This is a genomic window from Ruminococcoides intestinihominis (assembly GCF_040096285.1).
In the GTDB taxonomy this organism is placed as follows: Bacteria; Bacillota; Clostridia; order Oscillospirales; family Acutalibacteraceae; genus Ruminococcoides; species Ruminococcoides intestinihominis.
Map to the genome: position 1 here is coordinate 1 of NZ_JBBMEY010000017.1, position 41,336 is coordinate 41,336.

Consider the following 41,336-nt stretch of genomic DNA (forward strand, 5'->3'; position numbering starts at 1 on the left):
GTCTTTAGACGAAGCTAGTAACATAGCCTTTAAGGCGTTAAAAGAAAAGCCACCGGCTAAGCCGGTGGATATTTACTATTATTTATCAATCCTTTAGTTGACATTTCTCTTGAAAATTATTATACTTTAAGTTATGACTAAAAGGAGAAGTATTTTATGACATTTAATATAATTACACTGGGTTGTAAGGTTAATCAGTACGAATCTCAGGTTATGACAGAGGTTATGCTAAAGGATGGTTTTACTCATAGTCAAGACAAAGACCATGCAGATATTTTTATTGTAAATACTTGTACTGTAACTTCTGTAAGTGATAGCAAAAACAGAAAGCTAATCAGAAGAATTAGAAGAAATAACGAAAATGCAATTATTGTAGTAACAGGTTGTATGTCACAAGCATTTCCTGAAGATGAAGTGTATGAAATTTGTGACATTGTTGTTGGTAATACAAACAGAAAGATTATTTCAAAGTTAATTAAAGACTATGTGGCAAATTCAGACCACTATGTAAATGTTGAAGAACATACAGGTGGAGAAATTTTTGAACCAATCAAAATTACTAACTTTGAAGAAAGAACAAGAGCACAAATTAAAATTGAGGACGGTTGTAACCGTTTCTGTGCATATTGTATTATCCCTTATGCAAGAGGCAGAGTTCGTTCAAAAGATATTAATGAACTTAAGGAAGAAGCAACAGACTTAGCATCAAAGGGCTTTAGAGAAATTGTTTTAGTTGGTATCAACCTTTCTTGTTTTGGTCAAGATACTAACTTGAATTTATGTGATGCAGTAGAAACTGTAGCATCAGTTGATGGCATTGATAGAGTAAGACTAAGTTCCCTAGAACCTGAAAGACTTGACCCTGAGTTTATCGAAAGACTTGCAAAGTGTGATAAACTATGCCCTCAGTTCCATTTGTCTTTACAATCAGGTTGTGACGAAACACTAAAGAGAATGAACCGTCATTACGATACAGAAGAATATAGAACTATTGTAAATAACTTGCGTAAAGCATTTAAAGATTGTGCAATTACTACTGATGTAATGGTAGGCTTTGCAGGTGAAACTGAAGAAGAATTCCAGAAGTCCCTTGACTTTGTTCATTCCATTAAGTTTGCAAAGGTACATACTTTCTCTTATTCTCGTAGAAAGGGTACAGTAGGTGATAAGCTACCTAACCAGGTTGACCCACAAATTAAGAGTGAACGCAGTAAGAAAATGATTGAGGTTACTCTAAAAGATAGAAAGGAGTTCCTTAGAAATCAGCTTAATAATACATATTCAGTACTGTTTGAACGCAAGAAAGAAGAAGGTTACTGGGAAGGTTACACAATGAACTATACACCGGTAAGAGTATTTTCTGACTTAGACCTAAATGATAAGATTGTAGATGTTAAATTAACAGATGCTTTTGATGATTATTGTATAGGTGAATTAATTTAATTTCATAGTAAGGTTTGCAATTTCTTTAGTTGCAGATTTTTCAGATAAAGAACTATAACTGTATAGCATTATACCATTATAGTTCTTTTTTACTGCAATTTCATATTCTTGCTTTAGTATATCGTCAAAGTCACTCCAAGTGCCACTGTCACTGTCATCAGTACCGGCCTTATATCCGGCAAGACCTGAATATATTTTGATATTTTTATTTGTCTTAATCTTTAGCCAATCATTAATAGCGTCTTCATAGGTAAGTGCAGGATTGTCTAGGCTAAAGTAAATTTGAGGACAAATATAGTCTATATATCCATCTTTACTGCACCAAGTTTTTACATCAGCATAAATTTCCTTGTTGTTGTCAACATTGCCTTGTGGTGAAATGCCAAACTGTACATTATCTTTAAGACTGTGAACCTTCTCATATACATTTTTGATAAGTGTATTAACATTGTTCATTCTCCATTTATCAAGGCTAAGACAGTTGTTATTTTGTGCTTTTTTGTATTGACTGTATTCCCTACTGTCAAAACTTTCATCATCAGTAGGGTAGAAGTAATCGTCAAATTGTATTCCGTCAATGTCATAGTTAGCAACTATTTCTTCAACACCTTTTACAACTAGGTCTTGAGCCTTTTTACTGGCTGGGTTAAGATATATTCCATCATCAGTTTCAACACCTATGGAATTGTCCATAACATATGGGTTATCATTTGATAATTTTTCCGGAACTTTTTTGCTTTTTACTCTGTATGGGTTTACCCATGCCTCAATTCTCATTCCTGAAGAATGTACCTTTTTACACATATATTTTAGCCCATCATAATTTGGATTTTTACCTTGTTCACCTGTAAGTATGTGTGAATAAGGATATATACTTGAATTATATAATGCATCGGAAAATGGCCTAACTTGTACAATAAGTGTGTTAAAGCCTTTTTCTTTGCAAGTGTCAACAATAGAATCAAACTTCTTTTTAAAAGAAGTATAACTTCTGTCTGTGTCACTCATATCAAGGTCCATATATGTAACCCAAATTCCTTTCATAAAGAATTTGTCCTGACTTTTCTTAATAACCTTTTTAGTGGTACTTTCGGTTATAGGTACAGTATTTGTGTTTATTACTTCCTTTACAGGATTAGCTACTTCATAGTAATTTAATGTGATCACAGCTATTAGAAGTGATAAAGCAAGTAAAGATAAATAAATTTTAGTTTTCAATATTAACAATCCTTTCGGTGATATTATGTTATATTTTCTGATTATATATTTAGTAGTAGTGAATATTATAGCCATAGCTTTGACTATATATGATAAAAGAGCAAGTGTTTTAGGCTTGTGGAGAGTGAGAGAAAGCACCTTAATGCTATTTTCATTTTTAGGTGGTTCAGTATTAATGTACCTTATTATGAGAATTATTCACCACAAAACAAGACATCCACTTTTTATGGTTGGTATTCCCATTATTTTTGTGTTACAAATTATTTTTACATTAGTAGTGCTTTATGCAGTAGGTTATATAGGATAGTGTTATGGATAGAAAAAGTTTAACTTTTATAGTGCCAATTGAATATGACAACAAAAATTGCAAAGAGTTCTTAAAGTATTATTGCAACATTTCGGCAAGATTAATTACTAGACTGGTTAGAACAGAAATGGGAATTACTAGGGATAATCAGCTTTTAAGAACTATTGATAATGTGTATGTAGGGGATAAAGTAGTAATTAATTTACCTAACGACAGTAACGAAATTACTCCAACTCAAGGCGAACTAAATGTAATTTATGAGGATGACTACATTTTAGTAGTAGATAAACCACCACTAATGCCGGTACATCCTACTAAGAATCACCAAACTGATACCTTAGCCAATATAGTTAGATATTATTCACTTAACAAAAATGAGGACTATACCTTTAGAGCAATTAATAGAATAGACAGAGATACATCTGGCTTAGTTGTAATTGCAAAAAATAGATTTGTAGCAAACAAAATCAAGTCCCTATATAAAGAATATACAGCAGTATGCTGTGGTAATATTGTCGAAGATGGTACGGTAAATAAAAATATAAAATTAAAAGAAAATAGCAAGATGGTTCGTGATGTTTCTGATGATGGTGCAAAGGCTATTACTCACTATAAAGTAATTAATAGAAGTCCAAGCTATACAGAAATTCTCTGTACTTTAGAAACAGGCAGAACTCATCAAATAAGATGCCATATGTCCTACCTAGGTTATCCACTGGCAGGGGATGATTTATATGGTGGTTCTTTAGAGCATATCTCCAGACAAGCGCTACATTGTAGCAAGGTGATTTTTACCCATCCAATAAGTAATGAAAAAGTTGTATTACAGAGTAATTTGCCTTTTGACATAAAATATTTGTTAAAATATTGACTATTATGTAATTTGTGATAAAATAGAACTAGAGTTCATATATGAAAGGTCGATTATATTATGGAAGAAATTAAAATTGAACTTACTAAAAATCCCAAAGAAAAACCACAAGACGAAAGTAAATTAGGTTTTGGTCGTATTTTCACAGACCATATGTTCCTAATGAATTATGATGAAGGTCAGGGTTGGCATGACCCAAGAATTGTACCTTATGGTCCAATCGCACTAGATCCATCAGCAATGGTATTCCACTACGGTCAAGAAGTATTTGAAGGTATGAAAGCATACAGAAATGTCAACGGTGGTATTAACCTATTTAGACCGGACAAAAATATGGCTAGACTTAATGTTTCTAACGAAAGACTTTGTATTCCTCAGATTGACGAAAAGTTTGCAGTAGAAGCTGTTAAGAAACTTGTAGAAGTAGAAAAAGATTGGGTACCACACTCAGAAGGTACATCTCTATACATTAGACCATTTATTTTCTCAACAGATGCTCAGCTAGGTGTTCACCCAGCAAAACATCTTCTATTTGTAATTATCTGTTGTCCTGTTGGTGCTTATTATCCTGAAGGACTTAACCCTGTTAAGATTTATGTAGAAGAAAATTATGTTCGTGCCGTTAAAGGTGGTATGGGCTTTACTAAGACAGGTGGTAACTATGCTGCTTCTCTAAAGGCTCAGGATGAAGCTGAAAAGCAGAAATATACTCAGGTTCTATGGCTAGACGGTGTAGAAAGAAAGTATATTGAAGAAGTTGGTACTATGAATGTATTCTTTGTTATTGATGACGAAGTTATTACACCTGCACTTCAGGGTTCAATCCTTGGTGGTATCACAAGAATGAGTACTATTGAACTTCTAAAATCTTGGGGTTACAAGGTTTCAGAAAGAAGACTTTCAATTCAGGAAGTTGAAAAGGCTGCTGACGAAGGCAGACTAAAGGAAAGCTTTGGTACAGGTACTGCTGCAGTTATTTCACCAATCGGTGAACTAAAGTGTGGCGACAAGGTTATGACAATCAACAATGGCGAAATCGGTGAAATCAGCCAGAAACTTTACGATAACCTAACAGGTATTCAGTGGGGTAAGATTGAAGATAAGCTAGGTTGGGTTGTTCCTGTTTGCTAATCTAAAATCTAAAAAGTTAAGACTTTAAGACCTATGTTTTACATAGGTCTTTTTTATACCTTTTTTATATTATCCTAAACTTTTCTAAACTAAAATTTACTTAAATTATACTTGACTAAATTCCTAAAAAATGATTGAATATTATTAAAGAAAATTTAAGTAGGGATTAATTATGAAGAAATGTCTTGTAGTTGTAGATTATCAAAATGACTTTGTTTCAGGTTCTCTTGGCTTTGAAAAGGCTAAAGAACTTGACTCTGAAATTGCTAATTTAATTGAAAAGTACCATAATAACAGTGATGATGTTGTTTTTACTTTAGATACCCATTATGATGATTATATGAATACAAATGAGGGTAAATCTTTACCTGTACCACATTGTATTAAAGGTACAATCGGTCATAATCTTTATGGCAAAGTGTCACATTCGGTTAAAGAATCGGATTTACTTTTTGAGAAAAACACTTTTGGTTCAGATAAACTTTTTGAATATTTAAAAAATAATCGGTATTCATCAATAGAATTAGTTGGTGTAGTAACAAATATCTGTGTTATCTCAAATGCAGTAATTGCAAAAATTGCCCAACCTGAAACAGAAATTATTGTGAACAAGAATCTTGTAGCATCAAATGACGACAAATTAAATGATGAAGCACTTTCCGTTATGAGTAGCTTCCAAATTAAAATAACAGAATAAGTAGGTGTAAATATGACAGAAAAGAATATGACTATGCTATGTGACTTCTATGAACTTACAATGGCAAATGGTTACTTTAAGAACGGTTTTTATAAGAAAATTACATATTTTGATGTATTCTATCGTTCTGTACCTGACAATGGTGGTTTTGCAATTGTAGCCGGTCTTGAACAAGTAATTGATTATATAAAGAACCTTCATTTTTCAAGTGAAGATATTGACTACCTTCATTCAAAGAACATTTTTGACGAAGAATTTTTGGATTATCTAAAGGATTTTCATTTTACAGGTGACATATATGCAATACCTGAAGGTACACCTGTATTTCCAAATGAGCCAATTCTCACAGTAAAAGCACCGGCAATTGAAGCACAACTTATTGAAACATTTTTACTTCTTTCAATTAACCATCAGTCACTAATTGCTACTAAAGCAAATAGAATTGTGAGAGCCTCTCAAGGCAGAACAGTACTTGAGTTTGGTTCTCGTAGAGCACAAGGTGCTGATGGTGCAATCTTAGGTGCAAGAGCAGCATATATAGGTGGATGTGCTGGTACTGCTTGTACAATTACCGATGAACTTTATGGTGTACCTGCCGGTGGTACAATGGCTCATTCTTGGATACAAATGTTTGATACTGAGTATGATGCATTTAAAACTTATTGTGAAACTTATCCTGAGAATGTAACACTTTTAGTTGATACTTATAACACCATAAAAAGTGGTGTACCAAATGCAATTAAGGTGTTTAAAGAAATTCTTTTACCGAAGGGTATTACTAATTTTGCAATCAGACTTGATTCAGGTGATATTTCCTATCTATCTAAGAAAGCAAGAAAAATGCTTGATGATGCAGGACTGCAATGTTGTAAGATTGTAGCATCCAATGCACTTGATGAATACCTAATTCGTGATTTAATGATGCAGGACGCAAAGGTAGATACTTTTGGTGTAGGTGAAAGACTGATTACCTCCAAGAGTACACCTGTATTTGGTGGAGTGTATAAGTTAGTTGCAGTTGAAGATAATGATGGCAATATTGTTCCAAAAATCAAAGTCAGTGAAAATACTGCAAAAATCACTAACCCACACTTTAAGAAAGTTTATAGATACTATGACAAAGAAAGTGGCAAGGCTTTGGCAGATGAACTTTGTATCTATGATGAAGTAGTAAGTGATAAAGAACCTAGAATAATCTTTGACCAACAAGCTACTTGGAAAACTAAAGAGTTAACTAATTTTAAAGTTAGAGAACTTCAAGTACCAATCTTTAAAGATGGTAATTGTGTATATGATATGCCAACCCTTGAAGAAATCAAAGATTATTGTGCTAAAGAAATTGATTTACTATGGGATGAAGTTAAGCGTTTTGAAAATCCACATACTTATTATGTTGACCTTTCAGAAAAGCTATGGAATACCAAGAAAGACTTACTTTCAAGATTTAAGAACTTTATTTAATATATTTTACGAAAAAGGCTAGTGATAAATAAAAATATCACTAGCCTATAATTATTTTATTAACTTTTCTTTTTTACTTACACCAAGTATTCCACCAATAGTGCCGAATAGGAAAGATACAATAAACTTTAAGAATGTAAAAACAGTAAAATTACTGTCAATGCTTATCATACCTGCACTAAAGATAATTAAGAAAAATATAAACCCACTGCTAATCCCATTGATGTATCCCTTAATAGGAGAAATTTTTGAACATATAAACCCTGTAACAAATGCACATACACCACATATAATAGTGAGAAGAATGTTTAGTACAGTACTGTTAAGTATACCTGTGTTACTCATAACTATTGCCACAAGGCTAAGTAAAACAATAAGAGTTAATTCTCCAACTATTAAACCAACTACTAAACCTTTTATGTACTTAAATTTATTAAATCCTAAAGTAATGCTTTTCAAAAAAACACCCCCAAATATGATACTAAATCATATTCAGGGGAATTGAAAATTATGTAATTATTTTTCAACTGGGTTTTCTTCAGCATTTTTTTTCTTTCTACCGAAGAAACCTTTCTTTTCTGTCTTGTCAGTCTTTTCAGCAGTCTTATCCTTATCTGAATTAACAGTTGAAATAGCCCAACGCTTAAATACCATCTTTGTCTTTTCAGAACCTGTTTCAAGTACGATTTCATCAGCTTCTTCTCTAATAGCAATAACTCTACCAACGATACCACCGATTGTTGTGATTTCATCACCAATCTGTAGGCTGTTTCTTAGTTCCTGTTCTTGCTTTGATTTCTTTGACTTTGGTCTGATAAGAATAAAGTAGATACCAACGAAGATAAGAGCGTAGATGATGATTAGTGTCCACATGCTACCGCCACCAGCTGAGCCTGAAAGTAAGTTTAGATTCATAGTTAAATTCTCCATTTCATATTAATAATTAGATTATAACAACTTTTCATTGTATATTCAAGTACTATTTTAAATGCGTTTTCCTAATATGTCAATATTATTGTTGTAATATGTCTCAAATTCTCCATTATCAAGAGCATTTCTGATTTCTTCCATTAGATTATTGTAGAAATATAAGTTGTGCATTACTGCAAGTCGCATATAAAGCATTTCCTCAGCTTTCTTAAGATGTCTTAGGTATGCTCTTGAAAAACTCTTGCATACAGGACAATTACACTCTTTGTCAATAGGAGCAAGGTCCTTTTGATATTTTTGATTGTTAATGTTGATGATACCACTCTTAGTGAATAGGTGACCATGTCTTGCATTTCTACTAGGCATAACACAGTCAAATAAATCAACACCACGCTTAACACTTTCAAGAATATTTACAGGAGTACCAACACCCATTAGGTATCTGATTTTATCCTTAGGCATATATGGTTCAACATCTTCAATAATTTGATACATTTCTTCAGCAGTTTCACCAACTGCTAAACCACCGATAGCATAACCGTCAAGGTCAAGTTTAGCAATATCTTTCATATGCTGAATTCTAAGATCACTGTAAGTAGAACCTTGGTTAATACCGAATAGCATTTGTTTCTTGTTAATAGTGTCAGGAAGACTGTTTAGTCTGTCCATTTCTTTTTTGCATCTTTCAAGCCATCTGGTAGTACGACCAATAGAATTCTTTACATAATCATATGGAGCAGGGTTTTCAATACATTCATCAAATGCCATAGCAATAGTTGAGCCTAGGTTAGACTGAATTTGCATTGATTCTTCAGGTCCCATAAATATTTTTCTACCGTCAATATGGGAAGAAAAGTAAACACCCTCTTCTTTAATGTTTCTTAGCTTTGCAAGAGAGAATACCTGAAATCCACCTGAGTCTGTAAGTATAGGACCATCCCACTTAGTAAGACTGTGAATACCACCCAACTCTTTAATAATTTTATCACCTGTTCTAACATGTAGGTGATAGGTGTTACACAACATAACCTGGCACTTAATATCCTTTAAATCAAAGGAAGATACACCACCCTTAATAGCACCGGCAGTTGCAACATTCATAAAACAAGGAGTTTGAAAAGCACCGTGTGGTGTTATAAACTCACCTCGTCTTGCAGTTTTTTCATTCTTAATTAATTTAAACATATTTCTCCTTACTCAATAAACATACTGTCACCAAAAGAGAAAAATCTGTATTTCTCTTTGACAGCTTCTTTATATATACTCATAACTTCATCATAACCGGCAAAAGCAGAAACTAGCATAATAAGTGTGCTTTCAGGTAGATGAAAGTTAGTAATAAGTCCGTCAAGCACTTTAAACTCAAATCCCGGATAAATGAAAATATCTGTCCAACCTTCACAAGGAACAACCTTGCCATATTCCTTTGCAACACTTTCAAGTGTTCTGCAAGAAGTTGTACCCACTGCAATAACTCTCTTGCCATTCTTTTTGGTTTCTTCAATCAGCTTTGCAGTTTCTTCCGGCACTTCATAATGTTCACTGTGCATCTTATGAGTTGTAACATCATCAACCTTTACAGGTCTAAATGTACCAAGTCCTACATGAAGTGTTACATATCCAATCTTAATGCCCTTAGCCTTAATTTTTTCAAGTAACTCATCAGTAAAGTGAAGACCTGCAGTAGGTGCGGCAGCAGAACCAAGTTCGTGACTATATACTGTCTGGTATCTTTCCTTGTCCTTTAACTTTTCGTGAATGTATGGAGGAAGTGGCATTTGACCAATCTTATCAAGTGTTTCATAGAAGTTACTGTCACACTTAAATTCAACAATTCTGTTGCCATCTTCAAGTACATCAATAACTTTACCTGTCATAATGCCATCACCAAAAGTAAAGCTGTCACCGGTTCTTGCTTTTTTACCGGGCTTTACAAGTGTTTCCCATACCTTGTCTTTAACTTGCTTTAACAGTAAGAATTCTACATTAGCACCGGTAGGAATTTTTGTACCGTAAATTCTTGCAGGTAAAACTCTTGAGTCATTAACAATAAGAGCGTCACCTTCATTTAAAAAGTCGATAACATCATAAAAATGCTTGTGAAGAACTTCCTTAGTTTTTCTGTTATAAACCATCATTCTTGAAGAATCTCTTGGTTCAACAGGTGTCTGAGCAATAAGTTCTTCCGGTAAATCATAATAAAAATCACTAGTCTTCATAAAAAATCAACATCATCCTAATCTTTATTTCTCAAAATAATTGACATAATCTTTCTTAAATGATAGAATAAATAAGAAAATAGGTCAATTTGTTTTTCCTAATATATAATATAATAAACTTGAGAAAAACACAACTGATTTTTTAAATTTGGAGGAAGACGAATATGAAAAATTATAAAGTTGGTATCATCGGCGCTACAGGTATGGTAGGTCAGAGATTTGCAACTCTACTTGAAAATCACCCTTGGTTTACTGTTACAGCACTTGCTGCAAGTAAAAGAAGTGCAGGTAAAACATATAAAGAATGTGTAGAATCTCGTTGGGCTATGACAACACCAATTCCAAAGGCTATGGAAGATATGATTATCCTAGACGCAGCTAATGTTGAAGAAGTTGCATCAAAGGTTGACTTTGTATTTTGTGCTGTTGATATGCCAAAAGATCAGATTCGTGAACTAGAAGAAGCTTATGCAAAGGCAGAATGTCCTGTTGTTTCAAATAACTCAGCTCACAGACACACACCTGATGTACCAATGGTTATCCCTGAAATCAATGCTGACCATATTAAGATTATTGATTCTCAGAGAAAGAGACTTGGCACAAAGAAAGGCTTTGTTGCAGTTAAGTCTAACTGTTCTCTACAGTCATATGTACCTGCAGTACACCCACTAAGAGAACTAGGTTGTAACAAGGTTCTTGCTTGTACTTATCAGGCTATTTCAGGTGCAGGTAAAACATTTGAAAGATGGCCTGAAATGGTTGATAACCTAATCCCATATATCGGTGGCGAAGAAGAAAAGTCAGAAAAAGAACCACTAAAGATTTGGGGTCATATTGAAGGCGACCAGATTGTTGATACTGATGATATTGCTATCACATCACAGTGCCTAAGAGTTCCTGTTTCAGATGGTCATACAGCAGCTGTATTTGTTTCATTTGACGGTGAAGTTCCATCAGAAGAAAAGATTATCGAAACATGGGAAAACTACAAGGGTAGAGCTCAGGAACTAGAGCTACCAAGTGCTCCAAAGCAGTTCCTACACTACTTTACAGAGCCAGACCAGCCACAGATTAAGACAGCCAGAACACTAGAACATGGTATGGCTATCTCAATCGGTAGATTAAGACCGGATACTCAGTACGATATGAAGTTTGTATGTATGAGCCATAATACATTGAGAGGTGCTGCAGGTGGTGCAGTTCTTCTAGCTGAACTTCTATGTGCTGAAGGATATATTGAAAACTAAACCTTTTGGAGGTTATATATAATGAGTACACCAATTTTTACAGGTGCAGGTGTTGCCTTAATTACACCTATGAACAGTGACGGTTCCGTTAACTTTGATGAACTTGGAAGACTACTTGAATTCCAGATTGAAAACGGTACTGATGCTATTATCGCTTGTGGTACAACAGGCGAAGCTGCTACACTTTCAGTTGAAGAACACAAGGCTGTTCTTTCATATGTAGCAGAAAAGGTTAACAAGAGAATTCCGGTTATTGCAGGTACAGGTAGTAACGATACTGCTACTGCAATCAGCCTATCAAAGTCAGCACAGAAGTATGGTGCAGACGGCTTACTTTCTGTAACTCCATACTACAACAAGACTTCACAGGCAGGACTTGTAAAGCACTTTACAACAATTGCTGATTCTGTTGACCTACCAATCATTCTTTACAATGTTCCATCAAGAACAGGTTGTAATATGCAGCCAAAGACATATGCTGAACTTGAAAAGCACCAGAACATTGTAGGTGTTAAGGAAGCTAACGGTGATATTTCATCAGTTTCTCTAACAAGAAGCCTATGTTCAGATGACTTTGCTATTTATTCAGGTAACGATGACCAGACAGTTCCATTTATGTCTCTAGGTGGTAAGGGTGTTATTTCTGTATTCTCAAACTTCTGCCCTAAGGAAATGCACGAAATTTGTCAGGCTTGTCTTGATAACGATTTCCAGAGAGCAGCAGAAATGAACTTCCATTTTGTTGAACTAATGGATATTATGTTCTCAGATGTTAACCCTATTCCGGTTAAGACTGCTATGAACCTAATCGGTTTCAATGCCGGTGAATGCAGATTACCACTTGTACCAATGAGCTATTCAGGTTATCACGACCTAAAGGATTGCTTAGCTAAGTACAACCTACTAGATAAGTACAAGAAGTAATTAAACTAATGAATTTGGGCGTACATTGTACGCCCATAACTATATTTAAGGGGAATAATAATGACAAAGGTTATTTTAAGTGGTTGCTCAGGTAAGATGGGTCACGCTATTGTAAAGGCAATTGACGAAAGAAACGATTGTGAAATTGCTTGTGGTGTAGATGCTTACGATTGTGGTGACTATGATTTTACAGTATATAAGAGTTTTTCTGAAATTACTGAAAAGTATGATGCAATTATCGACTTTAGTAATCCTGCAGTACTTGATACTATGCTTGACTATGCAGTAACAAATGCAGTACCTGCAGTTATCTGTACAACAGGTTTTTCTGAAGAACAAATTGCAGAAATTAAGAACGCGTCAGAAAAGACTGCTATTTTCTATTCAGGCAATATGTCACTTGGTATCAACCTAATGGTTGAACTTTGCAAAATAGCAACAAAAGTATTTGCTAACCATGGTGATAACTTTGATATTGAAGTTATCGAAAAGCACCATAACCAAAAGCTAGATGCTCCAAGTGGTACTGCACTTATGATTGCTGACGGTATTTCTTCTGTATCTCCTACAGAAAAGCAGTATGTTTATGATAGACATGCTTATAGAAAGAAGAGAGATAAGAACGAAATAGGTATTCACTCAATTCGTGGTGGTACAATTGTCGGTGAACATGAAGTTATTTTTGCCGGTCATGATGAAGTAGTTTCAATTAAGCATGAGGCTCATTCTAAGGAAGTTTTTGCTATTGGTTCTATCAATGCAGCCGTATTTATGAAAGACAAAAAGTCCGGTATGTATGATATGTCAGATTTACTAGCTGAATAATCTAATAAACACATATAAAATCTCACCCCATAGTATGTAGTGTACTATGGGGTGATTTTATTGAAAAAATATATATTATTAAATTCTGTGTCAAGTGCCTTAAAGTCTAAGGAAATACTTGACAAACACAATATAAAATGTTCTGTTGAAAGAACACCAAAGAACAATATTGCTCGTTCTTGTGGTTATAGTTTACTGGTGTTTGGTGATGTTGATAAAGCAAAGGATATTCTCCTAAAAAATAAAATTTCAGTTTTAGGTATTGTAAATAGGTGATTTATCTTGATAACGGTGCAACTTCTTTTCCTAAACCACTGTCAGTACGACAAAATGTAGATATATCATTAAAGAAGTTTAGTGCAAATCCCGGAAGAAGTGGACACTCACTTTCTCTGAGAGCTGCTAAAGAAATTTTTGAATGTAGAAAAAGATTAAAGGAACTTTTCAATGTAAACAGTGAAGAAGAAATTATCTTTACAGAGAATTGTACAATGGCACTAAATACAGTGATTTTTGGTTTGCTAAGTGAAGGTGACCATGTTCTAATATCTTCAATGGAGCATAATTCCGTTACAAGGCCATTAGAATCACTAAAAGATAAAGGTGTAACTTATTCAACCTTTGATTATTCCTATGACGATAATGAAACCGTAGATAATGTTCGAAACTTAATAAAGCCTGAAACAAAATTAGTTATTTGTACTCATGCATCAAATGTTTTTGGTTTTAGGTTTCCTATTGAAAGAATATGTGCTTTGTGTCATGCTTATGGAATTCTCTTTTGTGTAGATTCAGCACAGTCTGCCGGTGTATTTGATATAGATGTTGGCACAAATCAATATGATTTTGTCTGTACGTCAGGTCACAAAAGCCTTTACGGACCAATGGGTACAGGTGTGTTAATTCTTAATAATCGCAACCTAAAGCCATTATTATACGGTGGTACAGGTACTGAATCTGTAAAGAAATCTCAGCCTGAGGGACTACCTGAAAAGTTTGAAAGTGGCACACAAAATATGAACGGTATTTCAGGACTAAAGGCAGGAGTTGACTTTGTAAAAAATAGAGGTATTAAAAATATTTATAATCATGAATATAAACTTGCAAAACGCCTATTTAATGGACTAGCGAATAACAGAAAGGTTATAACCTATAATAAATCATTTGATTATGGCAAAGTAGCACCGGTAGTTTCTTTTAATATAGATGGAGTTTATTCTGAGGACCTTGTAGCTAAATTAAATAAATACGGAATAATGACTAGGGGAGGACTTCATTGTTCACCACTTGCTCATACAACAATGAATACTATAGAAAATGGTACAGTAAGAGTGGTTCCGGGAGCATTTAATACAATAAATGACATAAACTACCTACTAAATGTTATAAGAAAATTAACAAATTAAAATTTTCTTGAACTAGTATTATTTTTATGCTAAAATATATGTAAGTAAAAATAAAAGGAGTGGTAACAATGAATATAGGTGCATTGTTTGACAGTATTTTAACAGTGCTAAAAACATTCAGATTTGTTGATGTTATTGATATTGTTGTTATTGCCTTTATTGTATATAGTCTATTTAAACTTGTTCGAGATACCAGAGCAGAACAACTTGTAAAAGGTATTGTAATTTTAATGATTGCCTACTTGGGTGCATCAATATTTAATATGTTGATGATGAAGAACTTGCTGAAAACATTGTTTGAATTTGGTGTTGTTTTGTTGGCAATTATTTTCCAACCGGAAATACGAAATGCTTTGGAGCAGTTAGGTCGTAAGAATATAAAGAGTTTTTCCTTTATGAATAGGGTAAACCGAACTGATGAATGGATAGAAAAAGAGAAAAAGGCAATTTTAGATGTAGCAGAAACTGCTGAGGTATTTAGCAGACAAAAAACAGGTGCTTTGATAGTATTTGAAAGAGAAACCAAACTTTCGGATATTGCAGCAACCGGTGTAGAGATTAATGCAGATACTTCAACTGCTATTTTAGGTAACTTGTTCTTTAACAAAGCACCACTTCATGACGGTGCAGTAATTATCAGCAACGGACTTGTTAAGTCAGCCGGTTGTATTTTGCCTCTAACTTCTAGAAACGAAGATGTAGATATGAATTTAGGTACAAGGCATAGAGCTTCCCTAGGTATTTCTGAAGTTTCGGATGCAGTTATTGTTGTTGTATCTGAAGAAACAGGTACAATTTCTGTAGCACAAAATGGAGAATTAACTTCTAATTACAATAAAACATCTTTGATTAAAAAACTGGAAGAAGAACTTATCCCTACACAAGAGAAAAAGAATTTTCTAAGTAAATTCTCCTCAAGAAAGGAGAACAAGAAAGATGAATAAAGGTATTTTGTCTAGAATTTTTTCCAACAAACTTTTTCTTATAATACTATCAGTTGTTATTTCTCTTACAATTTGGATTAGTATTAATATGGGTGACTTTGCAGAAACCAGCTATTCAGTTTCTAATATTCCTATTACAATTGATTTGCCTGATACTGCAAGTAACCAAGGACTAAAGGTATTTAACAATGATGAACTAAAGGGTACTGTAACAGTTTCAGGTAACCGTTCAATTATCGGAAATCTTACTTCTGATGATATTGAGATTGTGCCGGAACAAACGGATAACCTTACTTCTGCCGGTTCATATACCTTGTCACTTGTAGCCAAGAAAAAGTCTAGTTCTCTAAACTATAATATTGAGTCAGTTTCTCCTAGTACAGTTTATATTAAACTTGACAGAAACAGAAATATAACTAAGAAAATTGAACAGAATATTAGTTACACTATTCCTAAGGATTATTATGGAACTGTCCTTCTTGATAACGAGTCAGTTACTATTTCAGGACCTGAAACTGAAATTAAGAAAATTGATAAAGTTGTAATTGAAGGCGATGTTAAGGAAGAACTTAAGAGTTCAGTAACTAATGAATATGATGTTAAGTTACTTGATTCTTTCGGTGAAGAAATCAAAACTAATGATACACTGGCAATTTCACCATCAAAGGTAAAAGCAACAGTAAGTGTATTACAGAAGAAAGATGTTAATGTTGAACTAAGTACTGTAAATGGACCTAGTGGAATTGATTTAACTAAGTATAGCAAAATCGAACCTAATTCAATATCCCTAGGTGCTGACTCAAGTAATATTGAAAATATCACTAAGGTAAGTATTGAACCTATTGACTTCTCAACTTTGAGAAATAAAGATTATAAGATTAATAAAAATCTTGATATTCCTAACAAGTGTGTTGATATTAATTCAGTTAATTCTGTTGTTGTTAATATGGACTTGTCCTCAATGAAAAAGAGAACTATTACATTAACTGATTTTGATATTAAGGGGCTTGATAAAAAGTATTCTGCAAATGTTACTACTCAATCTGTAGAAGTAACATTGTATGGTACAAAAAGTGCATTGAAAAATATTGATGAAAACGATATTGATGCTGTAATTGATTTTACAGGCACTGAGGTATCAGCAGGTTCAAGGACTATGCCTTTAAGTCTAACCCTGAAAGATAAAGACGGTTGTTGGATTTATGGTTCATATGAAGTAGTAGTAGAAATAAGTTAAATTATAACTGACCTTGTTAAATCAAGGTCAGTTTTTCTTTTGTAAAAATATTACAAATTATTCCTAGAATATTAATCAAAATAATATTATTTTGATAACAATATGTAGTATCTTGTTAAAGAATACATATTAAATTAATAGGTCTTGTATGACTAAAATATAATTGCAAGAATGAATAAGAAACTTGCAAATATTTCAAATTAGTTTCAAAAAACATACTAAAAACAGAGAAAATTGCAACAAAAATAAAAATAATTGCAATTTTCCTTGACATATGCCCTTCATTGTGTTAAAGTTATTTATGCAATAAATCTTAAAAATTGTTGTAGAGTTCACCCCTATAACTATATGTAGGGTTAGTGTTCAATATAAAGAAACTAATAAAAAGGAAGTAGGTGCTTCTGATGGATAACTTCAGAAATCAGGAACCATTTGCAAAACAGGGTTTGTATGATCCTCGTTTTGAGCATGACAACTGTGGTATCGGTGCAGTAGTCAACATCAACGGCATTAAATCAAGAAAAGTTGTTGACAATGCTTTAAGTATTGTAGAAACACTTGAACATAGAGCCGGTAAAGATGCCGAAGGCAAAACAGGTGATGGTGTTGGTATTCTTCTACAGATTTGTCACCAATTTTTCAAAGATGCTACTGCTGACCTAGGTTTTGATATTGGAGAAGAAAGAGATTACGGTATTGGTATGTTCTTCTTCCCACAAAATAAGCTAAAAAGACTTCAGGCTATGAAGCTTTTTGAAATTATTATTAAGAAAGAAAATCTAGAGTTCTTAGGTTGGAGAGAAGTTCCTACTGATCCATCAGTAATCGGTCAAAAAGCATTAGACAGTATGCCATACATTATGCAAGGTTTTGTTAAGAGACCTTCTAATGTAGAACAGGGCTTACCTTTCGATAGAAAGTTATATATTGCTAGACGAGTATTTGAACAGAGTAATGAAGATACTTATGTAGTTTCTCTTTCAAGCCGTACAATCGTTTATAAAGGTATGTTCCTTGTTAAAGAACTAAGAAAGTTCTTCTATGACCTACAGAGTGATAAATTTGTTTCTGCTATTGCTACAGTACATAGTAGATTCAGTACAAATACAAATCCTTCTTGGCAGAAGGCTCACCCAAACAGAATTATTGTTCATAATGGTGAAATCAATACAATCACAGGTAACGCAGACAGAATGTTAGCTCGTGAAGAATCTATTTCATCAGAAGTTTTTGGTGATGATTTGTCAAAGGTATTTCCAATTGTTGATCCTAACGGTTCTGACTCAGCCAGACTTGATAACACTCTTGAATTTATGATGATGGCAGGTATGCCACTTCCTCTGGCTGTTATGATTACAATTCCTGAACCTTGGAGAAACAACCGTACAATGTCTCTTGAAAAGAGAGATTTCTATCAGTATTATGCAACAATGATGGAACCATGGGATGGTCCGGCATCAATCATCTTCTCAGATGGTGATATGATGGGTGCAGTTCTTGACAGAAACGGTTTAAGACCATCAAGATATTACATTACAAAAGATGGTTTCCTAGTTCTTTCTTCAGAAGTTGGTTGTATCGATATTCCTGCTGAAGATGTTGTAGTAAAAGAAAGACTTCGTCCGGGTAAAATGCTTCTTGTTGATACAGTTAAGGGTAAGCTAATTGATGACGAAGATATTAAGGAATATTATTCAACAAGACAGCCATATGGTGAATGGCTAGACCAAAATCTAGTTCACCTAGGTGATCTAAAGATTCCTAATAAGGGTATCGAAAAGTATGACAAAGAGTCACTTGTAAGACATCAAAAGGCTTTTGGTTATACATATGAACAGATTAGAACAAGTATCCTACCAATGGCTAAGAATGGTACAGAACCAATTGCAGCTATGGGTGCTGATACTGCAATTCCTCCTTTATCACAAAAGGATGGTCCTCTATTTAACTACTTTAAGCAGTTATTTGCACAGGTAACAAACCCTCCATTTGACTCAATTCGTGAAGAGATTGTTACAGATACAAGTGTTCATCTAGGCAGTAACGGTAACATCCTAGAAGAAAAACCTGAGAACTGTCATATTCTTAAGATTGAGGACCCAATCCTAACAAATACTGACTTACTAAAGATTAAGAACATTGATGCTCCGGGTCTAAAGTCAGCAGTTATTCCAATCACATATTATAAAAGTACAAACCTAGCTAAGGCTATTGAACATCTGTTCATCCTAGCAGATAAGGCATATAAAGACGGTGCAAATATTATCATTCTATCAGACAGAGGTGTTGATGAATACCATGTTGCTATTCCTTCCCTTCTAGCTGTATCAGCAATGCAACAGCACCTAGTTAGAACAAAGAAGAGAACATCAATCTCAGTTATTCTTGAAAGTGCAGAACCTTGTGAAGTTCATCACTTTGCAACACTACTTGGTTACGGTGCAAGTGCTATTAACCCTTACCTAGCACAAGAAACAATCCGTGACCTAGTAGATTCAGGTTCACTTGATAAAGATTATTACGCAGCAGTTAATGACTATAATGATGCTATCCTACATGGTATCGTTAAGATTGCATCAAAAATGGGTATCTCAACAATTCAGTCATACCTAGGTTCTAAGATTTTTGAAGCAATCGGTATTTCTAAGGAAGTAATTGATAAGTACTTTACAAATACTGTTTCAAGAGTTGGTGGTATTACACTACAGGATATCAGTAAGCGTTCAGAAAGACTTCATGCATCAGCATTTGACCCACTAGACCTAAATATTCAGCTTGAAGTTGAAAGTGCCGGTAGTCATAAGCTAAGAAGTGGTAAAGAAGAACATCTATATAACCCTGAAACAATTCATCTTCTACAGGAAGCTACTTGGACAGATAATTATGATTTATTCAAGAAGTATTCAGAAGCTATCAATAGAGAAGATACAAATATGAACCTAAGAAGTCTTCTTGACTTTAACTTCCCTGAAGATGGTGGTATTCCAATTGATGAAGTTGAAAGTGTAGAAAGTATTTGCCATAGATTCAAGACAGGTGCTATGTCATACGGTTCAATTTCTAAGGAAGCTCACGAAACAATGGCAATTGCTATGAACCAAATCGGTGGTAAGTCAAATTCCGGTGAAGGTGGCGAAGATACTGATCGTCTGACAATCGGTAAAGATGGACTTAACCGTTGTTCTGCTATTAAACAGGTTGCTTCCGGTAGATTCGGTGTTACATCAGAATACCTAGTAAGTGCAAAAGAAATTCAGATTAAAATGGCTCAGGGTGCAAAGCCCGGTGAAGGTGGTCACCTACCAGGCAAAAAGGTATATCCTTGGATTGCAAAGACTCGTCATTCAACTCCCGGTGTTAGCCTAATTTCACCTCCACCACATCATGATATTTATTCAATCGAAGACTTAGCTCAGCTAATCTATGATTGTAAGAATGCCAATAAAGATGCCAGAATTTCAGTTAAGCTGGTATCAGAAGCAGGTGTAGGTACAGTTGCAGCCGGTGTTGCGAAAGCCGGTGCAGGTGTTATTTTAATTTCAGGTTTTGACGGTGGTACAGGTGCTGCTCCTAGAAACTCAATCTATAACGCAGGTTTACCATGGGAACTTGGTCTTGCAGAAACTCACCAAACACTAATTATGAACGGACTTCGTTCTAAGGTTGTTATTGAAACAGACGGTAAGTTGATGACAGGTAGAGATGTTCTTGTAGCTGCTTTGTTAGGTGCAGAAGAATATGGTTTTGCAACAGCTCCTTTAGTAACAATGGGTTGTGTAATGATGAGAGTATGTAACCTAGACACTTGTCCTGTAGGTATCGCAACTCAGAACCCTGAACTTCGTAAGAGATTTAAGGGTAAGCCTGAATATGTTGTTAACTTTATGCACTTTATTGCTCAAGAGTTAAGAGAATATATGGCTAAACTTGGTATCCGTACAGTTGATGAACTAATCGGTAGAACAGACCTACTAAAGGTTAAAGAAACTGAAGACGGTAGCAAGGCATCAAGAATTGACTTAAGCCAGATTATCAACAATCCATTTGTCAATTCTGATGAACCTCAGAGATTTAATCCGGCTGATGTTTATAACTTTGAACTGGAAAAGACTATTGATGAAAAGGTTATTCTAAAGCAGTTAGAACCGGCATTTAAGAATAAAAAGAAGAAACATTCAATCGAAATTGATGTTACAAATACAGACCGTTCTGTTGGTACAATCTTCGGTTCAGAAATCACAAAGCACTTTGGTGATAATACACTTGAAGATGATACATTTAAGGTTAAGTGTAACGGCGCAGGTGGTCAGAGCTTTGGTGCATTTATTCCAAAGGGGCTAACACTTGAACTTGTAGGCGACAGTAACGACTACTTCGGTAAAGGTCTATCCGGTGGTAAACTTGTTGTTTATCCTCCAAAGGGTAGCACATTTAAGAGAGATGAAAACATTATCATCGGTAATGTTGCTCTATATGGTGCTACAAGCGGTAAGGCATTTATCAGTGGTGTAGCAGGTGAGCGTTTTTGCGTAAGAAATTCAGGTGCTATTGCAGTTGTTGAAGGTGTAGGCGACCATGGTTGTGAATATATGACAGGTGGTAGAGTTGCTATCCTAGGTAAGACAGGTAAAAACTTTGCAGCCGGTATGAGTGGTGGTATCGCTTATGTACTTGATGAAGACTCAGACCTATATATGAGAATGAACAAGGAGCTTGTTTCTGTTAGCGTTGTATCAGAAAAAGCCGATATTCTTGAACTAAAGAATATGATTGAAGAACATGTTAAGGCAACAGACTCTCCAAAGGGTAAGGAAATCCTTGATAACTTTGATGAATATGTTTCTAAGTTTAAGAAGATTTTACCAAACGATTATGCAAAGATGATGCAGACAATGTATGCTATGGAAGAAAAGGGTATGACACCTGAACAAGCAAAGATTGAAGCATTCTATATTAATACAAGAAAGTGAGGCGTTGAAAATGGGTAAGCCAACTGGTTTTTTAGAATTTGAAAGAAAAAGCAATGTAGGCACATCGCCTCTTGAAAGAATTAAAAATTATAAAGAGTTCCACACACCATTGCCGGAAAACGAAAGAAGACAACAGGCATCAAGATGTATGGATTGTGGTGTTCCTTTCTGTCAAAACGGTAAGCCAATTATGGGTATGGTATCAGGTTGTCCTTTGAACAACCTTGTACCTGAATGGAACGATTTATTATACACAAACGAATATGAGGCAGCAGCACATAGACTACTTATGACAAACAACTTCCCTGAATTTACTTCAAGAGTTTGTCCTGCTCTATGTGAAGCAGCTTGTACTTGTGGACTTAACGGTAATCCTGTTTCTGTTAAGGAAAATGAGAATTTTATCATTGAGTTTGCTTATAACTCAGGTTTGATGCAGCCTAACCCTCCAAAGGTTAGAACTGATAAGAATATTGCAATTATCGGTTCAGGTCCTTCCGGTTTAGCATGTGCAGATCAGCTTAACAAGAGAGGTCACAATGTTACTGTATTTGAGAAGGATGACCGTATCGGTGGACTACTAATGTATGGTATCCCAAATATGAAACTTGAAAAGCAGTTCATTGACAGACGAGTAAACTTAATGAAAGAAGAAGGCGTTAAGTTTGAAACAAATGCTAATGTTGGTGAAGATGTAAAGGCTAGTAAGCTACTTAATAAGTATGATGCAGTGGTACTTTGTTGTGGTGCAGGTAATCCTAGAGATATTAAAGCAGAGGGCAGAGATGCCAACGGCATTTACTTTGCAGTAGATTTCCTAAAGGCAACAACAAAGAGCCTACTTGACTCTAACCTACAGGATGGTAACTATGTTTCTGCTAAAGACAAAAATGTAGTTATTATCGGTGGTGGTGATACAGGTAATGACTGTGTCGGTACATCAATCCGTCAAGGTTGTAAGTCAGTAGTTCAGCTAGAAATGATGCCAAAATTACCTGACTCAAGAGCAGACAACAACCCATGGCCTGAATGGCCAAGAGTCTGCAAGACAGACTACGGTCAGGAAGAAGCAATTGCAGTATTCGGTCATGACCCAAGAATTTATCAGACAACTGTAAAAGAATTTGTCAAGGATGAAAACGGCAACCTAAAGGGTGTCAAGACAGTTATGGTTCAGTTTGTTACTGATAAGGAAACAGGCAGAAGAGTAATGCAAGAAGTAGAGGGTAGCGAAAAGTACCTAGATGCTGAACTTGTACTGATTGCAGCCGGTTTCTTAGGTCCAAAGAAGTATATTGCAGATGCATTTGGCGTTGAAACTAATCAGAGAAGTAATGTAGCTACTGAACAAGGCAAATATTCTACAAATGTAGAAAAAGTATTTACTGCCGGTGATATGCACAGAGGTCAGTCACTTGTTGTATGGGCTATTCGTGAGGGTAGAGATGCAGCAGCTGAAGTTGATGAGTATTTAATGGGTTATACAGCCTTAAAATAATTACAATATTGCTAAAAAGCAAGGTGTTTTTGCACCTTGCTTTTTTCTTTGTTGAATAGTATAAAATTATCACATAATGTAGATTAATATTTTATTATATAGTAAAAACTTAAATATTGTAAAATAACTCTTGAAATTAATAACATAAAATGGTACAATATAGATAAATTAATGAAATAATTAAAATAATGAAAATCCACTATGTAAAGTTGAACAATACTAATTGTATGCATAGTATCTCAGTTTAACATTTGTGCTTTTAAATTATTTGCGTTGCATTAATTTAATATTAATATTCTAACGATATTATTCGATAGAAACGAAAGGAAATGTAAAATTATGAAACAAAGAAGTTTAAATTTGTTGCTAATCACTGTGATACTTACATTGTGTGCTTTGTTTAGTGGTTGCACTTATTCTAATAGTGAAACTAATGAAAATAAAAACAGTGTTTCTCAGCCAACCACTATAGCAAGAAAGTCATATACAGAAGAGGAATTTGTAAGCTTTAGTGACCATAATAAATTTCCAAAATCATATTTGATAAAAGTTGGTGATGGTGATTGTTTTACTATTGACCACTTTGATAATAATGGTAATAACAAACCTGTTACTGTTACTTTTAATAAGGCATCTAAATATTCTAATATAAGTGAATTTGATAAGAACAACTTTGCAAATTATAAAGATGATATTGCTCCTTATGTCGATAAAAAGGGTAACTTGAAATCTTATAAAAGAACCACAAAGAAACTTATTAATGGAGGCTTAGATAAAAAGTTTGTTTCAGTTAATAAGAATGCACAACGTGAATTTGTTGTTCTTGATGTAGAAATTAGGAATACGTCTGATAAAAATCAAGAAGGAATATCAACATACCAATTAGGTTTTGGTCGTTATAAAAGTTTGGATGATGAATTTGTTAGTAATGAATTGAATAATTATGAATTTACAGATGAAAAGGATAATTTAGCGTTTAGTGACTCAAATATATATTTTACTAAATCTAAATATAAAAATGTGAAAAATGTAAATAAGAGAATGATGAACTTTTATTCTTATACATTAAAACCTAATGAAACATTAAAGTGTCAGGTAGGCTTTATGATTGATAAGGATTTAGAAGATGCAATGATTGTTATGCCTACAACAGGAACTCCATTACATTTGCAGGTGTTCAAATGAAAAAATTTCTAAGTATTTTATTATTGGTAGTTTTAGCTTGTGAGTTGTGTTCTTGTGGTAAGTCGGAAAATACCGACTTGCCACAAAATACAACTGTGCCTACAACAACCGAGTCAAATTCCACTGAACCTAAGAAGTTAGTAGAACAATATATTAATACTATTGATGAAGAAAACCCAAACTTCTTAAATATTGACGGTAATAAATTTGCAGTTTGGTTTGTGGATTACAACCGTAATTTTGGATATGACGATTATGATAAAAATAATGATTTTATGAATTATTACAATTATAGTAAGGATTTTGTTCCTATTGTTCAGGCAGTTGATGATTCTAATATAAAATATGATAATAGCACAGAAAGAGAACTTAATCGTGAATACTCTCTAAGGCCTTATACTAGATATACCTATGAAAATAATAAATTGGCTAATAAAACTAAGGTTAACAGAACTTTACACACATTACAGTTAAAGATTCGTAATTCTTCTGATAAGAAAGTTACTTTAACTAACTTGCCAAAGATTAAATTTATTAAGGAGGATTCTTTGGGCAATCAATCTTTTGTTAAAGAAAAGGTATATAAAGATAAGAATGGAAAGGTTCAGAAAGAAACTACCCCTATCTATGTTTATCCTTCAGCTAATCAATCTTCCGGTAATTACAACGAGTATTGCTCTATTAAGTTTAAACCTAGAGAAACCAAGAATGTAACTTTGAGATATATTCTTGATAATGACTTATACAATTCAGCATATTTTTGTATAGAAAATGAAGATAAAACTTTGTATAAGAAATTAAGTTATGATTATGATTGATTTAAAAGGAATTTATAATGAATATTTTTAAGTTAGAGCTAAAAAGAGCAATCTTTAATAAAAGAATGTTAATAGTTTTGCTCTTTGGTGTTGCTTTAGTGTTATATTATAATATAACTAATTTTATGGGTGAAATTGAATATTATAAGTATATTGCCCAAGAGAATTTAACAGATGGAGCTGACCTAACTAGTTTATATGGTAGATGGTTTGGTATGAATACTGATGTGGAAACAATTGTTTTCTTTTATTTGTTCCCACTAATTGCAGTTTATCCTGCTGCTATGATTTATTTTGATGACAGAAAAAATGGTTATCTAAAGAATCTCTATACTCAGTGTAGTAAGATAAAGTGCCTAATAAGTAAGTATTTCGCTACATTTGTTTCAGGAGGTGTAGCAGTTACTACACCTCTTATACTTAGTGTTATGTTATCTGCTTTATATTCTCCGGCGAGAGTTCCTGATTCAATTATCAATACTACTATAAATGATTGTAGTTTATGGGCGAATTTATATTTTCAGCATCCATTAATTTATTTGATTGCTTATATTTTACTTGACTTTGTTTTTGGTGGTTTATTTGCATGTCTAGCAATGTCTTTAAGCAATGTATTAAGTCACAAATTTACTGTGTTTATGTCATCATTTATATTTGTAGCTGTACTTGATTTTATTTGTCATCAACTAGGTACTTTGGAGTTAGAACCTGACCTATTTCTTGTTCCTGCTCAACTTGCTAAACCTATTGGTTTTGAACTGTTGATTTTTATTTTTGTGTTGTTGTTCTTCTCTTTGTTTACTTTCATAATAGGAGGTTTGCGTAGTGAAACTTATTAAACTTTCTATATTTGATATTAAACGAGGATTTAGAGAAGAAAGAAGTAAATTTCTATTTACAATTTTTGTATGCATATCTATGTGTTTTTTGATGCATTATCAGTTACATAATTATTTAACGGTAAATCATATTAAAGGTGACTCAAGTCTTTCTTGGTTTGATTATCTGTTTTATAATCTAAAAGGTGATAAAGTATATAATTATCAAGACGGCGAGAGATTTATTATGCCTGCAAATTGGATTTGTTTTCAGGTTATTGTAGCACTTATTGTAGGATATTACCCTATACGTGATTTGTCCGGTTATGGTAAAAATACTTTAGTTCGTTCCCAAAGCAGAATATTATGGTTTACTTCCAAGATAATTCTGACAGTTATTTTAGTAGCTTTGTTTTATGTTGCTATTTATGGTACTACTCTTGTATTTGGTTTATTTGATAGTGGTAGTGTTTCTGCTAATCTAAATGTGGATGTTACTAACATTTTCTATCAAGTAAATATTTCTGATATTTATATGCCTACATTTGTAGTGTATATGTTAGTTGTTCCACTGTTAACTTCAATAACTATTAGTATAGTACAAGTTGTTCTTTCTTTTGTAGTTAACCCATTTATTTCATTGGTTTTAGTAATCGGTTATTTTACATTAGGAACTTATTATGATTCTCCATTTTTAATAGGTAACTTCTCTCAGATATTTAGGAGTAAGTTTTTTGATATAGAGAGTGGTCATACAATGGAAGAGGCTTTATTATATTTAGGAATTATCACTGTTGTTTTCCTTGTGTTTGGCTATATTTATTTTAGCAAGAAAGACATTTTAAACAAGAATTGAGGTTAATATGATATTACAAATTGAAAATTTAACAAAGAAAATCAAAGGTGTTACTGTACTTGATAATATTAATCTTACCCTTACGGGTGGCACTTGCTATGGTTTTGAAGGAAAGAACGGTTCAGGTAAAACTATGCTTATGAGAACTATCTGTGGACTTATTCGTCCTACAAGTGGTGTCGTTAAGTTTGACGATAAGGTACTTGGTAAAGATTATTCTTTCCCACCTAGTATAGGTGTTTTAATTGAAAATCCGGCTTTTATTCCGGAATATTCAGCTTTTAAAAATCTAAAGGTGTTGGCTTCAATCAATTCTAAGGTAACAGATGATGAGATTAAGGAAGTACTGGAGCAGGTTGGACTTGACCCAAATGAAAAGAAAATTTACAAAAAATTTTCTCTAGGTATGAAGCAGAAGTTAGGTATAGCTAATGCTGTTATGGGCAGTCCAAAGGTTGTTTTGCTTGATGAACCAATTAACGCTATTGATGAAAGTGGTGTTGAAAATGTACGAAAAATTATTGCAAAACTAAAGGAAAAGGGTTCAATAATTATTGTTGCTTGTCACGATAAAGAAGAACTTGAATTCCTTTCTGATGAAATTTATACAATCTTTGAAGGCAAGATTGTTGACCATAGGAGTCTTAACGAAAATGAGTAAGAAAAAAGTAATTGTACTTTCTGTTGTTCTTATATTGGCTATAGCATATATTTCAAGGGTTGCTTATGTAAATATTGTACAAGCACCTGTAAAAATAGTGCAGTATTCCATTGGTGATAAAATAAAACATTGCAACTATCAGTTGCAAGTTACTAACTATAAGATTCTTTATAAAGATGAATTTATAAAAAAATATGGAGAATTTAGTGATGATTCCTATGATGATGACGATTATGCATTCATACTTGTTAATATGAATTACAAAATGTTGTCAGATAAAAACTATAAAAATTATAAATTTTCACCATTTGATATTCAAGCACAATATAACGCTATTTCTTTAATACCTGATTTGGACTTATATTATGATGTAATGCCGGATGATTATGAAGTAGTTGAAAAAGTTGGTGATTCTACCACTGTTATTCTTCCTTATGCATTTGCAAAATCCAACCTAACTGAGGAACATTGGAAAAATTTTAAAAACTTAGATTTTAAGTTATCTCTAAACGATGCCGAGAATAAGAAAATTGAAATTAATCTAAAAAAATAATTCAATACTACTATAAAAGCTATCAATTATTTTGGTAGCTTTTTTCTTTATATAAAAGAAAAGTCCCATATTTGGGACAGTAGATGTGTTATAATGTAACTGTAAGAAGATATTACCTATATGAAAGGAGTATTTCTATGAGTAACAACGGTTTTAATAATGATTTCAATAATGACTTTATGAATTACCAAATTTGTAATTCTGATATTCATTCACCAACAGGTAAGTATAAGAAAAAGCATTTCAATTCACTTGGTAGCATTATTCTCCTAATTATCGGCATAATTCTTGCAGTGGCTTTGATTTTCGGTTATGAAAATTCTGTTAATGAAAGAAAAGCAAGAGATAATGAGTATTCACAGTTTTATAAATCTCATACTATTCCAACTACAACAACATATGATGACTATACTGTAAATGACAATTACAATTCATACAACAGTAATTATTCTTATGGTAGAAAAAATTCAAATTCATATAATGATGATGAATATAATGTAAAAAGTTATAGCGACTCTGATGATTTTTATGAAGACCATTATGATGACTTTGATGATTTTGAAGATGCTGATGACTACTATGAAGACCATATAGATTAAATTTGTGTCAAAATAAAAACCTCACCATATTATATAACGATTGGTGAGGTGATAGTATGGCTTTAGACACTAGAGAACTATTTGCTCGTATATTAAAGTGTGAAGCAGAATCCGAAGGGGAAAATGGTATGAAAGCCATAGCAACCCTAATTATGAACAGAGCAACAGTTCCTTACGGAGAATTTGCAAGAGTAAATGACGGTGGCAATGTTCGTAATATTTTAACACAATACCGACAATTCACCTGCTATCATGACAACATTAACGGTGCTTATAATCCTCAAAATGTTTATAATATGACCCCTGACCCTATACAATATGAAATAGCAGATTGGGCTTTAGCCGGTGGAAAACTTTCAACAGTAGGCAATAGCCTTTTCTACTTTAATCCATATAGTAATGCTTGTCCAACATATTTCCCCAGTAAGGTAGGCATATTATATACACGAATAGGGGAGCATTGCTTTTATGCACCAACTAACGCATATGCTGATACTTAATAGGAGGATTATATGGTTAATAGAAATATGATAGATTTAGGTCAAATCTATGGCTTGACAGGTAATAACGCTAATAGATATATGTATGCTAATACATCAGATGTCGTGAATATCCCATCCCTAGAGGATATTGCAAATGCACATCAAATGAATAGAAATCGAAGTATGAATACCGGTGTAAATGACAGTAATATTGTACCAAGTAGCAGTATCCAAACTGTAGCAACGCCAATGTCGGATTTAGATGAAATCAATTCAGGTAACAGAAATTCAAGCGAAACTGCAACAGGTTCATCAGTTCCAATTTCATCCCCAATGAGGGTTAATTTAACTACAGAAGAAAGTGCTCAACCAATAGAAGAACATAACCAACCTTTTCAGTCTTTACTAGTAGATGCTCAGAGTATTCAGTATCTAAATAGCTTTGCAAGAACTCAAATCGGAAGAATGGTTCAAGTTAATTTTATGATGGGTACAAATACAGTTCAGACACTAGAAGGTACACTTTTAGGTGTAGGTACTAACTTCCTTTTAATCAATGAACGAGGAACAAGAAATGTCACTGCTTGTGATTTCTACAATGTAAAGTACATTAGATTTTTCTACTAAATTAACTCACATATTATAGCATTAGATACAAGGTATCCCTTACGGTTTAGGGATACCTTTTCTTTATCAACAGTCAGCAGTCCTGCTTTTTCAAGGATTTTAGTTTTCTTAATAATTTCTTCAGGAAACTTTTTATTATACTTTTCTTCATATTCCTTAAAAATCAAACCTCTTTTAAGTCGTAAGTTAAGCATAATAAATTCTTCTTCAGTACCACCAATACAATCAAAATTAGTTTTATCATTATAAAATTCTTCAAAACTTCTGTTGTAGTAAAATCTTTCACCATTATAAAATGAATGTGCCGATGGACCAATACCAATATATTCTTCACATCTCCAGTATTTTGTGTTGTGCTTACTTTCAAAACCTTCTAAAGAATAATTAGAAATTTCATATTGATTGTATCCGATACTTTCAAGGTATTCACTAACATACATATACATTTCAGCCTGTTCATCATCACTAGGCATATTTAAACTGTCCTTAATTGTGTAGAACTTTGTACCTTCTTCTATCTTTAGAATATAAGCAGAAATATGCTTAACATTAAGGGACTTGCAAAAGTCCATAGAATATTTTAGTGACTCTTTAGTCTGAGTAGGTACACCAATAATAAGGTCTAGTGAAATATTATCAATACCTGACTTTTTAGCCTGATTAACAGTATTGATTACATCTTCCTGACTATGAGTTCTTCCAAGTAATTTCATTTCACTTTCTACTGCAGATTGCATACCGATTGATAATCTGTTTAACCCACATTCTTTAAGTACAGTAAAGTCAATTAATTCTTTGCTTGTAGGATTCATTTCCATAGTAATTTCTGCATTTTCATCAACAGTAAATTTATCATTAATTACATTTAGTATTTTAGCAATTCTTTCAGTACCTAATGTACTAGGTGTACCACCACCAAAATAAACAGTATCAAGCACAATATTGTCATTACAGTACTTATCAAATCTTTCAATTACTTTATCTACATACCTGTTCATTTCTTCATCATTCATCTTAATGCTGAAAAAGTCACAGTAGGGACATTTACTTTTGCAAAAAGGAATGTGAATATATAATCCGATTTTCTTCATAATTACCTCAAAAACATTGACTAATTCTATTAATAATAGTAAAATATACTTTTAGAGATATGTCAAGTATTATTGGAGGAAAAATGAGCGATTTATTTAACGAAATTGATAAAAGAAGAACCTTTGCAATCATTTCTCACCCTGACGCAGGTAAAACAACACTAACAGAGAAACTTTTGCTATACGGAGGAGCAATTAACCTTGCCGGTTCTGTAAAAGGTAAGAGAACAGCAAAACATGCTGTATCAGACTGGATGGAAATTGAAAAACAAAGAGGTATTTCTGTTACTTCTTCAGTTCTTCAGTTTAAATATAAAGGATATTGTATCAACATTTTGGATACACCCGGACACCAAGACTTCTCAGAAGATACTTATAGAACACTAATGGCTGCCGACTGTGCAGTAATGGTTATTGACGGTAGTAAGGGTGTAGAAAACCAAACAATCAAACTTTTCAAAGTTTGCGTTATGCGACATATTCCTATTATTACATTTATTAATAAAATGGATAGAGACTCTAAGAGTCCTTATGACCTACTTGAAGATATTGAAAATGTACTTGGTATCAACACTTGTCCTATTAACTGGCCTATTGGTTCAGGTAAAGAATTCAAAGGTGTTTATGAAAGAAACACTAAGAAAGTTATTGCCTTTACTGCTAATAACGGTCAAAAGGAAGTTGAAAAAGAAGAATTTACTCTTGATGACCCTGAACTTGATTCACACCTAGCATATGGTCAAAAAGAAACTTTACTTGAAGATGTAGAACTTCTTGATGGTGCAGGTGATGAATTTGATATTGATGCAGTTCGTAAAGGTGAACTTACACCTGTATTCTTCGGTTCAGCTTTAACTAACTTTGGTGTTGAACCATTCCTAGAAGAATTTTTAAATCTAACTACACCACCACTTGCAAGAGAATCTGATGACGGTATTATTGAACCTAAAAGTGATGAATTCTCAGCATTTGTATTTAAAATTCAGGCTAATATGAACAAGAACCATAGAGACAGAATTGCCTTTATGCGTATTTGTTCAGGTAAGTTTGAGAAGAATATGGAAGTATTCCATATGCAAGGCAACAAGAAAATTAAACTTTCTCAGCCACAACAGATTATGGCTCAAGAAAGAGAAATTGTTGATGAAGCCTATGCCGGTGATATTATCGGTGTATTTGATCCGGGTATTTTCTCAATCGGTGATACTGTTTGTACACCATCACATAAGTTTAAGTTTAAGGGTATTCCTACCTTTGCACCTGAACATTTCTGTTTAGTTAGACAGAAAGATACAATGAAGAGAAAGCAGTTCATTAAGGGTACAAATCAGATTGCACAGGAAGGTGCAATTCAGATTTTCCAAGAACTTGATGCCGGTATGGAAGAAGTAATTGTTGGTGTTGTTGGTGTACTTCAGTTTGATGTTCTAAAGTACAGACTAAACAATGAATACAATGTAGAAATTATTATGGAGAACCTACCTTATCAGTTTATCCGTTGGATTAAGAACGACAGTGAAGTTGATGTAAAGGCCCTTGACTTAGCATCAGACACTAAGAGAATTCAAGATTTAAAAGGTAATCACTTACTTCTATTTACATCTTATTGGTCAATTGATTGGGCATTAGAACATAATAAAGGCCTTGAACTTCAAGAATTTGGTAATGTATAATTAAAAATTTAGCACAACCTTTTATAAGGTTGTGCTTTTTTGTAGCTTATTTAAGAATAATATCAATCAACTTTGTCAAATATTCGGTTAATTTTACCACAAGTAATGATTTTCTATACATTGTATGGTATTTTATTAACAGAGAAAAGAACATTATTTTAATTAATTTATGGCACAAATGATATTATATATATGGACTGGGGTTGTAGTAATTTTACTGCAACCCTAGTTCTTTTTTCTTATAAATTATTTCCCAAAAAATAATTCAATATCATCTTCAACTGTACCAATACCTGAAATTCCAAAGTTATCAACAAAAACCTTTGCTACATTTTCAGATAGAAAAGCCGGTAGTGTAGGACCAAGATGAATATTTTTTACACCTAAGTATAATAATGCTAGTAGTACAATAACAGCCTTCTGTTCATACCAAGAGATATTGTAAATAATAGGTAGCTGATTAATGTCATCAAGTCCAAACACTTCTTTTAATTTTAGAGCAATAACTGCAAGTGAATATGAGTCATTACATTGACCGGCATCAAGTACCCTAGGAATACCGTTAATATCACCTAGATTTAGCTTGTTGTACTTGTATTTTGCACAACCGGCAGTAAGAATAACTGTATCCTTAGGTAAAGCCTGTGCAAAGTCTGTGTAGTAGTTTCTTGATTTTGCTCTACCGTCACAACCTGCCATAACAACAAACTTCTTAATATCACCACTTTTAACTGCATCAACAATTTTATCAGCAAGTGAAAGTACCTGATTGTGTGCAAAGCCACCAATAATTTCACCTTGTTCAATTTCTGTAGGTGGTGGACATTTTTTAGCTAGTTCAATAATTTCAGAAAAGTCTTTTTCTTCACCAATGCCACCATCAATGTGCTTAACACCCGGATAACCTGTAGCACCTGTAGTGAATAGTCTGTCAATATAACTTTTCTTAGGTGGCACAATACAGTTAGTAGTCATTAGGATAGGACCATTGAAACTTTCAAATTCTTCTTTCTGTTTCCACCAAGCATTACCGTAGTTACCTACAAAGTGAGAATACTTTTTAAAGTGTGGATAGTAGTGTGCAGGTAGCATTTCTGAATGTGTGTAAATGTCAATTCCGGAATTTTCACTTTGCTTTAGTAGCATTTCAAGATCTTTTAAATCGTGACCTGATACAAGAATACCGGGACGATTTCTAACACCGATATTAACCTTAGTAATCTCAGGATTACCATAAGTTGATGTGTTAGCCTTGTCAAGCATAGCCATACCGTCAACACCGTATTTACCTGTTTCAAGTGTAAGATTGATTAATTCTTCAACTGATAAACTGTCATCAAGTGTCTTAGCTAATGCACTTTGTAAAAAACCATCAACTTCTTCATTGTCATTCATTAGCACATTAGCATGTTTACTGTAAGCAGAAAGTCCCTTTAAACCATATGTGATTAACTCTCTTAAACTTCTAACATCTTCATTCTTAGTAGAAAGTACACCAACAGTTTTACCTTTATTTTTATATTCATCTTTGTTGCCATTCCAAAACACTTCTTTAGGTAAAGACTCTTTATCTCCAACCTTAGAAAGTAATTCTTCCTTAACCTTTAAGGTTTCTGTAACTCTATCTTCAATTACCTTTTTGTCAAAATTTGCATTGGTAATTGTTGTAAATAGGTTAAGTGTAATAAGGTGATTAATTTCCTTATCAATAACCTTATTTTCTTTTCTTAACTGTGTAGTAACAGTAGAAAGTAGCTTACTTACATATACCAACAAGTCTTGCATAACTGCTGTGTCAGGTGTTTTACCACATACACCACTTAGAGTACAACCACTACAGTTAGCAGTCTCTTGACATTGATAACAAAACATTTTATTTTCCATTATATATACCTCCAAAATTTCAAAGTACCTTGACTTTGTGAGGTTAGTATAATATATTTTCAATTATAATTATGTTGTTTCTACAACAAAATCTAAAAAGGATGAATTTACTATTTTGAAATTACAAGAAAAACTTTTAAACCAAGAGAATATAAAAGTTCTAGAAAATTCATTATTGTTTAATAATATTTCTGTTAAAGAATTAAATAACTTATTGCATTGCTTAAAACCAACTATAAAAGAATATAATAAAGGTGAATATATCTTTAACACAGGACAAAGTGTAAACACAATAGGACTTGTACTTGATGGAAATATAATAATAGAAAATAATGATGTGTGGGGTAATAGAAACATAATTGATACTGTAACAGTAGGGGAGATTTTCGGAGAAAATTATGCTTGTATTATGAATGAACCTATTTTAGTTGATGTAGTGTCAGTAAAAAATTCAAAAGTAGTATTCTTTGAAATTAACAAAATTCTTAATTTATGCAGTAATGTGTGTACTTATCATAATAGTATAATCAAAAATTTACTTACAATCTCATCAGTAAAGTGCCTTAACTTGTCCAAGAAAATTTTAATAACAACACCTAAAACTATCAGAGAAAAATTGTTGTCATACCTATCCTATGTGTCAAAATCAATGAATTCAACTACATTTGATATTCCTTATAATCGTCAAGAATTAGCCGATTATCTTAATGTGGATAGAAGTGCCTTGTCCTATGAAATCAGTAAAATGCAAAAAGAAAACTTCTTCATCAATACCAAAAATCATTTTCAGCTACTAATTTAAGTAATCATAAAATAATATTAAAAATCACTAAAAATATTGAATTATCATCACTAATATAGTATAATTTACTATATAACATAGAGTTGTGTCAATTTAATGATTTAATAATTGAGGTGATTTTGATTATGGAAAAGAAAGTAACTTTTTTATTTGGTTCTGGTGCAGATACAGATGCTTGTAAAAAACTAAAATCAGGCGCTACTTTTGCAGCAGATATAATTTCAAATAAATATAACAGTATAATCGAAAGCTTATTAGGTGAAAAATTAGGTAACTTTAAATTAATATATCCATCAAGTAAAAAAATATATATTGAGACTATTCTATCCAATGAGGAAAAGTCTATAGAACTTTTTGGAGAAGAACTAGTGGATAAAATAAAAAAATATTCCAATAGAAGTAGCTCTGAAAAGTATGAAAATGAAAAGAAAGATATTAATAAAAAATGTTCTCAATGGTATAAACTGTTAACCCAAGGCGCTAAACAGTGTACAAATGACCTAAAAATTAAGAAGTTCTTTTTAGAAAATGCTGTTTTATTTTCATCATTAGATGAAAAGTTCAATTCACTTAGGAACTTTGAATTGGATGCAAATGCAAAAAGAGTAATAAATACATATTATACTGTGTATATTAGTATGTTTGAAAAGCTATATGATTTAGAGAATTTTGATTGGAATTTTGAAAGTATATTTAATACTTTAAGAGAAGATCGTGTTCTAAACATTTCTCATAGTTGTTATTACAAGACAATTAGAAATCTTAATTGTAATGTTGTTACAACTAATTATACTTCTTTAGCTGAAGTTCTTTCAAACAAAAAAACTGTATATTTACATGGTAAATTAAATTGGTTTGAGGATATTAAAGGATTAAGTGTTTATGATTGTAAAGATAAAAAGCAAAGAGAAATACTTTTAAAATTAACAGAAAAGAACAAAAATTCGATCATTCCATTTATTTTTATTCCTAGTGGGATAAAACCGATAATTTGTAAAAAACAAATTGTAGAATTTTATGATTTTGTTACTTATCTAGAAAAAAGTAATTTACTTTGTACTATTGGATATAAATTTAATAGTGAAGATAATCATATTAATTCTATTATTATTGATTGGCTTAATGCAGATTCAAATAATAAATTAGTGTTTTTCAATTTCAATGATGAAGTAGATTTAAAAAAATATTCATGGATTAACTATGATGTGTATGACTTGCGAGATATATCAATTCATTCTTTTGAAAATATGTTAAATAGTAATCATAGAATAATTAATATACCTATAGATGAAGATAATTCAAGAATTGCATTCAGTACCTTTACAGAACTTATAAAAGACCCAAACAGAATATTCTGATTTTATAAACAACAAAGCCTTTTATAGTAGTTATCATGCTACTATAAGAGGCTTTTCTTTCTAAATTATTAATAATTATTCACAAGCTTTATTAATGCAGTTAATTGCATTCAGGCTTCTAGGGTAACCAATGTATGGAACACATTGTAAAACAACTTTAATCAAGAATTCTTTGTCATTGCCCATATTCCATATTACCCTTTGAATGGGCAATAAGCTGTGGTTCACAACCACCTTGAGCAGATAAGAAACAGAAAGTAATCATTTCTCTTTCAGCTAGAGCAAGTCCTTTTCTTGTGTAGTAGTCACCAAAGCAGTTATCAGCTAACCACTTGTTAATAGTACCTGCTTTCCAAGCTTCTTTCATATGTTCACCAAAGATAGTAGCTTGAGCCTCAATACCTTTTTCAAGTCTGTCTTCAAGTGTAGTTGTACACTGACTTTCAAGTGGCATTTCAATATTTCTTTCATTAAATACTTCATTAGTAATGTTTAGAAAATTAAGAGTTCTGCCATAACCAAGATAATCGGTAGCTTGATATACAACTTCCTTAATTACAATAGGACTAACTTTGTCATCAAGTGCTTTACCCAGCATTTCTCTGTAAGCATCAGTACCTTGACAACCAATAAGTGTTGCAAGAATTGCCATATATCTAGTCTTAGTGTCTAGACTTTCATCAGCATTTACAACTTCATCAAATGCAAAATGATTGAATCTTTCAATATATTCAGGGTCAGTAATCTTTAAGTTCAAATTATCACCTTATAAACTTTCTACCCAATTTTTGATTTCATCATCAGAAATATTGTTCATCATTCTGCCCTTATCCCATTTTGTACTACTGTCACATAGAGGCTTTAGTACATCAACAGTTCTGCCAAGACCACTACTACCGGAAGTAGCAAATGGAATTACTTTCTTGTTTGAGAAGTCATAACTTTCTAAGAAAGTATCAATAATGTTAGGAGCAACATACCACCAAATAGGGAAGCCAACAAAAACTTCATCATACTGTTCCATATTTTCAACTGTAGAATTAATTTCAGGTCTAAAGTCAGGATGGTCCTTTTCATAAGTAGTTCTACTTTTCTTATCCATCCAGTCTAGGTCCTTATTTGTATATTTTTCAGTAGGTTCAATTTCAAATAAATCAGCATTTGCAATATTAGCAAGTCTTTCTGCAACGTTTTTTGTAACACCACTTGCTGAAAAATAAGCTACTAATTTTTTACTCATTTATTTTTCCTCCAATTTGTTGTATTCTTCCTCACTAACTTTTTCACACCACTCATTAGAAGTTTCTTCACCGGGAACTTCTAATGCAATATGTGAGAACCAGCTGTCTTTCTTTGCACCATGCCAATGTTTAACTTCAGGTGGAATTGTAATAACAGAACCTTCCTTTAGTTCAACTGCATCTTTGCCTTCTTCCTGATACCAACCTTCACCTGCAGTACAGATTAGTAGTTGTCCACCACCGGTTTTTGCGTGATGAATATGCCAGTTGTTTCTACAACCCGGTTCAAATGTTACATTAGCTAGGAATACTGCTGTATCCTTAGGATTAGTTAATGGATTTAAAAATGAATTACCAACAAAATACTTTGCAAAAGCATCGTTAGGATTACCTGTGCCAAATTTATTGGCTTTGTCAAATTCTTCCTTATCTAAATACTTCATTTACTTTTCCTCCTTAACTGATAAATAACTTATTTATTATTCCTTATTTACATTATATATCTTTAATCTTATAATGTCTAATACTTAAAATTAATCGTCAGTTATGCCTTTTAGGTATTGCTCTATAAACTCAATAAATGTTGATGTTGCAGTAGAAAATATACAGTCTTTCTTCCAAATAAGTACAGTTTCACTTTCAATTCTAGGACTGAATGGAACAAATTTTAACCCATCATATTTACAGTTAAGTTTAATTCCCACAACACAGCTTTCTGTACTTTTGCCCATCATAGCTTGATTATACATTAGGTTGCCTTTACCAACAATCATATTACCATTGTTTTTACCTAGCCAACTGTTAACCTTTTGTTGCATAAACTTGTTCATAGAAACTATCATTGGAACACTTTTTAAGTTCTTAGGTTCAACAAATTCTTTGTTAGCTAACTCACATTCTTCACAAGTGTAAACACCCCAAAGTTCTTTAATAGGCATAGCAACATAGTTATATTTGTCAATATCAATAGGAGTTTGTACAAGACCAATGTCAAGAAGTCCACTTTCAATTCTGTCAAAAACACTGTATCCGTTGCCACTGTGTAAGTCAAATTGTACCAAAGGATATTTCTTTCTAAATTCAGCAATAATATTACCTAAAATTTTAGAAGATAAAAATTCCCCACAACCAATATTTATTACACCCTCAAGTACTTTTTCATTGTAAGAAAGTTCTTTAACTGTCTTGTCGGCTAAAGACAAAATTTCCTGTGCTCTCCTTTTAAGAATTAATCCATCCTCAGTTAAAGAAATGCTGTGATTGTTTCTAATAAATAACTTTGTGCCAAGTTCCTTTTCAAGTTGAGCAATTTGTCTTGATAGGGTAGGTTGAGTTATATGTAGTAGCTGACTTGCCTTAGTAAAATTTTTTTCATTAGCAATAACTAAAAAATAATTCAAAACTCTTAGTTCCATATTTATCACCAAATTCATTATATCATATTGATAAATAATAAGAAAGACAGTATAAAAACAAACAAATAAATATATATCTTTAATTCAATTCTTTATTCTTATGTTAATAATTTGACAGAAAGATATAATTGTAAAGTATATATCTGTAAAAAGATGTGCAAATAGTAGAATTATTAACAAAGTTCACAAACATTCTAATTTGTTCATATTTTATTAACAAAATAACGATATAATTTATTGGTAATTATTATAATATGAAAATATTTATAACTACATTCTATAGTTATAAAAGGAGAGAGAACATGAAAAAAGTATTATCCATTATGCTCATCATTCTTGTTGTTTTCTCATCAATGCCTATGACGGTATTCGGTGCAGGAAATCAAGATAATAGTAATGATGAATTTACTTATGCTTTGTCTGAGGATAACGCAATAATCACTAGTTATAACGGCAGTGATTTGTTTGTGGATATTCCTTCTGAAATTGACGGACACAGTGTAACAGAAATTTCATCTACTACATTCAAGAATGATAACAGTATTGTAGGTATTGAAATACCTAATGGTGTTACAACCATAGGTCAAGGTGCTTTTAAAAATTGTTTAAAAGCTCAGTATATCAGCCTACCTGCAACACTAAAGAATATTGACACAAACACTTTAACATCTAATGATGATTGTGTTTATATTGTTGAAAGAAATTCTGATGCTGAAAAGTTTGTAACAGAAAATGATATGAACTATAAGAAGAGATTTGCTTCAGATAAAGTGTCAGAGTCCGGACAAGACGATAACATAAGTTACAGATACAACAATCTCACAAGTTCACTTTATGTATACGGTGAAGGTGAAATTAAGAATTATAATTCTGATAACCAGCCTTGGAAAAATTATAAATCAACAGCTAAGTCAATAAAATTATTTGATGGTATTACTTCTATCGGTAACTATGCTTTTTATAATTTTACAAGTGTTACACCGGAAGTTACCATTCCAAGTTCAGTTGAAAAAATCAACTACGAATCATTTTCTAATTGTACATCATTAAAGAAAATTACAATTCCTGATAATGTAAAAACAATAGAAAATTGTGCTTTTGAAAATTGTTCAGCTGTAACAGAAATTGAACTAGGTAAAGGTTTAACCCAACTAGGTACATCAAATGGTTATTACTATAATCCATTCTATAATACAAGTAGTGTAAAGAAGATTACATTTAATAGTGAAAAAGTACCTACTACTCCATGTGCAGATACTTTTGAATATATGAACAACCTAGAAACTGTTTATGTTCCTGCTAAATCATATAGCCAATATGTAGAAAGATTTTCTTCTTACATTAATAATGCTAAGTTTGTTTTATTAAATGATGATACTGATTTTATTATTGAAGATGGTGTACTTAAGTTATATCAAGGTAATGATGCAAATATTGTTATTCCAAGTGATGTAACAGAAATTGGCTCATCAGCATTTAGAAATAATACTTCTATCAAAACTGTGGAACTAAACAGTAATGTTGAAAAGATTTCAGATTGTGCATTTATGGGTTGTACAAGCCTAAAATCTGTTGCATTAAATAATAAACTAACAACAATTTCTTATTCATCTTTTAATAGTTGTTCTGCATTAAAAGAAATTACAATTCCTAATTCAGTAGAAACAATAGGCGATTATGCTTTTTATAAATGTACTTCATTATCAAATGAATTAATAATTCCATCATCAGTTACTTCTATCGGTAACTATGCTTTTGCAGAGAACAACAAAATCCCTTCTGTTGATATTAAGGGAAATCCTAACGGCACAACTATCGGTAATTATTCTTTCCAAAATGTAAGTAATGCATCTTCTCTTAATTTAGGAAATGTAACATCAATAGGTACAAATGCATTTAATAATTGTGCTTCATTAAGTGGTAAGTTAACTATTCCGGACAGTGT

39 protein-coding genes are annotated in these 41,336 nt (G+C 32.6%); 28 read left to right on the top strand and 11 right to left on the bottom strand.

Annotation, left to right across the window (positions count from 1 at the left end):
* The first annotated feature begins 156 nt into the window (after nt 1-156).
* On the top strand, nt 157-1,443 hold the full coding sequence (gene mtaB / locus WMO18_RS05930; protein ID WP_211148588.1) for a tRNA (N(6)-L-threonylcarbamoyladenosine(37)-C(2))-methylthiotransferase MtaB: 1,287 nt from the start codon (nt 157-159) through the stop codon (nt 1,441-1,443).
* Here mtaB and WMO18_RS05935 read toward each other — a convergent pair.
* A complete protein-coding gene (locus tag WMO18_RS05935; RefSeq protein ID WP_367286425.1) occupies nt 1,435-2,661 on the bottom strand; it encodes a glycoside hydrolase family 10-like protein in 1,227 nt (408 codons plus the stop codon). The genes mtaB and WMO18_RS05935 overlap by 9 nt on opposite strands.
* Before the next feature lie 25 nt (nt 2,662-2,686).
* Between WMO18_RS05935 and WMO18_RS05940 the strand changes: the two genes are divergently transcribed.
* The 5 genes from WMO18_RS05940 to WMO18_RS05960 all read left to right on the top strand — a co-directional run bounded on the left by WMO18_RS05940 (nt 2,687) and on the right by WMO18_RS05960 (nt 7,128).
* Nucleotides 2,687-2,968, top strand: coding sequence for a DUF1294 domain-containing protein (locus WMO18_RS05940; protein WP_367286426.1), 282 nt, complete (start codon nt 2,687-2,689; stop codon nt 2,966-2,968).
* A gap of 4 nt (nt 2,969-2,972) precedes the next feature.
* Nucleotides 2,973-3,839, top strand: a complete 867-nt coding sequence (locus tag WMO18_RS05945) for an RluA family pseudouridine synthase (RefSeq protein ID WP_367286427.1) — start codon at nt 2,973-2,975, stop codon at nt 3,837-3,839.
* Nucleotides 3,840-3,899: 60 nt separating this feature from the next.
* A complete protein-coding gene (locus tag WMO18_RS05950; protein WP_211148504.1) occupies nt 3,900-4,970 on the top strand; it encodes a branched-chain amino acid aminotransferase in 1,071 nt (356 codons plus the stop codon).
* A 172-nt stretch (nt 4,971-5,142) separates the two neighbouring features.
* Nucleotides 5,143-5,667, top strand: coding sequence for a cysteine hydrolase family protein (locus tag WMO18_RS05955; RefSeq protein WP_329980049.1), 525 nt, complete (start codon nt 5,143-5,145; stop codon nt 5,665-5,667).
* A gap of 12 nt (nt 5,668-5,679) precedes the next feature.
* Nucleotides 5,680-7,128 carry a nicotinate phosphoribosyltransferase gene (locus WMO18_RS05960; RefSeq protein ID WP_211148505.1) on the top strand — a complete coding sequence of 483 codons (1,449 nt, stop codon included), beginning with the start codon at nt 5,680-5,682 and terminating at the stop codon, nt 7,126-7,128.
* A gap of 51 nt (nt 7,129-7,179) precedes the next feature.
* On the opposite strand, the gene WMO18_RS05965 is transcribed toward WMO18_RS05960, so the two are convergent.
* The 4 genes from WMO18_RS05965 to queA form a co-directional block, all read right to left on the bottom strand.
* A complete protein-coding gene (locus WMO18_RS05965; protein WP_022506344.1) occupies nt 7,180-7,587 on the bottom strand; it encodes a TIGR04086 family membrane protein in 408 nt (135 codons plus the stop codon).
* A gap of 57 nt (nt 7,588-7,644) precedes the next feature.
* Complete coding sequence (gene yajC, locus WMO18_RS05970) at nt 7,645-8,043, bottom strand: preprotein translocase subunit YajC (protein ID WP_211148208.1); 399 nt, start codon at nt 8,041-8,043, stop codon at nt 7,645-7,647.
* A gap of 69 nt (nt 8,044-8,112) precedes the next feature.
* A complete protein-coding gene (gene tgt / locus WMO18_RS05975; protein ID WP_211148207.1) occupies nt 8,113-9,243 on the bottom strand; it encodes a tRNA guanosine(34) transglycosylase Tgt in 1,131 nt (376 codons plus the stop codon).
* Nucleotides 9,244-9,251: 8 nt separating this feature from the next.
* A complete protein-coding gene (gene queA / locus WMO18_RS05980; RefSeq protein ID WP_211148206.1) occupies nt 9,252-10,277 on the bottom strand; it encodes a tRNA preQ1(34) S-adenosylmethionine ribosyltransferase-isomerase QueA in 1,026 nt (341 codons plus the stop codon).
* Between the two features lie 164 nt (nt 10,278-10,441).
* On the opposite strand from queA, the gene asd reads away from it, so the two are divergent.
* The 18 genes from asd (at nt 10,442) to WMO18_RS06070 (ending at nt 29,927) form a co-directional block, all read left to right on the top strand.
* Complete coding sequence (gene asd, locus WMO18_RS05985) at nt 10,442-11,524, top strand: aspartate-semialdehyde dehydrogenase (RefSeq protein WP_138157692.1); 1,083 nt, start codon at nt 10,442-10,444, stop codon at nt 11,522-11,524.
* A 21-nt stretch (nt 11,525-11,545) separates the two neighbouring features.
* Entirely contained in the window at nt 11,546-12,448 is a 903-nt protein-coding gene (gene dapA / locus WMO18_RS05990) for a 4-hydroxy-tetrahydrodipicolinate synthase (RefSeq protein ID WP_022506339.1), read from the top strand.
* Between the two features lie 60 nt (nt 12,449-12,508).
* Complete coding sequence (dapB, locus tag WMO18_RS05995; protein WP_211148205.1) at nt 12,509-13,273, top strand: 4-hydroxy-tetrahydrodipicolinate reductase; 765 nt, start codon at nt 12,509-12,511, stop codon at nt 13,271-13,273.
* A gap of 51 nt (nt 13,274-13,324) precedes the next feature.
* Nucleotides 13,325-13,549 (top strand): putative Se/S carrier protein, encoded by a 225-nt coding sequence (locus WMO18_RS06000; RefSeq protein ID WP_367286428.1) that lies wholly within the window; start codon nt 13,325-13,327, stop codon nt 13,547-13,549.
* A complete protein-coding gene (locus WMO18_RS06005) occupies nt 13,546-14,679 on the top strand; it encodes an aminotransferase class V-fold PLP-dependent enzyme (protein WP_211148203.1) in 1,134 nt (377 codons plus the stop codon). Before WMO18_RS06000 ends, WMO18_RS06005 begins: the two co-directional genes overlap by 4 nt.
* A 68-nt stretch (nt 14,680-14,747) precedes the next feature.
* Nucleotides 14,748-15,623, top strand: a complete 876-nt coding sequence (gene cdaA, locus WMO18_RS06010) for a diadenylate cyclase CdaA (RefSeq protein WP_211148202.1) — start codon at nt 14,748-14,750, stop codon at nt 15,621-15,623.
* The gene (locus tag WMO18_RS06015; RefSeq protein WP_329980035.1) at nt 15,616-16,860 is read left to right on the top strand and encodes a CdaR family protein; all 1,245 of its coding nucleotides are present in this window, start codon (nt 15,616-15,618) and stop codon (nt 16,858-16,860) included. The genes cdaA and WMO18_RS06015 overlap by 8 nt, the downstream gene beginning before the upstream one ends.
* Nucleotides 16,861-17,264: 404 nt before the next feature.
* A complete protein-coding gene (gltB, locus tag WMO18_RS06020) occupies nt 17,265-21,830 on the top strand; it encodes a glutamate synthase large subunit (RefSeq protein WP_211148288.1) in 4,566 nt (1,521 codons plus the stop codon).
* A gap of 10 nt (nt 21,831-21,840) precedes the next feature.
* Nucleotides 21,841-23,328, top strand: a complete 1,488-nt coding sequence (locus tag WMO18_RS06025; protein ID WP_211148289.1) for a glutamate synthase subunit beta — start codon at nt 21,841-21,843, stop codon at nt 23,326-23,328.
* A 339-nt stretch (nt 23,329-23,667) separates the two neighbouring features.
* Nucleotides 23,668-24,513 (top strand): hypothetical protein, encoded by an 846-nt coding sequence (locus WMO18_RS06030; RefSeq protein WP_367286429.1) that lies wholly within the window; start codon nt 23,668-23,670, stop codon nt 24,511-24,513.
* Entirely contained in the window at nt 24,510-25,331 is an 822-nt protein-coding gene (locus WMO18_RS06035) for a hypothetical protein (protein ID WP_367286430.1), read from the top strand. The genes WMO18_RS06030 and WMO18_RS06035 overlap by 4 nt, the downstream gene beginning before the upstream one ends.
* A gap of 125 nt (nt 25,332-25,456) precedes the next feature.
* The gene (locus tag WMO18_RS06040) at nt 25,457-26,170 is read left to right on the top strand and encodes a hypothetical protein (RefSeq protein ID WP_329980025.1); all 714 of its coding nucleotides are present in this window, start codon (nt 25,457-25,459) and stop codon (nt 26,168-26,170) included.
* The gene (locus WMO18_RS06045; RefSeq protein WP_022505191.1) at nt 26,157-27,005 is read left to right on the top strand and encodes a DUF2705 family protein; all 849 of its coding nucleotides are present in this window, start codon (nt 26,157-26,159) and stop codon (nt 27,003-27,005) included. Before WMO18_RS06040 ends, WMO18_RS06045 begins: the two co-directional genes overlap by 14 nt.
* A 7-nt stretch (nt 27,006-27,012) precedes the next feature.
* Nucleotides 27,013-27,666, top strand: a complete 654-nt coding sequence (locus tag WMO18_RS06050) for an ATP-binding cassette domain-containing protein (RefSeq protein WP_022505190.1) — start codon at nt 27,013-27,015, stop codon at nt 27,664-27,666.
* Nucleotides 27,659-28,219 (top strand): DUF5028 domain-containing protein, encoded by a 561-nt coding sequence (locus WMO18_RS06055; protein ID WP_022505189.1) that lies wholly within the window; start codon nt 27,659-27,661, stop codon nt 28,217-28,219. Before WMO18_RS06050 ends, WMO18_RS06055 begins: the two co-directional genes overlap by 8 nt.
* Before the next feature lie 137 nt (nt 28,220-28,356).
* On the top strand, nt 28,357-28,818 hold the full coding sequence (locus tag WMO18_RS06060) for a hypothetical protein (protein WP_022505188.1): 462 nt from the start codon (nt 28,357-28,359) through the stop codon (nt 28,816-28,818).
* A gap of 56 nt (nt 28,819-28,874) precedes the next feature.
* Nucleotides 28,875-29,318, top strand: coding sequence for a cell wall hydrolase (locus WMO18_RS06065; RefSeq protein WP_022505187.1), 444 nt, complete (start codon nt 28,875-28,877; stop codon nt 29,316-29,318).
* 12 nt (nt 29,319-29,330) lie between these two features.
* Nucleotides 29,331-29,927, top strand: coding sequence for a hypothetical protein (locus WMO18_RS06070; protein ID WP_022505186.1), 597 nt, complete (start codon nt 29,331-29,333; stop codon nt 29,925-29,927).
* Here WMO18_RS06070 and hemW read toward each other — a convergent pair.
* Entirely contained in the window at nt 29,924-31,018 is a 1,095-nt protein-coding gene (gene hemW / locus WMO18_RS06075; protein ID WP_022505185.1) for a radical SAM family heme chaperone HemW, read from the bottom strand. The two genes, WMO18_RS06070 and hemW, sit on opposite strands and share 4 nt — an antisense overlap.
* 83 nt (nt 31,019-31,101) lie before the next feature.
* On the opposite strand from hemW, the gene WMO18_RS06080 reads away from it, so the two are divergent.
* Entirely contained in the window at nt 31,102-32,691 is a 1,590-nt protein-coding gene (locus WMO18_RS06080; protein WP_022505184.1) for a peptide chain release factor 3, read from the top strand.
* 246 nt (nt 32,692-32,937) lie between these two features.
* On the opposite strand, the gene hcp is transcribed toward WMO18_RS06080, so the two are convergent.
* The gene (gene hcp / locus WMO18_RS06085; protein WP_367286431.1) at nt 32,938-34,575 is read right to left on the bottom strand and encodes a hydroxylamine reductase; all 1,638 of its coding nucleotides are present in this window, start codon (nt 34,573-34,575) and stop codon (nt 32,938-32,940) included.
* 115 nt (nt 34,576-34,690) lie between these two features.
* Between hcp and WMO18_RS06090 the strand changes: the two genes are divergently transcribed.
* Both WMO18_RS06090 and WMO18_RS06095 read left to right on the top strand, forming a co-directional pair.
* Complete coding sequence (locus tag WMO18_RS06090) at nt 34,691-35,377, top strand: Crp/Fnr family transcriptional regulator (protein WP_329980007.1); 687 nt, start codon at nt 34,691-34,693, stop codon at nt 35,375-35,377.
* 125 nt (nt 35,378-35,502) lie between these two features.
* Nucleotides 35,503-36,735, top strand: coding sequence for a hypothetical protein (locus tag WMO18_RS06095; protein ID WP_367286432.1), 1,233 nt, complete (start codon nt 35,503-35,505; stop codon nt 36,733-36,735).
* Between the two features lie 175 nt (nt 36,736-36,910).
* Here WMO18_RS06095 and WMO18_RS06100 read toward each other — a convergent pair whose 3' ends face one another.
* From WMO18_RS06100 to WMO18_RS06115, 4 genes are all read right to left on the bottom strand, one after another.
* A complete protein-coding gene (locus tag WMO18_RS06100) occupies nt 36,911-37,492 on the bottom strand; it encodes a carboxymuconolactone decarboxylase family protein (RefSeq protein ID WP_348982033.1) in 582 nt (193 codons plus the stop codon).
* Nucleotides 37,493-37,501: 9 nt separating this feature from the next.
* Nucleotides 37,502-37,975: a flavodoxin gene (locus WMO18_RS06105; RefSeq protein ID WP_211148511.1), complete on the bottom strand. Its 474-nt coding sequence runs from the start codon at nt 37,973-37,975 to the stop codon at nt 37,502-37,504.
* Nucleotides 37,976-38,419 carry a cupin domain-containing protein gene (locus WMO18_RS06110; protein WP_211148512.1) on the bottom strand — a complete coding sequence of 148 codons (444 nt, stop codon included), beginning with the start codon at nt 38,417-38,419 and terminating at the stop codon, nt 37,976-37,978.
* Between the two features lie 90 nt (nt 38,420-38,509).
* On the bottom strand, nt 38,510-39,391 hold the full coding sequence (locus tag WMO18_RS06115) for a LysR family transcriptional regulator (protein WP_211148513.1): 882 nt from the start codon (nt 39,389-39,391) through the stop codon (nt 38,510-38,512).
* Between the two features lie 302 nt (nt 39,392-39,693).
* Between WMO18_RS06115 and WMO18_RS06120 the strand changes: the two genes are divergently transcribed.
* Nucleotides 39,694-41,336 (top strand): leucine-rich repeat domain-containing protein (locus WMO18_RS06120; RefSeq protein WP_367286433.1); only part of this gene is annotated, 1,643 nt, incomplete at its 3' end.

Bases quoted from the DNA above. Each gene is read 5' to 3' on its own strand.
- mtaB (WP_211148588.1), top strand. From the start codon at position 157: ATGACATTTAATATAATTACACTGGGTTGTAAGGTTAATCAGTACGAA.
- WMO18_RS05940 (WP_367286426.1), top strand. From the start codon at position 2,687: ATGTTATATTTTCTGATTATATATTTAGTAGTAGTGAATATTATAGCC.
- WMO18_RS05945 (WP_367286427.1), top strand. From the start codon at position 2,973: ATGGATAGAAAAAGTTTAACTTTTATAGTGCCAATTGAATATGACAAC.
- WMO18_RS05950 (WP_211148504.1), top strand. From the start codon at position 3,900: ATGGAAGAAATTAAAATTGAACTTACTAAAAATCCCAAAGAAAAACCA.
- WMO18_RS05955 (WP_329980049.1), top strand. From the start codon at position 5,143: ATGAAGAAATGTCTTGTAGTTGTAGATTATCAAAATGACTTTGTTTCA.
- WMO18_RS05960 (WP_211148505.1), top strand. From the start codon at position 5,680: ATGACAGAAAAGAATATGACTATGCTATGTGACTTCTATGAACTTACA.
- yajC (WP_211148208.1), bottom strand. From the start codon at position 8,043: ATGAATCTAAACTTACTTTCAGGCTCAGCTGGTGGCGGTAGCATGTGG.
- tgt (WP_211148207.1), bottom strand. From the start codon at position 9,243: ATGTTTAAATTAATTAAGAATGAAAAAACTGCAAGACGAGGTGAGTTT.
- queA (WP_211148206.1), bottom strand. From the start codon at position 10,277: ATGAAGACTAGTGATTTTTATTATGATTTACCGGAAGAACTTATTGCT.
- asd (WP_138157692.1), top strand. From the start codon at position 10,442: ATGAAAAATTATAAAGTTGGTATCATCGGCGCTACAGGTATGGTAGGT.
- dapA (WP_022506339.1), top strand. From the start codon at position 11,546: ATGAGTACACCAATTTTTACAGGTGCAGGTGTTGCCTTAATTACACCT.
- dapB (WP_211148205.1), top strand. From the start codon at position 12,509: ATGACAAAGGTTATTTTAAGTGGTTGCTCAGGTAAGATGGGTCACGCT.
- cdaA (WP_211148202.1), top strand. From the start codon at position 14,748: ATGAATATAGGTGCATTGTTTGACAGTATTTTAACAGTGCTAAAAACA.
- WMO18_RS06015 (WP_329980035.1), top strand. From the start codon at position 15,616: ATGAATAAAGGTATTTTGTCTAGAATTTTTTCCAACAAACTTTTTCTT.
- gltB (WP_211148288.1), top strand. From the start codon at position 17,265: ATGGATAACTTCAGAAATCAGGAACCATTTGCAAAACAGGGTTTGTAT.
- WMO18_RS06025 (WP_211148289.1), top strand. From the start codon at position 21,841: ATGGGTAAGCCAACTGGTTTTTTAGAATTTGAAAGAAAAAGCAATGTA.
- WMO18_RS06030 (WP_367286429.1), top strand. From the start codon at position 23,668: ATGAAACAAAGAAGTTTAAATTTGTTGCTAATCACTGTGATACTTACA.
- WMO18_RS06035 (WP_367286430.1), top strand. From the start codon at position 24,510: ATGAAAAAATTTCTAAGTATTTTATTATTGGTAGTTTTAGCTTGTGAG.
- WMO18_RS06040 (WP_329980025.1), top strand. From the start codon at position 25,457: ATGGGTGAAATTGAATATTATAAGTATATTGCCCAAGAGAATTTAACA.
- WMO18_RS06050 (WP_022505190.1), top strand. From the start codon at position 27,013: ATGATATTACAAATTGAAAATTTAACAAAGAAAATCAAAGGTGTTACT.
- WMO18_RS06055 (WP_022505189.1), top strand. From the start codon at position 27,659: ATGAGTAAGAAAAAAGTAATTGTACTTTCTGTTGTTCTTATATTGGCT.
- WMO18_RS06060 (WP_022505188.1), top strand. From the start codon at position 28,357: ATGAGTAACAACGGTTTTAATAATGATTTCAATAATGACTTTATGAAT.
- WMO18_RS06065 (WP_022505187.1), top strand. From the start codon at position 28,875: ATGGCTTTAGACACTAGAGAACTATTTGCTCGTATATTAAAGTGTGAA.
- WMO18_RS06070 (WP_022505186.1), top strand. From the start codon at position 29,331: ATGGTTAATAGAAATATGATAGATTTAGGTCAAATCTATGGCTTGACA.
- hemW (WP_022505185.1), bottom strand. From the start codon at position 31,018: ATGAAGAAAATCGGATTATATATTCACATTCCTTTTTGCAAAAGTAAA.
- WMO18_RS06080 (WP_022505184.1), top strand. From the start codon at position 31,102: ATGAGCGATTTATTTAACGAAATTGATAAAAGAAGAACCTTTGCAATC.
- hcp (WP_367286431.1), bottom strand. From the start codon at position 34,575: ATGGAAAATAAAATGTTTTGTTATCAATGTCAAGAGACTGCTAACTGT.
- WMO18_RS06095 (WP_367286432.1), top strand. From the start codon at position 35,503: ATGGAAAAGAAAGTAACTTTTTTATTTGGTTCTGGTGCAGATACAGAT.
- WMO18_RS06105 (WP_211148511.1), bottom strand. From the start codon at position 37,975: ATGAGTAAAAAATTAGTAGCTTATTTTTCAGCAAGTGGTGTTACAAAA.
- WMO18_RS06110 (WP_211148512.1), bottom strand. From the start codon at position 38,419: ATGAAGTATTTAGATAAGGAAGAATTTGACAAAGCCAATAAATTTGGC.
- WMO18_RS06115 (WP_211148513.1), bottom strand. From the start codon at position 39,391: ATGGAACTAAGAGTTTTGAATTATTTTTTAGTTATTGCTAATGAAAAA.